This is a genomic window from Pseudomonas sp. DVZ6 (genome assembly GCF_024259445.1).
Lineage (GTDB): Bacteria > Pseudomonadota > Gammaproteobacteria > Pseudomonadales > Pseudomonadaceae > Aquipseudomonas > Aquipseudomonas peradeniyensis.
Genome location: NZ_JANCLM010000040.1, coordinates 1 through 57671, shown reverse-complemented (window position 1 = coordinate 57671; position 57671 = coordinate 1). Strand labels below are relative to the sequence as shown.

Annotated in this window: 50 protein-coding genes (1 of these 50 running past the window's edge); 29 read left to right on the top strand and 21 right to left on the bottom strand. The window is 63.2% G+C overall.

Annotation, left to right across the window (positions count from 1 at the left end):
- From NMG10_RS21205 to NMG10_RS21155, 11 genes are all read left to right on the top strand, one after another.
- Nucleotides 1-2520: the 3' end of a hemagglutinin repeat-containing protein gene (locus NMG10_RS21205; RefSeq protein WP_254465078.1), read on the top strand. The gene continues 5091 nt to the left of window position 1, outside the view; only the last 2520 of its 7611 coding nucleotides appear in the window; its start codon lies beyond the left edge, outside the window; its stop codon occupies nt 2518-2520.
- Between the two features lie 660 nt (nt 2521-3180).
- Complete coding sequence (locus NMG10_RS21200; protein WP_232857313.1) at nt 3181-3441, top strand: hypothetical protein; 261 nt, start codon at nt 3181-3183, stop codon at nt 3439-3441.
- Nucleotides 3442-4448: 1007 nt separating this feature from the next.
- Nucleotides 4449-4802 carry a hypothetical protein gene (locus NMG10_RS21195; RefSeq protein ID WP_232857314.1) on the top strand — a complete coding sequence of 118 codons (354 nt, stop codon included), beginning with the start codon at nt 4449-4451 and terminating at the stop codon, nt 4800-4802.
- A gap of 349 nt (nt 4803-5151) precedes the next feature.
- Complete coding sequence (locus NMG10_RS21190; RefSeq protein WP_232857316.1) at nt 5152-5682, top strand: SMI1/KNR4 family protein; 531 nt, start codon at nt 5152-5154, stop codon at nt 5680-5682.
- Between the two features lie 139 nt (nt 5683-5821).
- On the top strand, nt 5822-6271 hold the full coding sequence (locus NMG10_RS21185; protein ID WP_232857317.1) for a hypothetical protein: 450 nt from the start codon (nt 5822-5824) through the stop codon (nt 6269-6271).
- A 269-nt stretch (nt 6272-6540) separates the two neighbouring features.
- On the top strand, nt 6541-6867 hold the full coding sequence (locus NMG10_RS21180; RefSeq protein ID WP_232857318.1) for a hypothetical protein: 327 nt from the start codon (nt 6541-6543) through the stop codon (nt 6865-6867).
- 434 nt (nt 6868-7301) lie between these two features.
- Entirely contained in the window at nt 7302-7541 is a 240-nt protein-coding gene (locus NMG10_RS21175) for a hypothetical protein (RefSeq protein ID WP_110739570.1), read from the top strand.
- A 194-nt stretch (nt 7542-7735) separates the two neighbouring features.
- Nucleotides 7736-7966, top strand: a complete 231-nt coding sequence (locus NMG10_RS21170; protein WP_232857319.1) for a hypothetical protein — start codon at nt 7736-7738, stop codon at nt 7964-7966.
- A gap of 77 nt (nt 7967-8043) precedes the next feature.
- Nucleotides 8044-8643, top strand: coding sequence for a hypothetical protein (locus NMG10_RS21165; RefSeq protein WP_232857320.1), 600 nt, complete (start codon nt 8044-8046; stop codon nt 8641-8643).
- Between the two features lie 116 nt (nt 8644-8759).
- Nucleotides 8760-9245, top strand: coding sequence for a pentapeptide repeat-containing protein (locus tag NMG10_RS21160; RefSeq protein ID WP_232857321.1), 486 nt, complete (start codon nt 8760-8762; stop codon nt 9243-9245).
- Between the two features lie 274 nt (nt 9246-9519).
- Nucleotides 9520-10446 (top strand): DMT family transporter, encoded by a 927-nt coding sequence (locus NMG10_RS21155; RefSeq protein ID WP_186600156.1) that lies wholly within the window; start codon nt 9520-9522, stop codon nt 10444-10446.
- Nucleotides 10447-10701: 255 nt separating this feature from the next.
- On the opposite strand, the gene NMG10_RS21150 is transcribed toward NMG10_RS21155, so the two are convergent.
- Nucleotides 10702-11820, bottom strand: a complete 1119-nt coding sequence (locus NMG10_RS21150) for a YbfB/YjiJ family MFS transporter (protein ID WP_254465077.1) — start codon at nt 11818-11820, stop codon at nt 10702-10704.
- Here NMG10_RS21150 and NMG10_RS21145 point away from each other — a divergent pair.
- Both NMG10_RS21145 and NMG10_RS25975 read left to right on the top strand, forming a co-directional pair.
- Complete coding sequence (locus NMG10_RS21145; protein ID WP_254465079.1) at nt 11761-12636, top strand: LysR family transcriptional regulator; 876 nt, start codon at nt 11761-11763, stop codon at nt 12634-12636. The two genes, NMG10_RS21150 and NMG10_RS21145, sit on opposite strands and share 60 nt — an antisense overlap.
- Before the next feature lie 124 nt (nt 12637-12760).
- A complete protein-coding gene (locus NMG10_RS25975) occupies nt 12761-12889 on the top strand; it encodes a PA1414 family protein (protein WP_256206021.1) in 129 nt (42 codons plus the stop codon).
- 210 nt (nt 12890-13099) lie between these two features.
- Here the strand turns inward: NMG10_RS25975 and NMG10_RS21140 are convergent, their stop codons facing one another.
- Nucleotides 13100-14479, bottom strand: a complete 1380-nt coding sequence (locus tag NMG10_RS21140) for a sodium:solute symporter (protein WP_232857323.1) — start codon at nt 14477-14479, stop codon at nt 13100-13102.
- A 287-nt stretch (nt 14480-14766) separates the two neighbouring features.
- On the bottom strand, nt 14767-15717 hold the full coding sequence (gene speB, locus NMG10_RS21135) for an agmatinase (RefSeq protein ID WP_062574808.1): 951 nt from the start codon (nt 15715-15717) through the stop codon (nt 14767-14769).
- A 226-nt stretch (nt 15718-15943) separates the two neighbouring features.
- Between speB and NMG10_RS21130 the strand changes: the two genes are divergently transcribed.
- The 3 genes from NMG10_RS21130 to NMG10_RS21120 all read left to right on the top strand — a co-directional run bounded on the left by NMG10_RS21130 (nt 15944) and on the right by NMG10_RS21120 (nt 19294).
- Nucleotides 15944-16837 (top strand): LysR family transcriptional regulator, encoded by an 894-nt coding sequence (locus tag NMG10_RS21130; RefSeq protein ID WP_232857324.1) that lies wholly within the window; start codon nt 15944-15946, stop codon nt 16835-16837.
- A gap of 140 nt (nt 16838-16977) precedes the next feature.
- The gene (locus NMG10_RS21125) at nt 16978-18543 is read left to right on the top strand and encodes a PAS domain-containing methyl-accepting chemotaxis protein (protein WP_232857325.1); all 1566 of its coding nucleotides are present in this window, start codon (nt 16978-16980) and stop codon (nt 18541-18543) included.
- 151 nt (nt 18544-18694) lie between these two features.
- Nucleotides 18695-19294 (top strand): tRNA-uridine aminocarboxypropyltransferase, encoded by a 600-nt coding sequence (locus NMG10_RS21120; protein WP_254465076.1) that lies wholly within the window; start codon nt 18695-18697, stop codon nt 19292-19294.
- 280 nt (nt 19295-19574) lie between these two features.
- On the opposite strand, the gene NMG10_RS21115 is transcribed toward NMG10_RS21120, so the two are convergent.
- From NMG10_RS21115 to NMG10_RS21105, 3 genes are all read right to left on the bottom strand, one after another.
- Nucleotides 19575-20930 carry an HlyD family type I secretion periplasmic adaptor subunit gene (locus NMG10_RS21115; RefSeq protein ID WP_203651489.1) on the bottom strand — a complete coding sequence of 452 codons (1356 nt, stop codon included), beginning with the start codon at nt 20928-20930 and terminating at the stop codon, nt 19575-19577.
- 129 nt (nt 20931-21059) lie between these two features.
- Entirely contained in the window at nt 21060-23195 is a 2136-nt protein-coding gene (locus NMG10_RS21110) for a type I secretion system permease/ATPase (protein ID WP_232857340.1), read from the bottom strand.
- A 77-nt stretch (nt 23196-23272) separates the two neighbouring features.
- Nucleotides 23273-24646, bottom strand: a complete 1374-nt coding sequence (locus NMG10_RS21105) for a TolC family outer membrane protein (protein ID WP_186714529.1) — start codon at nt 24644-24646, stop codon at nt 23273-23275.
- A gap of 488 nt (nt 24647-25134) precedes the next feature.
- On the opposite strand from NMG10_RS21105, the gene NMG10_RS21100 reads away from it, so the two are divergent.
- Nucleotides 25135-31506 (top strand): retention module-containing protein, encoded by a 6372-nt coding sequence (locus NMG10_RS21100; protein ID WP_254465075.1) that lies wholly within the window; start codon nt 25135-25137, stop codon nt 31504-31506.
- A gap of 162 nt (nt 31507-31668) precedes the next feature.
- On the opposite strand, the gene NMG10_RS21095 is transcribed toward NMG10_RS21100, so the two are convergent.
- Together NMG10_RS21095 and NMG10_RS21090 are read right to left on the bottom strand one after the other, a co-directional pair.
- Complete coding sequence (locus tag NMG10_RS21095; protein WP_232857329.1) at nt 31669-32034, bottom strand: YbaN family protein; 366 nt, start codon at nt 32032-32034, stop codon at nt 31669-31671.
- An 8-nt stretch (nt 32035-32042) separates the two neighbouring features.
- Nucleotides 32043-32630 (bottom strand): UPF0149 family protein, encoded by a 588-nt coding sequence (locus tag NMG10_RS21090; RefSeq protein ID WP_232857331.1) that lies wholly within the window; start codon nt 32628-32630, stop codon nt 32043-32045.
- A 244-nt stretch (nt 32631-32874) separates the two neighbouring features.
- Here NMG10_RS21090 and recQ point away from each other — a divergent pair, with 244 nt between their 5' ends.
- Together recQ and NMG10_RS21080 are read left to right on the top strand one after the other, a co-directional pair.
- Nucleotides 32875-35022, top strand: a complete 2148-nt coding sequence (gene recQ / locus NMG10_RS21085; RefSeq protein ID WP_203651498.1) for a DNA helicase RecQ — start codon at nt 32875-32877, stop codon at nt 35020-35022.
- A 138-nt stretch (nt 35023-35160) separates the two neighbouring features.
- On the top strand, nt 35161-35598 hold the full coding sequence (locus tag NMG10_RS21080) for a MarR family transcriptional regulator (protein WP_028691103.1): 438 nt from the start codon (nt 35161-35163) through the stop codon (nt 35596-35598).
- Nucleotides 35599-35693: 95 nt separating this feature from the next.
- Here NMG10_RS21080 and NMG10_RS21075 read toward each other — a convergent pair whose 3' ends face one another.
- Nucleotides 35694-37880 (bottom strand): patatin-like phospholipase family protein, encoded by a 2187-nt coding sequence (locus NMG10_RS21075; protein WP_232857332.1) that lies wholly within the window; start codon nt 37878-37880, stop codon nt 35694-35696.
- Between the two features lie 66 nt (nt 37881-37946).
- On the opposite strand from NMG10_RS21075, the gene NMG10_RS21070 reads away from it, so the two are divergent.
- A complete protein-coding gene (locus NMG10_RS21070; RefSeq protein WP_203651500.1) occupies nt 37947-38228 on the top strand; it encodes a SelT/SelW/SelH family protein in 282 nt (93 codons plus the stop codon).
- Here NMG10_RS21070 and NMG10_RS21065 read toward each other — a convergent pair whose 3' ends face one another.
- Nucleotides 38229-39116, bottom strand: coding sequence for a DMT family transporter (locus NMG10_RS21065; protein ID WP_232857342.1), 888 nt, complete (start codon nt 39114-39116; stop codon nt 38229-38231).
- Nucleotides 39117-39294: 178 nt separating this feature from the next.
- Complete coding sequence (locus NMG10_RS21060) at nt 39295-40062, bottom strand: AraC family transcriptional regulator (protein WP_254465074.1); 768 nt, start codon at nt 40060-40062, stop codon at nt 39295-39297.
- A 124-nt stretch (nt 40063-40186) separates the two neighbouring features.
- On the opposite strand from NMG10_RS21060, the gene NMG10_RS21055 reads away from it, so the two are divergent.
- Nucleotides 40187-41002, top strand: a complete 816-nt coding sequence (locus NMG10_RS21055; RefSeq protein WP_203651503.1) for a UDP-2,3-diacylglucosamine diphosphatase — start codon at nt 40187-40189, stop codon at nt 41000-41002.
- Between the two features lie 149 nt (nt 41003-41151).
- On the opposite strand, the gene NMG10_RS21050 is transcribed toward NMG10_RS21055, so the two are convergent.
- Complete coding sequence (locus NMG10_RS21050; RefSeq protein WP_186714522.1) at nt 41152-41736, bottom strand: HD domain-containing protein; 585 nt, start codon at nt 41734-41736, stop codon at nt 41152-41154.
- A gap of 102 nt (nt 41737-41838) precedes the next feature.
- On the bottom strand, nt 41839-42150 hold the full coding sequence (locus tag NMG10_RS21045; RefSeq protein WP_186714521.1) for a DUF962 domain-containing protein: 312 nt from the start codon (nt 42148-42150) through the stop codon (nt 41839-41841).
- 154 nt (nt 42151-42304) lie between these two features.
- Here NMG10_RS21045 and NMG10_RS21040 point away from each other — a divergent pair, with 154 nt between their 5' ends.
- Nucleotides 42305-43351, top strand: coding sequence for an AraC family transcriptional regulator (locus tag NMG10_RS21040; RefSeq protein ID WP_050706761.1), 1047 nt, complete (start codon nt 42305-42307; stop codon nt 43349-43351).
- Here NMG10_RS21040 and NMG10_RS21035 read toward each other — a convergent pair.
- Nucleotides 43308-44762, bottom strand: coding sequence for a TrkH family potassium uptake protein (locus tag NMG10_RS21035; RefSeq protein ID WP_110739850.1), 1455 nt, complete (start codon nt 44760-44762; stop codon nt 43308-43310). The two genes, NMG10_RS21040 and NMG10_RS21035, sit on opposite strands and share 44 nt — an antisense overlap.
- A 203-nt stretch (nt 44763-44965) precedes the next feature.
- On the opposite strand from NMG10_RS21035, the gene NMG10_RS21030 reads away from it, so the two are divergent.
- Nucleotides 44966-45523 (top strand): nitroreductase family protein, encoded by a 558-nt coding sequence (locus tag NMG10_RS21030; RefSeq protein ID WP_234563098.1) that lies wholly within the window; start codon nt 44966-44968, stop codon nt 45521-45523.
- 102 nt (nt 45524-45625) lie between these two features.
- On the opposite strand, the gene NMG10_RS21025 is transcribed toward NMG10_RS21030, so the two are convergent.
- The 6 genes from NMG10_RS21025 to NMG10_RS21000 all read right to left on the bottom strand — a co-directional run bounded on the left by NMG10_RS21025 (nt 45626) and on the right by NMG10_RS21000 (nt 49876).
- Nucleotides 45626-47008 carry a HAMP domain-containing sensor histidine kinase gene (locus NMG10_RS21025; protein ID WP_254465073.1) on the bottom strand — a complete coding sequence of 461 codons (1383 nt, stop codon included), beginning with the start codon at nt 47006-47008 and terminating at the stop codon, nt 45626-45628.
- 12 nt (nt 47009-47020) lie between these two features.
- Nucleotides 47021-47437, bottom strand: coding sequence for a Spy/CpxP family protein refolding chaperone (locus tag NMG10_RS21020; RefSeq protein ID WP_203651507.1), 417 nt, complete (start codon nt 47435-47437; stop codon nt 47021-47023).
- 300 nt (nt 47438-47737) lie between these two features.
- Nucleotides 47738-48415 (bottom strand): response regulator transcription factor, encoded by a 678-nt coding sequence (locus NMG10_RS21015; RefSeq protein WP_110739854.1) that lies wholly within the window; start codon nt 48413-48415, stop codon nt 47738-47740.
- A 7-nt stretch (nt 48416-48422) separates the two neighbouring features.
- The gene (locus NMG10_RS21010) at nt 48423-48815 is read right to left on the bottom strand and encodes a translation initiation factor 2 (RefSeq protein WP_203651508.1); all 393 of its coding nucleotides are present in this window, start codon (nt 48813-48815) and stop codon (nt 48423-48425) included.
- Nucleotides 48816-48978: 163 nt separating this feature from the next.
- Nucleotides 48979-49278, bottom strand: coding sequence for a YciI family protein (locus NMG10_RS21005; protein ID WP_186732960.1), 300 nt, complete (start codon nt 49276-49278; stop codon nt 48979-48981).
- A 1-nt stretch (nt 49279) separates the two neighbouring features.
- A complete protein-coding gene (locus NMG10_RS21000; RefSeq protein WP_050706754.1) occupies nt 49280-49876 on the bottom strand; it encodes a septation protein A in 597 nt (198 codons plus the stop codon).
- 67 nt (nt 49877-49943) lie between these two features.
- Between NMG10_RS21000 and NMG10_RS20995 the strand changes: the two genes are divergently transcribed.
- The 6 genes from NMG10_RS20995 to NMG10_RS20970 all read left to right on the top strand — a co-directional run bounded on the left by NMG10_RS20995 (nt 49944) and on the right by NMG10_RS20970 (nt 56463).
- Nucleotides 49944-50804 (top strand): PHP domain-containing protein, encoded by an 861-nt coding sequence (locus NMG10_RS20995; protein WP_203651510.1) that lies wholly within the window; start codon nt 49944-49946, stop codon nt 50802-50804.
- A gap of 13 nt (nt 50805-50817) precedes the next feature.
- On the top strand, nt 50818-51447 hold the full coding sequence (locus NMG10_RS20990; protein ID WP_082337815.1) for an L-threonylcarbamoyladenylate synthase: 630 nt from the start codon (nt 50818-50820) through the stop codon (nt 51445-51447).
- 125 nt (nt 51448-51572) lie between these two features.
- Complete coding sequence (locus NMG10_RS20985; RefSeq protein ID WP_234561911.1) at nt 51573-52271, top strand: ScpA family protein; 699 nt, start codon at nt 51573-51575, stop codon at nt 52269-52271.
- 14 nt (nt 52272-52285) lie between these two features.
- Nucleotides 52286-53059: an SMC-Scp complex subunit ScpB gene (gene scpB, locus NMG10_RS20980; protein WP_254465072.1), complete on the top strand. Its 774-nt coding sequence runs from the start codon at nt 52286-52288 to the stop codon at nt 53057-53059.
- 217 nt (nt 53060-53276) lie between these two features.
- The gene (gene rluB, locus NMG10_RS20975; RefSeq protein WP_203651515.1) at nt 53277-54341 is read left to right on the top strand and encodes a 23S rRNA pseudouridine(2605) synthase RluB; all 1065 of its coding nucleotides are present in this window, start codon (nt 53277-53279) and stop codon (nt 54339-54341) included.
- 703 nt (nt 54342-55044) lie between these two features.
- Nucleotides 55045-56463 carry an amino acid permease gene (locus tag NMG10_RS20970; RefSeq protein WP_232857337.1) on the top strand — a complete coding sequence of 473 codons (1419 nt, stop codon included), beginning with the start codon at nt 55045-55047 and terminating at the stop codon, nt 56461-56463.
- A gap of 158 nt (nt 56464-56621) precedes the next feature.
- On the opposite strand, the gene NMG10_RS20965 is transcribed toward NMG10_RS20970, so the two are convergent.
- On the bottom strand, nt 56622-57506 hold the full coding sequence (locus tag NMG10_RS20965) for a LysR substrate-binding domain-containing protein (RefSeq protein WP_232857338.1): 885 nt from the start codon (nt 57504-57506) through the stop codon (nt 56622-56624).
- Nucleotides 57507-57671: the final 165 nt, after the last annotated feature.

Genomic DNA, 57671 nt, shown 5'->3' with positions numbered 1-57671 from the left:
GATATCGACGTCAAGGGGCGCGATATCAACATTGATGTGGCCAAGGGCAGCAGCAGCCAGGAAAGCAACCGGTCGCAGAGCTGGGGGGGCATCCACGGCGGTACCAGCGGTGGCTTCAAAATTGGTATTGGTGGTAGCCACGGCATTGCCAGCAACGACAGCCAGCAGGGTACTTCGACGCCAGCGCAACTGGAGGCCGGGCGCGATGTCCGGATCGAAGCCAGCAACGATCTGAACATTATCGGTAGCCAGGTGAAGGGCGGGCGTGATGTCGAGTTGAACGCTGGCAACGACCTGAACATCCGCGCCGCGCAGAATGACAGTCAGCAGGAGCAGAACCGCCGCAGCGGCGGTGGCGAGGTGGGACTGACCTTCGGCTCAGAAGGTGTTGGGGTGTATGCCAGCGTCAACCTGGGCAAAGGACATCTCGAGCGCGAGGCCCAGCGCCATGAGCAAGCCTATGTCTACGCCGGTGACCAATTGAAGTTCACCAGCGGCAAGGACACCAACATCAAGGGTGCCCAAGTACGCGGCGACGAAGTGATCGGCCGTGTCGGCGGCAACCTCAACGTGGCCTCAGCGATCGACACAGGCGAGGTAAAGGGCAACGAGTTCGACATCAATGCCACCGTCACCGTGGGCCCGGGTGCCGGTGTCAGTGGCTCGGTCGGCTATGGCAAGACCACTGGCAAGACCGAGTGGGTCGAGGACCAGACGCGCATCACCGGGCGTGATAAGGTCGATATCCGCACCGAAAACCACACCCAGCTCGACGGTGCGCTGATCGCTGCCGACAACGGCAATCTCAAGCTTGATACTGGCACCCTGGGATTCAGCGATATCGCTGGCAAGGATCAGGAGCACGGTTACTACCTGAACGTGGGGGGTAGCTGGAAAAAGGGTTCGGCCAATGCCGATAAAGACCCGTCCAATGGCAAGGTTGCCGAAGGCGAAGGTAAGGGGGAGAAGGGCTCGAAGAGCCAGACCAGCTGGAGCGTCAGCGGCTGGGAGTATGAAAAGGACCGTGAGCAGACCGTCCGTGCCACCGTGGGTGCAGGTGATATCACTGTGCGCAAGGACGCCGAGACCGGCCAGGACTCCACCGTCGGCCTGAACCGTGACCTCGACAAAGCCTATGAGATCACGCGGGACAAGGAGTCGCGCACCGATCTCTATGTGACCGACAGCTCGCTGCACGATGCGCTGAATCCGAAAGAGACGCTGCAGAAGTGGAGCGATGGTCTCCTCGACTACGACAAGACGGCGCTGAAGAACTTCGAAGCCGCGAGCGTTGGGATCAATGCCTCCCTCAATCGCCTGGAACGGTTGATGGGGCGTGAGTTGGCGGCAGGTGTCACTGGCGTCACTAGTCGCGAGTTCGCTGAGCAAACCCTGGAGCAACTGATTCTCAGTGGTAAGAGCCGGGCTGATGCCATGGCGATGATGGCGGATGAAAAGTTCCAGCAGAACGTCTTGGGTGAGTTGAGCCGCTTCTGGAACATCGAGCCGGAGACCATTGCACAAGCGAAGGCGGTAGTCGAAGAGACGTTGAAACCGAGAGATGGACAACCTGGCGTTGTCCTGCCAGACATTGATATCGACGCAGAAAAACTGACGCTGCTGCAAGACAATCTGCGCTCGTTGTCGAGCGTTCAAAGGTTCATTGATCAGAATCAGGACAAAGCTCAGGCCATCGGCATCGTGCTGGCGCTCACCCAAGGACCCAAGGGGGTAATCCAGGCCGTAGCCATGAGCGCGGCAGAGCAGACGCCACTCGGTCAGGCGTTGATGGAGCGTCTGCACGGCATGCAGGAGTATGTGGGGCAGAAAATTGCCGAACACATGGAAGGGCAGGGCCTGAAGAAAGAAGACGATTTCGATCGGTATCTCATGGGCGGCGGGAATCTAATTGCCAGTATCATCGGCACGGGGATCTCGTCTATTCGCAAAGGTGGTAGCGTTAAAGACTCGCCTAATGATCACGCCAAGTCGACGGGAGATAAAGGAAACGAAGAGCATTTTGCCAAACCGGGCGAGCCGACCGGTTCTGACGGAAGTCGCTCTACAGATGGGAGGGGGCAGGAGTCCAAGCCTGATGAGGTATCTACCAAGTCGCATACGGCAATGGAAAAGCTCGCGAATGAGCGCATGGATGACCTGATTTCGCAGTTTTCCAATAAGTCACTACCGCCAAAGGATTTTGAGCTAACAATAAATGGAAAAACGTTGAAGGCAGATCCGGGGGTTAGTAAAAATGCCCCAGTATATGTAGGTGCTTCGGAAGGTATGGTGAAGTCCTATTTTATGCAGCTCGGAGGTGTTGAACAGCTACCAGCACCCAAGTCGATCACCATTCGAGGTCAAGCTGTCGATCTTTATGCATTGGTCCGGGCCGATGGTGTAAAAATAAATTTGCGCAATGGTTCAAGCTCTACTGCAGAGTCCGGCGCCCAATGGACAATTGATATCATTGGGCATCCAGGAGTGAAAGCTCCAAAATTAGAGGTGAAATTCAAATGATTTCATGCTGTCGAGACTCAGAAGAGTTCAGGGAAATTGTGGAGTGGAGTCAAGGTTTAGCCGTTGATGCATTGTGGTTAAGCGTATGCAAGATATACTCGGATGAGGGTTATAATGACCGTAAGCATATTTTCTTAGAAGTGCTGGCTACCCTACTTCTAGAGGGTAGGGTATTTCTCGCTAGTGGGGAACCATTGGTCGGAGCTGTTGCTGAACAAATTGCTGCATTTGATTTGGCTTGGCCTGCAGAAGAAGACATCGACGAAGCGCTATTTTGGGTTACCAAAGATGGAAATAGTTGGGTGCCCGGAGGCCTCGTTTGGATTTACGAGGATGGTACGGAAATATGGACATAATCAGTATGCCCCGCGTCGGTGTGGTTTGAGTAAAGTAGTTGACTTTGTTTTGAGGAAAAGGAGGTGGATCTATTTTTTTTCTACTATAGTTTCGATTCCTTTAGGCGAAGGTGTCTAGCGGTTACAGAAAATGAAAAAGGGGACAGATTTATTTTTCCTGCTCTAGTTTCGATCCTGTAGTGGAGAAGGGGTCGAACAGTCATGCAGGGCAGGTCGAATCTAGAGCAGGAAAAATAAATCTGTCCCCTTTTGCGTTTTTTTGCGTTACATAGGCAGGCTATTAATAGCTTGTTAGGGAGATAAAATGGCTAAGTTTCTATGTCGATGCACTCATGTCATTAGCTTGGTTAGTTCTCCTGTTTCAGAGGAGTTCACTCTCGTTCCAAATAAGTTGTTGTATGAGTTGGCGGGGCGAGCTGATAAAGGAAGAATCCCTTTTGATGAGTTTTTTGATCGTATAGATGTAGTTGGTAAAGAGGCTATTACTTGTCCTGCGTGCGGTCGAGTTTGGATAAGAAAGGATGAAGGGGCAGAATATTGGCCCTATCTTGAAGAAAAGGAATAGTATGCCATCCGGGGCAGATGTATTTTTACTGCTCTAATTTCGGTTCCTGGTGGCGAAAAGCGAAAAAGGGGACAGACTTATTTTTCCTGCTCTAGTTTCGATCCTGTAGTAGAGAAGGGGGCGAACAGTCATGCAGGGAAGGTCGAATCTAGAGTGTAGAAAATAAACCTGTCCCCTTTGCGCTACTTTAGTGATAAAGGTGTTCTCTGATAAAACCGGTAACTTGATAAGTACCTTCCCGGTTAAGGTGATGAACTAATGAGGTCTCTCCCTGTGCATGTGTGGCGTGAGCTTCAGTTGGCTGTGATGCTGCTTAGTGAAGAGTCATCGTTAAGAGATGTTCTTGGGGTTATTCTTTTGTGGGTCAGAGGTAATTATAAGTATTTTACTGTTGGGCCGTTTTTGAGTTATGGGGTCGATGAGTTTTCGAATGTAAATGAAAGTTTGATGCCTGTTGATTATTCGTCATTTTTACCTAGTGATATAACACGCTTCAAAAAGGTCATTCTGGGACATCAGGCTAAGGACGTTGAGTCTATAGCGCGGTTTCTACGCGATACAATCGAGGCCTTGATAACTGTTGAAGTTGATAAACAATGCCCTAGGTGTGAGTCTACTGGGCTGCGCGTCTTTATAGGTAGGCATAACGGGTTACTGGCTTACCAATGTGACGTTTGTGGTCATTCCCATTACATAGACGGATCCAAGGTGGAAGCTGGTGGGTTAGAATTTGTAAGTGAGGGAGTGTTGCGAAATATTGGTATGATTTAATGGTGTAAAAAGGAAAAAGGGGGCGGATTTATTTTTCCTGATTTATTTTTCTTGCTCTAGTTTCGATCCTGTAGTGGAGAAGGGGTCGAACAGTCATGCAGGTAAAATGGGACAGCTTTATTTTCCCTGCTCTAATTTCGGTCCTAGCAGTCATGCAGGGGCGGTAAAAATTAGAGTGGGGAAAATAAATCTGTCCCCTTTACTGGTGCTTTTTTACTGATGGATACTAGGCTTATATGGAAATAGTCTTCTTCTGGAGTGGCGAAGGTAGCGACCGCGAGCCAGGCTGTCGGTCTGATGTGCTCGGTCGTGATGGAATAGATTTCTTAGCGTGCTTGCTGACTGATCATGGCGGACAAAAATATGAAAGCACGATAGCTTGGCTGGATGAAGGGCTATCTAGAGTCGGCTTGGTAAGGTCTGGAACTATTGGTAGTTGCGATTGGAGTCGTGATAGTTGGGGGGTGGAGCTCAAGGGTCAAGTTGCAAAGATATATTCGCTATGTGATGAAGGCTGTTGTTTTGTTTTGAGTATTAATGATTTTGAGAAGGCGCTCTTAGACTGGAAGAAATTTATTATGACTGTCTGAAAGTGAAAGGTCGCAGGTGCCTCGCTGGACAAAGACCGGAAAGTGGTAGGTCTATTTTTTCTACTCTAATTTCGATCCCTTTAGATGAAGGTGTCTAGCGGTCATGCAGGGGGGATAGAAGTTAGAGTAGGGGGGTGAATTTGTCCCCTTTTATCGTACCATTTTATACTTGGCTCAGTTCGTGCGGCAGATACGACCAGCCGTTCTAGCTGGAGAGTCGGTAAACTATTGGGCTATTCTTATCTACTCAGGCAGCAACCTAATGCTGACTGGCGTGACGTTGACCGCTCGAGACTCCATCGGTTTACAATGTGGATATATCCAGCCCTAGCATCAATGGAATCAAGTAATGCTTGCCGACCTAATGAAGCTGTTGCCTCCACCGGCTTCTCCTGCCTACTCGAACCCTGACTGGGCAAGAGTGGAAAATGACCATGGCATCCGATTGCCTGCTGACTACAAGGCTTACATCGAGCGTTTTGGGGCGGGGTGCATAGACGATTTTTTATGGGTAATCGATCCATTCTTCAGCAGTAGTGATCTGAATATCTATAAAGGTGATTACTTTCGTGAATCTTATGCGGTGATGAAAGCTGAGTTCCCTGGTGACTATCCTAGGCCAGCCTACCCAGCTCAGGGGGCGTTTTGGCCTTGGGGATTCACTGAAAATGGCGAGACGCTGGTGTGGATTGTTAACGATGAACCAGACTCTTGGTCCGTTGCGCTTCATAGTGTGGACCAGGGGGAGGAAGATCTAATCGCCTGTGGTTGTGTTGAGTTTTTATGTAAGCTGCTCAGAAGTGAGATCCACTCACGACTCTTGCCGGAGGATTTCCCCAGTGGAGGAGGATCTCCTTATCGTTTCGTGCCTTTCAAGTAGTCGCTATATGTTGTGGGGCTGAGTTTGTCCGCTTTTGTACGGCTTCCTGAATGTTTGATAGCAAAAGGTGGTTGGGAGAATTACATTGAATTAACAAGTGGCGGCGGAGAAAATAACGCTGGGCAATTGAAAGGGTTAGATGATGGATGTGAGTGCAACGCATGAAGGGCGCCAGATTTTAGATATTGTTGAGTGTTTGGGAAAGACCGAGTGGCGTAAAGGGTCTACCAGTACGTATGTTGTAAAAACACATGCGGGGTTGTCTCTCAGGAGTCAGATTGAATATCCTCCATCAGTTTGTTTTCGTTTCGTTAAAGAGGATGTTGCGGTTGTTGCTGAGTTGATTAGGTGCGTGGATGTCTATCAGGGGCATTTGAAGTGGGCAATGATCGGCGAGGGCAGGGAGGATGGGCGACATAGTTGGGTTATTGCTCCTCAACGTTTGTTTGATGTGGAGGAGCAGGCGAATCGGGACGATGAAACTGCGAAGCAGTTTCTGGCTAAAAATGATCCTGGCTTCGGAAAGCAGGCATATGAAGATATGGCGGGGCTTACTGCACATATGAAAAGTTATTTTGGAATGGGCTAAGGTTTAATGTGGTGGATATATTTTTGCTGCTTTGATTTCTGCTGTTGTGTGGCCAGAGTGACGGCGAAGTCTGGTGCTTAAGTTACCAGTGAAAGCGTCGAGTGCTGGAAGCGGAGTATCGAAGTGATCGCGTGAAGAATAGATCTGTCTTCCTTTGTACCTGTTTGTTGTGTGGGGTGCTCCGTTAGGTGAATAATGTGCTTGCTCGGTTTTAAGAATGCCGAAGTGATGCCAGATTTCTCGGTTGAGTTCCGTCGTTGGGTAGTATTATGGAAAAGATTGAGTTAATTCGTGCTTTGATTAAAGCGGGTAGGGGCGATGATCTTCTTGCTTTTGTCGAAGGAGAGTCTCCCTATCTGACTGATGCCTCACAGGGGGTGCCGGAATCACCTTGGCTGAGAAGAATCTGGGTGCTTGTTGTAACGCATCTCAGATTTGTCACGCGATATGGAGAGGTGACGAAGCCTCAGATCGCTGACGGCCAAGTAGTGCTGTCACCCTATCCTGCAGAGTTCCAGCTGTGGTTGGCGGCAGGTGCACCGGGTATAGCACTCGAGGATTTGCAGGCCTATGCCAGGGAACATCCATTGGATTGACAAAGCTTTTCTCTTTGATTTTCTTTGCAATGATGTTTTCCAGGGGTAAGGGGTCGCTTGGTGGTGCTCCCATCACCGTTACGGGTGAGGTCGGAGAGCAGGTTAAGTGAAAAATCAGTTGAAATGGCTAGGCGGGCGGCGAAGTGAAAAATGATTGACGGTATTACTAAACAACGGGTCCAGGTTCTCATGGATCCCCGTTATGGGCCTTATATCAGAGTTTTTTCATTTCAGGACAGTGGGGCGCTCCGGGATCTGTTTGATGATGAATACAATGTGCTCTACTGGTTAGGCCCTTGCCCGGACCTTAGTGTTCATGGGGGGAGCGAGTACTATTTCGGTACCGTTGCCGACCCTGTAAAACTTCAGGCACTGCTCGACAGCATCGAGCTATAGGCGTTCGCCAAGGTTTCAAGAGAGAGGGTAAGTCACTTATGATCGATTCTGTAACCGGTGAGCGGGTTCAGGTTCATCTGGACCCTGAGCAGGGACCTTTCGTTTATGTGGTGGGGGCCGAGGACTGCAAACGGCTGGAGTATCTGTTGGATGCTGAGTATTTTGTTCCCTATCTGAAGGTGAAATCGCCAGATCTCTCTCTACCAGTAGCGTGGATTTATTCCTTCGGCAGCATTGCTGATCCACGAAAGCTTCAGGCGCTTCTGGATGGTATTTGACCGTATGCTTCGCGGAGTGGGCTTATGGATCCCAAGGTACCCAATGCAGGTGTAGGTATTGACACCGTCATCAGGTTATATTTCATGCCTTTTTAGTGATGGTTTAAGTAGTGCAACCTGGCAGAGGCACGCTTCGATAGAGCAGGCAGCGGAAAAGCAGAATGCCAAAGTTTTTGTGTAGATGTGGTTATGTCATGAATTTGTCGCAGGGATGGTCAGATCATGAAATGACATTGATGCCTGAGTCAGTGATCGAGCGGGTTGCTGAGCGCCTGGAGGTGGGGCCAATGTCTTCAGAGCAATTCTATGAGGCGATTGAAGTGACTGCCATGACAGTTTACCGTTGCCCCCAATGCAAACGATTGTATTTGGAGGAAGGTAAGAATAGTTTCACGGCCTATGCCGTAGAACAGGTAGGGGCTTGAGGGTTGGTAGCGAGTTGCTCGGAAAATAGAATTGGGTTGAACGTGGCCGGGTTAAGTCTGTTTTTGGAGGATTGGCGATGGGGCTGAATGAGAAATGGGTTCCAGGTTTTGGAGAGGTGTTCACTTGGTTCGCCATGGATAAATTCGGTCGAATTGCAGTCATGGTGAATAATTGCTACGGGGCCATTCCCGAGGTACTGCTGAGGCTGGAAGAGGTAGAACGGGTACTGGACTCGATAAGCGAATTTGTTTGGCAGGAGTCCCAGGAATATTCTGATTACCCACCAGCAAAGCAGGGTGGCTTTGCAGTGGATCTTTACTCAGCTTGGCGCTGGCAAGATAAGTCGAAAGCCAGTGTAGCAAGCGCACTGCAAAATGACCTGGAAGAACGGCTGAACTATAGCGAGGCGAACCTTGCTTTTAACAAGGGATTATTCGTGTATCACGCCGTGGAGGGTAGCCGTGCGGGTGAGGACTACCCCGAAGGGTATGCTGGGGATACGGCGATGGGTGATTACTTCAGGTTTTTAGTGCCAGGAGAGTACGCCACGCTTGAGGATTTTCCCGTTGGGCTGAGGCGAGGGCTGGTGGTGTCTGATAGCTTGGACTTTTCTTTGCTCCAGGTGCTGGAGAGTAGGCTTGTCAGCCAGCATTTTTGTTCGTTGTACCAGGCGTAGGCAGGGCAGGTTGTACGCTCAGGCTGTTTCCCAGGCGCTCGCAAAGGTCGCCGGACGCGATAATCATTGGATGGGCCGAGATGATCTCACTGTGCTTTGAAACGGGAGAGTGCAGGGTGTTTGACCAAGATAACTTGCCCGGCGCCAACCTCGATGGACTGTCATTGCACCGGGCGCAGTTCGACGGCCTGGATGCCAGGGCGACGACGTTCATTGGTAGCGATCTCAGAAACGCGTCGTTCATCGAGGCGGATCTGACCGCTGCCGACATGCGAGGAGCGACGTTGGCCAATGCCCTGTTCAATGGTGCCCGGCTGCGCAATGCCGATCTTTCTCGGGCGCTGGCCGCCTCTGCCGACTTCAGCGGGGCCGACCTGCGCGCTGCCAACCTGGCAGAGGCTGATATCGGAGGGGCTGTATTCAGGGGCAGCAATCTATGCGGTGCCGATTTACGCGCGCGCAGGATCGAGAAGGCAGAATTCCAGTTGGCCATGTTCAACGACAGTACCCGATGGCCAGCAGGATTCGATCCTGTCGCTCAAGGCGCAGTCCGGCAAAGCGATGATTCTGCTTTTGAAGTGCCTTCTGAAGAGATCCTATGATCGGCTGACACGGTGATTGGGGGACGTATGGCGCTCAGTTCAACCCGAATAGATGGGCTTGATGCGTCGATGCCCAGAGGCAAGCCTGCGTATCTCCCGTCGAGCGATGCCGGCAAGAAAACCTGTACGCCCCTGATTACTCAAGCCTTCGCCATGACACGGACCGGAGACGGGACAATTTAGACTGGCATCGCCAAGGCTGGTCACCCGATAATCGGGATCCATTCTCACTGCCGAGCCTTGCCATGTCGTTCAACCCGCTGAGGGGCCGCCCATGACCGCGGTCCGCAAGAACCCCGACGCCTTCGCCTTCCAGGTCATGCTGGGGCTGTGCCTGATCTGGGGCTGCCAGCAGGTGCTGATCAAATCCGCTGCCGTGGACATTGCACCGGTCATGCAGGCGGCGTTTCGCAATGGCATCGCCGCGCTGCTGGTGGGGCTGCTGGTCTGCTGGCGGGGTGGCTGGAGCCAGGTGGGCAGCACCTGGCGCGCCGGGTTGCTGGCCGGCGCGCTGTTCGGCCTGGAGTTCCTGTTCATCGCCGAGGGGCTGAAGCTGACCTCGGCGGCGCATATGTCGGTGTTCCTCTACACCGCGCCGATCTTCACCGCCCTGGGGCTGCATTTCATGATGCCCAGCGAACGGCTGCGGCTGTTGCAGTGGCTGGGCATCCTGCTGGCCTTCGGGGGGATTGCCCTGGCCTTCGCCGGCGGGGTTTCCCTCGAACACCTCGATGGACGCATGTTGCTGGGCGATGCCATGGCGATCCTGGCAGGCCTGGCCTGGGGCGCGACCACGGTGGTGGTGCGCGGCTCGCGCCTGTCCGAGGCGCCGGCGACCCTGACCCTGTTCTACCAGCTGGCGGTGGGGTTTGTCGGGCTGGTGCTGATCGCCCTGGTGAGCGGGCAGATCGCCGATTTCTCGCTGACCCCGCTGGCGGTGGGCAGTGTGCTGTTCCAGGGGATCGTGGTGTCGTTCGTCAGCTACCTGACCTGGTTCTGGTTGCTGCGCAAATACCTGGCCTCGAACCTGGCGGTGTTTTCCTTCATCACGCCGTTGTTCGGGGTGACCTTCGGCGTGCTGCTGCTGGATGAGCCGCTGAGCCTGAACTTCGTGATCGGCGCGGTGATGGTGCTGCTCGGGGTGGTCATGGTCAGCGCCGAGGCGTGGGTGCGGCAGCAGTTGCGCAAGCTGGTGGGATGAGAGGGTAGACGCGCCGGCCCCTGGCGCGTTCCACCACGTCCACGGCTTTTGCTACGTAGGCTGCATCTCCTGTCTCCAATGCGTCAGCCATGAACTGTGCGATGGTTTCCGGAGAAGCCAGATAGGCGGCAGCGTCGAATTCATGGAACGTTTCAGTCATTTTGCGTCCTCTGCGAGTGCTGGAGAATGTAGCCAATGAAACGTTGCCCAGAGAGGCACAAATGATTTCGATCTGTTGCTGAACTGAACCCACCATCACCCGGCAGTACGGGCATTTGAGTGGCAATCCTGCAGGTAATGACCTCCTGTCACGGCCAGCACTCCGGCCACGGCCAACCCTGCCGCTGCCAACACCAATGCTGGCTGTAATCCACCACTGAAATGACTGCTCAACGCCGCCAGCAACGGCCCGCTCAACTGCCCCAGGGCAAAGCACGCAGTCAGCAGCCCGGCATTGCGCTGCGTGGCATGGGGCGCCAGCTCTCGCGAGCGCTGCATCACCAGTTGCATGCAGGCCAGGAACGGCCCGCCGCACAGCAGCACGCCCAATGCCAGGCCGATACCGCCACCGAGCAGGCAGGCCAGTACGCCGAGCCCTTGCAGCCACAGGGTGGTGGTCAGCCAGGCAGAGGTCCGCCCCGGGCGGCGCTGGCTGACGATGGCCACGCCGAGCGCCGATGCCAATCCGAACGCGGGCCAGAACAGGTCGGCCTGCCACTGTCCGAGGAACTGCTGGCTGGCCATCTGCGACAGGAAGGTGGCTGGCAGGATGTAGCCGATCCCGTAGAGCGCATAAACCAGGCCCAGGCGTCCGATGCCGGTGCCACGGCCTTGTTCGTTGACGGCCGCAGGCGTGGCGGTGGGTTCCAGCGCTCGTGGCAGCCATGGCAGCACTGCTAGCAGCATGACCAGCGCGGCGACGCCATAGACCAGCCACAGGGCTGCCGAATCCAGCCCCAGCAGGTGCGCGCCCAGGGCCAGCACGCCCGTCACCGCGATGCCGACGCCGGGCCCGGCGAACACTAGTGCGCCGAGGCGCTGTCGGCCTTGGGCGCTGGCCAGTTGCTGGCTGAGGCTGGCAATCATCACCAGCACCCAGGCGCTGGCCACGCCAGTGCCGAAACGCAGCAGCAGGTGGCTCCAGAAATCGTCGGCAGCCCACGAGGCCAGGGTCAGCAGCACGCACAGCCACAGGCCTCCATGCAGGCGCAGGCGCACCTGGGCGGGCTGACGGGCGAACATGGCGTCCACCGCGCCGAGGAAGTAGCCCAGGTAGTTGGCGGCGGCGACCAGGCCGCCGGCGGTGAGGTCGAACTGGCCCTCCAGGCCGTGGCCGAGGAGGGCTCGGTGACCCGCGCCGCCGAGCGATTGCACCGGGTGCCGTCGAACCTGTCGACGCGCCTGCGCCAGCTTGAGGAGCAACTGGGGGTGGAGCTGTTCCTGCGCGAGCGCCAGCGCTTGCAGCTGTCGCCGGCCGGCAAGGTGCTGCTGGACTACGCCCACCGGCTGTCCAACCTGCGTGACGAGGCGTTGGCCGCGGTGCAGGGCGGCCAGCCGGCGGGGGACTTCGTGCTGGGCACCATGTACAGCACGGCGGCTATCCACTTGCCGGCGTTGCTAGCGCGCTACCACCAGGCCTACCCGGCGGTGAACCTGCAGGTGCAGGCGGCGCCCAGTGCCGAGCTGCTGGAAGGGGTGCTCAGCCATCGGCTGGACGCGGCGCTGGTGGACGGCCCGCTCAATCTGGCCGGGCTGGATGGCGTGCCGCTGTGCGAGGAGACCCTGGTGCTGATCACCAGCCCCGAGCACCCGGCGGTGCACAGCGCCAGGGATGTCGCCGGCAAAGCGGTGTTCACCTTCCGCCAGGGCTGCTCGTACCGCATGCGCCTGGAAGCCTGGTACGCCCATGCCCACACGCCCATGGGGCGGGTCATGGAGATCGAGTCGTACCAGAGCATGCTGGCCTGCGTGATCGCCGGGGCCGGGGTGGCGTTGATGGCGCAGTCCATGCTCGACAGCCTGCCGGGCCGCGAGCAGGTGCGGGCGCATCGGCTGCAGGCACCGTTCGACCAGGCGATGACCTGGCTGATGTGGCGCCAGGGCAAACGCGGGGCGAATCTGCAGGCCTGGATCGACTTGCAACAAAGCGAAACGATTGACCGACTGTCGGAAGCTGCCGTCTGCGCTTGATCCGGGTCAGAATCGGCCCTATGTGTAGGAACAGAGGCATGCGCAATACAGGACATCGGGCTATGATCTGTATGACGCACCGCAGGATCGATTGACCAAGAGGCTGACCCGTCAAGGGGGCATTATGAACGAACGCATGTATAACTGGCTCCACGACCTCGCCGTCGCCTTGGGCTTGCTCCCGCCACCGTTGCAGCCGGTGCCGATCCCGACCGACGAAGAACAGCGCAAGCGCCAGCCGCGTCGGCGCTGACAACTGACAAAAAGGCCGCCGCATCCGAGTGATACGGCGGCCTTTTGCGTTTTACCGGCTTGAACCTCTCATCCCTGTAGGAGCGGCCTTGTGCCGCGAAAGGGCCGCAAAGCGGCCCCGTCGGATTCAGCGCTTAGCCGAGACAGGGGCCGCTACGCAGCCCTTTCGCGGCACAAGGCCGCTCCTACAGGGGATGGTGTGGAAGTGGCCTCAGGCCAGGTTCACCGTCGCCACTGGCTTGCGCGAAGCCAGGCTGACCACCACGAAGCTCACCAGGCCGATCGCCAGGCTGTAGTAGATCGGCGTGTTGGCCTCCAGGCCGTCCTTGAACATGAACAACAGCGCGGTGCTAAAGCCCAGCGACATGCTGGCGATGGCCCCCGCGGTGGTCGCGCGCTTCCAGAAGATCGCGCCGATCAGCGGGATCAGCATGCCGCCCACCAACAGGTTGTAGGCCAGGGTCAGGGCGCTGATCACATCGTTCACCGCCAGGGCGATACCCAGTACCACCAGGCCGGTGAGCAGGGTGAACAGGCGGTTGATGCCCAGGCTCGACTGCTTGCCGCCGCGCAGCTTGGGCAGCAGGTCTTCGGTCAGGGTGGTCGAGGCGGCCAGCAGGCCCGCGCTGGCGGTGGACATCATCGCGGCCAGGGCGGCGGCCATCAGCAGGCCACGGATGCCCTCGGGCAGTTGGCCCTTGATCATCTCGGCGAAGGCGTTGTTCGGGTTGGCCAGGTCCGGCATCAGTACATGGGCGGCCATGCCGATCAGGGCGCAGGCCAGGCCGTACAGCACGCAGTAGACACCGGCGGTGGTGCCGGCGCGCTGGCAGACCTTCTCGTCACGGGCGGTGAACACCCGCTGCCAGATGTCCTGGCCGATCAGGATGCCGAAGAAGTAGATCAGGAAGTAGGTGATGATGGTGTCCCAGCCGATGGTGGTCCAGCTGAAGCTGGCCGCCGGCAGCTTGGCCACCAGGGCGTCCCAGCCACCGGCCTTGTACAGGCACACCGGCAGCAGGATGAACATCAGGCCCACGGTCTTGATGACGAACTGGACGATGTCGGTCAGGGTCAGCGACCACATGCCGCCGATGGTCGAGTACACCACCACCACGCCGCCGCCGAACAGCAGGGCCATCCAGAACGGCACGTCGAGCAGCACCTGCAGCACGGTGCCCATGGCCAGGGTTGAGGTCACCGCGATCATCAGCGCGTAGGCGAGCATGATCGCCGCGCTGGCCTGGCGGGCCATCGGGTTGTAGCGGCGCTCCAGCACCTGGGTGACGGTGAAGATCTTCAGGCGCAGCAGCGGCTTGGCCAGGAACAGGTTGAGGGCGATGATCCCCAGGCCCAGGGCGGCGCACAGCCAGAAACCGGAAATGCCGTGGACGTAGCCCAGGCGCACGGTGCCGACGGTGGAGGCGCCGCCGAGCACGGTGGTGGCCATGGTGCCCATGTACAGGGTCGGGCCGAGGTTGCGCCCGGCCACCAGGTAGTCTTCGTGGGTCTTCGCGCGCCGCATGCCGTACCAGCCGAGGGCGAGCATGCCGGCGGCATAGATCAGTACAACGATGATGTCCAAGGCCATTGGGGGTCTCCCGATTATCTTTATTATGGCGAGATCGGCCGTCTGGACGCTGCAAGGCGCCCGGCGGTCCTGTCATGTGTTGGCGGGCCTCTATGGCCCTCCCGAATGGCTCCTGCCGGGGTCAAGCAATCGCTTGCAGCGCAACGCCCTGTGTGTAGGAGCGGCCTTGTGCCGCGAAAGGGCTGCAAGGCAGCCCCGGCGTTCTCTGCGAAAACGCTGAAAACCGGGGGCGCTGTGCGCCCCTTTCGCGGCACAAGGCCGCTCCTACAAAGGGCGGTGCTTGACGGCTAGCGACGTACCACGCCCGGCAGCACGCAGAGCATTTCGAACAGCAGGTTGGCGCCCAGCAGCGAGGTGTTGCCGGTGGTGTCGTACGGTGGGGAGACTTCGACCAGGTCGCAGCCGATCAGGTCCAGGCCGTGACAGCCGCGGATGATCTCCATCGCCTGGATGGTGGTCAAGCCGCCGATCTCAGGGGTGCCGGTACCGGGCGCCCAGGCCGGGTCGATGCCGTCGATGTCGAACGACAGGTACACCGGACCGCCACCGACTTTCTCGCGCACTTCGGCCATCAGCGGCTCCAGCGACTTGTGCCAGCACTCTTCGGCCTGGACCACACGGAAGCCCTGGCGACGGCTCCAGTTGAAGTCGTCGGCGGTGTAGCCCTGGGCACGCAGGCCGATCTGCACCACGCGGTCGCAATCGAGCAGGCCTTCTTCCACGGCGCGGCGGAAGGTGGTGCCGTGGGCGATCTTCTCGCCGAACATGTGGTCGTTGACGTCGGCGTGGGCGTCGATGTGCACCAGGCCGATCTTGCCGTGCTTCTTGTGCAGGGCGCGCAGGATCGGCAGGGTGATGGTGTGGTCGCCACCGAGGGTCAGCGGGATGACATTGTGCTCGACGATCTCGTCGTAGGCCTCTTCGATGATGCGCACGGCGTCCAGCAGGTTGAAGGTGTTGATCGCCACGTCGCCGATGTCGGCCACCGACAGCGAGTCGAACGGGGCGGCGCCGGTGGCCATGTTGTACGGGCGGATCATCACCGACTCGGCGCGGATCTGCCGTGGGCCAAAGCGGGTACCCGAGCGCAGCGAGGTGCCGATGTCCAGGGGCACGCCGATGAACGCGGCGTCGAGCCCTTCGGCGCTTTGCAGGTGGGGGAGACGGAGCATGGTGGCGATGCCGCCGAAACGCGGCATTTCGTTGCCGCCCAGTGGTTGGTGGAGAATCTTGTCCACGGTGGGCCTCATCAGTCGGTCGATTGTTCTGTTTGTTCGAACCTGTGCCGCCGCGCGCCTTGGTGCTCTGGTTGTGCCGGCGGGCAGGGACATTTCGCCGCAGTCTGCGCAAGGTAGTGCCCGGGAAGAATCGCTACCGACAAAAACTTACTTCAGGAATTTCTGAACTATCGGTGTGCGGCCGGGTTAGACTCTGGCCATTTCCAGCCCACGGACCCGTTGCCCCATGGCCTCATCGCTGCCCGACCTGAAACTGCTGCGCATCTTCGCCAGCGTGGTGCGTCACCAGGGCTTCGCCAACGCCCAGCGCGACCTCAACCTGTCGACCTCGGCCATCAGCACCTACATGAGCCAGCTGGAAAGCGCCCTGGGCATCGTGCTCTGCCACCGAGGCCGTGGCGGTTTCAGCCTGACCAGCAAGGGCGAGCTGTTCCACCAGGAGACCTTGCGCCTGCTGGGGGAGCTGGATGGCTTCGAGCAGTATGCGGCGGCACTCAAGGGCGAGTTGCGCGGCACCCTCAACCTGGGGGTGATCGACTCCACCGTAGGCGACCGCGCCTTGCCGCTGGCCGAGGCCATCGGTGCCTACAGTCAGGAACACCCGGCGGTGCACCTGCACCTGTCGGTGTCCAGCCCGTACGAACTGCAACTGGGCGTGCAGGACAACCGCCTGGACCTGGCCATCGGCGCGTTCTCGTCGCGCATGAGCGGCCTGGTCTACCAGCCGCTGTACCGCGAGCAGCACTGGCTGTATTGCAGCAACCGCCATGCGCTGTTCGGCGAGCGACGGATCCCGGAGCCGGTGATTACCCAGCAGCGCATGGTCGGGCGTGGCTACTGGAGCCAGGCGGAGCTGGCCCGGCATGGTTTCAAGCACAGCGCCGCCACCGTGGAAAGCATGGAGGCGCAGCTGATTCTGATTCTCTCCGGCGCCTACATCGGTTACCTGCCCGAGCACTATGCCCAGGCCTGGGTCGACAAGGGTGATCTGCGCGTGTTGTCGCCGGCGACCTTCGGCTACCAGGCGCCGTTTTCCCTGATCATCCGCCGTGGTCGGAGCCGGGAACCCTTGATCCAGACGTTCCGCGACCTGCTCAAGAGCCAGCTCAACGTGGGCTGAGCTGGGCCGTGTTCAGCACATTCCGTCAGGTCGAGTGAATTTCCTACAAAACTTGACCGCTGACGTGATGGCCTTCTGCTAAATATCTACTTGCTTTGATGATTTTCCCACTCATCTGGATAAGCAAGGGATCGCCAACGATGCGCATGAATTTGCCCGTCACCGAGCATGAAAGAACCTTTCCCCAAGACCAGCGGCTGATCTCCACCACCGACCTGAACAGCCGCATCACCTATTGCAACGACGCATTCGTGGCCATCAGCGGTTTCACCTACGACGAACTGGTCGGCCAGCCCCATAACCTGGTGCGGCATCCCGACATGCCGCCAGCGGTCTTCGGGCATATGTGGGACACCATCAAGCAAGGCAAACCCTGGATGGGCGTGGTCAAGAACCGCGCCAAGAACGGCGACTTCTACTGGGTCAGCGCCTACGTCACGGCGGTGTACGAGAACGGCCGCATCAGCGGCTACGAGTCGGTGCGCTCGGTACCGACCCGGGAGCAGATCCGCCGGGCCGAGAACTTGTACGCCCGCTTGCGGGCAGGGCGCTCGCCGGTACCGCTGGCGGCGCGACTCGGTTATGGAGTCGGCCATGGCTGGCCGTTGATCGGTGCGGGATTGCTGTCGGCCGCCGCCTATCTGTTGCTGCCCCCCTATGCGGCACTGGGTGTGCTGATGGCCAGCCTGCTGGCGGCCTGGTACGTGGTCGAGCACCGGCAGAACCAGTCGATCCGGCGCACCCTGCAGGAGCACCCCAAGGCGTTCACCAGCCCGTTGGTGGCGCTGACCTACAGCGACAACCCCGGGTTGCAGGGCCAGCTCGACCTGGCGATCATCAGCGAAGAGGCGCGCCTGCAGACCGCGCTGACCCGCTTGGTGGATGCCGGTGTCGGGGTCAAGTCGCGAGCCGCGCAGTCCGCCGACCTGTCCGATGCCCAGGCGCAGATGCTCGACCGCCAGCGCAGCGAGACCGACCAGTCGGCCACCGCCATCGCGCAGATGGCGGCGACCATCCAGCAGGTCACCCACAACGTGCAGAGCACCGCCCACGCCGCCAGCGACGCCGACCAGCTGGCCCAGCAGGGCAGCGACCTGGCGCAGCAGAGCCTGCGCGCGATGGGCAGCATGAGCGAGGCGGTGAGCGACATCGGCCAGGCGGTCAATGCCCTGGCCGAGCAAACCCAGTCGATCGGCAGTGTGGTGGATGTGATCACCTCGATCGCCGAGCAGACCAACCTGCTGGCGCTCAATGCCGCCATCGAGGCGGCGCGGGCCGGCGAGCAGGGCAGAGGCTTCGCCGTGGTGGCGGACGAAGTGCGTTCGCTGGCGCAGCGCACCCGCGCCTCGACCGAGGAGATCCACCACATCATCTCCACCCTGCGCTCCGGTGCCGACCGCGCGGTGGCCAGCGCCAGTCGCGGCCAGCAGATCTCCAGCGACAGCGTGCACAGCGTCGAGGCGGTGCAGGCGGCGTTGTCGGGGATCGCCCAGGCGGTCAGCCGCATCACCGGCATGAGTCAGCAGATGGCCACGGCGTCCGAGCAGCAGAGCCATGTCGCCGAGGACATCAACCAGCAGATCGTGCGCATCGCCCATCTGTGCGACGAGAGCGCGGGACAGGCCAGGCAGGGGGCCGAGATCAGCCAGGACCTGGAGCGCATGGCGGAGTACCTGCACAGCCTGGCGGAGCGGTTCAACCGCTGAAGCTGTAGCGGGTAACAGCGGGGCGTGGGAGCGGGCTTGCCCCGCGATTGCAGTGCTGGCTTTGTCGCGGGGCAAGCCCGCTCCCACGAACGCCTCGCAGCCCCCGGGGATGGCAACCCTGTGGCAAACTACCCGCCCCAAGGAGCCCCCCATGCCCAGACCCCGCTGCGAGCGTTGCCAGCGCCCGCTCGCCCATTGCCTTTGCCCACTGATCCCGCACCTGGACAGCCGCACCCGCGTGGTCGTGCTGCAGCACCCCAGCGAGACCGCCCACGCCCTGAACACCGCACGCCTGGTGGCCCTTGGGCTGGTCAACGCCGAGTTGCGGATCGGCGAGGTGTTCGAAGACCTGGACGCGCTGCTGGCAACGCCAGGCTACCGACCGGCGCTGCTGTTCCCCGGTGACGAGGCCGAGGTCCTGCAAGGCTATGGTCAAGGTACCGAGCTGCCGCTGATGCTGATCGTGCCGGATGGCACCTGGCGCAAGGCGCGCAAGATGCTGTACCTGAACCCGCTGCTGGAGAGGCTGCCACGGGTGACGCTCGGCCATGTCCAGCCCTCGCGCTATCGGTTGCGCAAGGCACCGGAACCGGGTGCCCTGTCGACGCTCGAGGCGGTGGTGCAGGCGTTGAATGTGCTGGAGGCTCCGGCAGTGTTCGATGAGTTACTGCGCCCGTTCGAGGCGCTGATCGAAGGGCAGATCGAGGCCATGGGAGCGCAGACATATCAACGCAATCATGGGCAGGTTTGAATCGGAGCCCGCCCCTTCAAGGTGTGATAGTAGGCGCCCGGCCTGGAGTTGCCGGGGCTGCTTTGCAGCCCTTTCGCGGCACAAGGCCGCTCCTACTGGGCACGCGTTCTCCTGTAGGAGCGGCCTTGTGCCGCGAAAGGGTTGCAAAGCGACCCCGGCAATCTTGAATTGGAGCGGCCCTTTCAAGGGGTGAGCCTGATCGCGTAACAAGCCCACCATGCGACGGGCTAATGATCAGTGGGAGCGGGCTTGCCCCGCGATTGCACTGCCATGCTGGCGATCACCGCTCGCGCAACGCCTCCGTCCGCGCCTTCAGCACCGGCTTCAACAGATAGTCCAGCACGCTCTTCTGCCCGGTGATGATATCCACCGTGGCCACCATCCCCGGAATGATCAGCAGCGGTTTGTTGTCCCCACCCAGGTGGTTCTTGTCGGTGCGCACCTGGATCAGGTAGAACGCATTGCCCTTGTCGTCGGTGACGGTGTCCGCGCCGATCAGCTCCAGCTTGGCCTTGAGCCCGCCGTAGATGGTGTAGTCGTAGGCGCTGAACTTGACCATCGCCGTCTGTCCCGGGTGCAGGAACGCCACGTCCTGGGGCCTTACCTTGGCCTCGATCAGCAGGTTGTCCTCGATCGGCACGATCTCCACCAGGTCGCTGCCGGGCTGGACCACGCCGCCGATGGTGTTGACCTTGAGCAGCTTGACGATGCCGCGCACCGGCGACACCACGGTGGTGCGGTTGACCCGGTCGTCGATGGCGATGCTGGTGGCGGTGATCTTCGACAGCTCCGTGCGCTTGTCGTTGAGCTCCTTGGCGGCGTCGGAGCGGAAGCTGGCGTCGGATTCCTGGATCTTGCTGCGGATTTCGGCGATCGCCGCCTCGGCGCGGGGGATCGCCAGGTTGGTGGCATTGAGCTGGCCGCGCGCCTCGACGCTGCGCTGCTTGAGGCGCAGGATTTCCACGGGGGAGATGGCGCCCTTGCTCACCAGTGGCGAGGACATGTCCAGTTCCTGTTGCAGCAGGCCCACGGCCGAGCGGTATTGATCGACCTTGGAGCGGAACTCGGCCAGCTCCTGGGTCTTCTGCCGCAGTTGTTCGTTGAGGGTCTGTTTCTCGCTGGCCAGACGGCGCTGGCGCGAGTCATACAGCGCGGCTTCGTCCTCGGCCACCTGTGGTGCCTTGGCGCGGACTTCGTTCGACAACACGAAGGGCCTGCCCTCGGACTCGGCCGACAGGCGCTCGACCTGGGCGGTGAGCGCGTAACGGTCGGCTTCACTCTCGCCCTTGTTCGACTTGAAGCGGGTGTCGTCCAGGCGCAGCAGGGTCGCGCCCTTGTCGACCATTTGCCCTTCACGCACGAAGATCTCGGTGACGATGCCGCCCTCGAGGTTCTGCACCACCTGCACCTTGCTCGACGGAATGGCCTTGCCCTCGCCGACGGTGACCTCGTCGAGCACCGCGAAGTTGGCCCAGACCAGGGCCACCAGCAGCAGGATCGCCGCCAGCCACACGGTCAGGCGTGACAGGCTGGGCGACTCCTGCAAGGTGGCGCCGGCCAGCTCCGGCATGTAGTCGCGTTCGGCGCGCTTGTCGGCGCCCTGGAGGTAGCTGCGCACGCTGTGGCTGAAGGGCATACATTACCTCCTAGAAAACTGGCCCCCTGTAGGAGCGGGCTTGTCCCGCGATCACGGGCATAGCCCGTGCCAGGCACCGCGTTGCCTTGATCGCGGGACAAGCCCGCTCCTACAGGGGTGGTGGTCGTGTCACAGCGCCGCGCCGATACGACCCTTGCGCAGCGCGTCGATGACCGCGTCCTTCGGCCCGTCGGCGACGATCTTGCCGTTGTCCAGCACCAGCAGCCGATCCACCAGGCTGAGCATCGAGGTGCGGTGGGTGACCAGCAGCAGGGTCTTGCCCGGCACCCAGTTCAGCAGGCGCTGGCGCAGTTGCTCCTCGCTGCTGTTGTCCATGTGGCTGGTGGGTTCGTCGAGGATCAGGATCGGCGGTTCCAGCAGCAGCGCCCGGGCCAGCAGCACGGCCTGGCGCTGGCCACCGGACAACAGCTGGCCGCGTTCGCCCACCGGGCGGTCGAAGCCTTGCGGGTGCTGGCGGGCCAGTTCGCTGACCCCGGTCAGCTCGGCCACTTCGAGCATGCGCGCATCGCTGACATGACGGGCGCCGAGGGTGAGGTTGTCGCGCAGGCTGCCGGCCAGCAGGGGCAGGTCGTGGGCCACGTAGCCAACCTGGCTGCGCAGGTCGGCGATGTCCAGTTGGCGCAGGTCGAGGTTGTCCAGCAACACCTGGCCTTCGTCAGGGTGATGAAAGCCCATCAGCAGGCGGGCGAGGGTGCTCTTGCCCGAGCCGCTGCGGCCGATGATGCCGATGCGCTCGCCTGGCTTGAGCGTGGCACTCACATCGTTGAGTGCCGGGGCCGCTTGCCCGGCATAGCGGAAGGTGGCGTGGTTGATGCTGATGCCACCCAGCAGCGCGGTGTGCTCCAGGGCCTGGTGCTCGGCTTCGCGTTCCTGGGGCAGGCTCATCAGCGCATCGGTGCTGCGCATGGTCAGCTGCGCCTGCTGGTAGCGGGTGATCAGCCCGGCAATCTGGCCCAGCGGCGCGAGGACCCGGCTGCCGAGCATGTAGCTGGCCACCAGCGCGCCGACGCTGAGGTTGCCGGCGATGATGCTGTACACCCCGGCGACGATGGTGGCCATGCCGCAGAACTGCTGGATGAACAGCGTGCCGTTGCTGGCCAGCGAGGACAGGTTGCGGGCATGGGCGTCGAGGCGGGCGATGGCGCCGTTGGTGTGTTCCCACTGGTATTGACGCTCGCTTTCGGCGCCGCAGGCCTTGAGGGTCTCCAGGCCGCCGAGGGTCTCGATCAGCAACGCCTGGCGCACCGCGCCGAGGCTAAGGCTCTTCTGCACCGTGTCACGCAGGCGTACCTGGATGAACAGCGCCAGGCCCACCGCCAGCGGAAAGGCGATCAGCGGGATCACCACCAGCCAGCCGCCGAGCAGGCCGATCACCAGCAGCATCAGCGCCACGAACGGCAGGTCGATGATGCTGGTCAGGGTGACCGCGGTGAGAAATTCGCGCAGTCCCTGGAAGTCATGGATGCTCTGGGCGAAGCCGCCGATGGTGGCGGGCCGGGCCTTCATGCTCATGCCGGTGATGCGTTCGAACAGGGTGGCCGAGAGAATCAGGTCGGTCTTCTTGCCGGCCTGGTCCAGCAGGTGGGCGCGGACCATGCGCAGCACCAGCTCGAAGGCGGTGCCGATGAACAGCCCGGCCACCAGCACCCACAGAGTGGACAGCGCCTGGTTGGGCACCACGCGGTCGTAGGTCTGCATGACGAACAGCGGCACCATCAACCCCAGCAGGTTGATCAGCAGGCTGGCCAGCAGGGCATCGCCATACAGCCAGCGGGAATGCCGCAGGGTGTCGCGGAACCAGGCATTGACCCGTGGGATCAGCGGGGCACGCACGTCCTCCAGGGTATGGCGAGGACGGGCGAACAGGACCTGGCCGCTGTAGGCCTCGGCCAGGACTTCGCGTTCCACCCACTGCTCGCCGCCTTCGGCTTCGCACGGCAGCAACAGGGCCCGGCCATTGTCCCCCCAGCGTTGTAGCACGGCGCTGCGGCCGTCATTGAGGATCAGCAGAACCGGCAGGTTGAGTGGCGAGATGGCGTCCAGCTCACGCTGCAGGACCCGCGCCTGCAACCCCGCACGCGCCGCGGCGCGGGGCAGCAGGGCCAGGGGCAGGCGCTGCTCGGCCAGCGGCAGGCCGCTGCCCAGGCTGGCGCGGCTGGCAGGGCAGCCGTGCAGCTTGCACAGGATCAGCAGGCCATCGAGCAACGGATCATCAACATCCAGGCGCGGTTGCGCGCTTTGCATACTGGTCACGATGGCCTACTCCTGCCGCGGTGGACGGGAAATGGGCGCTGGCGAAAAGTCCCTTGTCTCGTCAGAACCTAACGCATGTCGGGCAGTTTCGCCTCGTTGCGCACTTCGGTCTTGGCGATGGCCTCGGGCGGCAGCGAGATGTGCTGCTTGCTCAGCAACTCACCCATGGTCGCCAGGACCCGGTACATGGAGAACTCTTCGGTGTAGCGCACTTCGGTATAGCGCCGGTTGGCGTTGTACAGCTCGTTCTCGCTGTCGAGCACGTCGAGCAGGGTACGCTGGCCCAGGCCGAACTGGTCCTGGTAGGCGGCGCGCACGCGCTGGGTGGTTTCGGCGTACTCGCGGGCGCTCGGGGTTTGCTTGCGGGCGTTGTTCATCGCGTTCCAGGCCAGGCTGAGGTTTTCGTTCAGCTCGCGCAGGGCGTTGTTGCGGATGTCCATCGCCTGGTTGATCTTGTGCGCGTCGGACTGCAGGCGGGCCTTGTCGCTGCCGCCGCGGAACAGGTTGTAGCTGAGCTCGACGCCGGCCTGCCAGTCGTTGTTGTCGTGGCCCTTCTGACCGCCGATGTTGTTGTTGGCACCGGTGGCCAGCACCGCGTCCAGGCGCGGGTAGAAGGGCGACTTGGCCACTTCGTATTGCTGCTCGGCGGAGCGCACGTCAGCCTGCGCCGACTTGAGGTAAGGGTTGTTCTCCAGCATGCCCTGGCGGGCATTGAGCAGGTCACCCGGTACTTCGCCCTTGATCGTGACCGGTGTTTCCAGCTCGTCCGGCATGCGCCCGACTACGCTGTAGAAGTTGGCCTCGGCGTCGGCCAGATCGACCTCGGCGGTGTCCAGGTTGTTCTCGGCCAGGGCGCGACGGGCGCGGGACTGGTCGAGGTCGGCGGTGCTGCCCACGCCACGTTCGCTGCGCAGGCCGATCTGGTCGTTGACTCGCAGGTGGGCCTGCAGGTTGTTCTTGGCCAGGGTCACCAGTTCGCGGCGCTTGAGTACCTCGAGGTAGACCTCGATGGCACGCAGGGCGATGCTCTCGGCGGTGGCCTGGGTGTAGTAGGCGCGCGAGGTGGCCACCGCTTCGGTGCGGGCGACCTCGTTGGAGGTGTTGAAGCCATCGAACAGCATCTGCCGCAGGCGCAGTTCGGACTGGGTGTAGTTGAGGGTTTCCTTGTTGTGGTTACGCGTGCCGTCGGGGTTGAAGCCGCGAGTGTTGGTGTTGTCCGAGCGTTGCCGGCCGTAGCCTGCGACCAGATCGACGGTTGGGTAGTACCCCCCGCGGGCGAACTTCACATCCTCGTCGGCCGACAGCCTGCTGTTGCGGCTGGCGCTGATCTCGGGATGCTGGTCCACGGCGTTCTGGACAGCCTCGGTGATCGACATCGCCTGACTGTTGGCACACGCCATGGCCAACAAAATCGCACTGGTGATGGGGGTTAAAGCGCGCATGGGGTACATCTCCCTGGTCTTGAATAATGTCCTGCTAATCGCCAAAAAAATGACGAAAAATTAGAATCAAACCGTTTCAGGTTTGTAACAACAGAGCTAAGAACATTTATCGGGCGAGCTAAGAAGATTTTTTCATAAGATATATGCGAAAAAAAACTTATGCGGTCTAAGGAATCCACGACATTGTTTCATTCAGGCGGTTACGGGAATTGGCTGGGACAGGCGATTTTCGGGCCTTGGTGAAAGTTCCAGATTTTTTGCAGCTAAGGAGACAGGGGAGGAAGGCGAAAGCGGAATTTGGCGACAGAAAAATGGCACTCGATAATGGCCATTCGCCCACTTCGCTATCGTGGCAGTCGTCACAAGGAGCGTGGTTTCTCACGAACGTGACAGCAACGATCCACCAGCCATGGCACTCGGAACGTTGCGCACATTACCCGGCACGCCTTGATCTGCGAAAAGCCCATCGGCAGGGGAGGCGTACGCTCATGGCTAAATTAGTCGGTGTAGTCGGCAAGGTGATCGGCCAGGTATTCGCGGTGGGCGACGATGGTCATCGCCGCCTGTTGGTGGAAGGCGACCGGTTGTTCGTCGGCGAACAGCTCGAGACCGGCAACGAGGGCGCCGTGGCGGTGCGGCTGCAAAATGGTGCGCAGCTGACCCTGGGCCGCGGTAGCAGCCTGGAGATGACCACCGACCTGCTGGCCAATCGCGCGCCCCACGTGCACGCGCCGGACGCGCAGCCCAGCGACGCCCAGCTCAGTGATGTCGAGCAACTGCAAAAAGCCATTGCCGCTGGCGCCGACCCCACGCAGGAAGCCGAAGCGACGGCGGCGGGCGGCAACCCGTCAGGCGTGTCGGGGGCGCTCGGCGGGGGTCACAGTTTCGTGATTCTGACCGAGGTGGCCGCCCGGGTGGATCCCACCATCGGCTTCCCCACTGCAGGATTCAATGGTTTCCCACTGCTGGCCAATCTCGAACTCGGCGGTCTTGACGGCAACGATGACGGGCCGCTGCCAGCCAGTGCACCTGTGATCGACAATCCGGTCAGCCTCAATGGCCTGGATATCAGCCCCGCCGAATTGACCCTGGACGAGGCCAACCTGCCCCAGGGCTCGGCCAGCAATCCGGCGGCCCTGACCCAGTCCGGCAGTTTCACGGTGGTGGCCGCCGACGGCGTGTTCAACCTCAGTGTCGGCGGCATCAATGTGGTCACGGCGGGCGTGGTCACCGGCGTCGGGCAGTCCATCGTCACCGGGCTCGGCAATGTGTTGACCATCACCGGCTACAACCCGGCCACGGGTGTGGTGAGCTACAGCTACACCCTGACCGGCGCCGAGCATCACCCGGACGGTGCGGGCAGCAATACCCTGGGCGAGCAGTTCCCGGTGCTGGTCAGCGACACGGATGGCGACGTGGCCAGTGGTACGCTCGACGTGATCATCCGTGACGATGTGCCACGGGCGGTGAACGACACCAATGCCACCGCCGCCACCGAGCAGCATGTGGAACTCAGCGGCAATGTGCTGGGCAACGACATCCAGGGGGCAGACCGCATCCCCAGCGGCCCGGTGGTAGCCGGTACCTTCGTCGGCACCTACGGCACCCTGGTCCTGGCGGCGGACGGCTCCTACACCTACACCCTCAACACCAACGACCCCGACTTCAAGAACCTGCAAGGCGGTGGCAATGGGGTGGAGACCTTCACCTACACCCTGAAGGACGCCGACGGCGACTCCAGCACCGCGACCCTGACCCTGAACGTCAGCAACCTCGACGACCCGGTGACCCTGGGCGGTCTGGACGTGAACGGTGGCGAGCTGACGGTCTACGAGAAAAACCTGGCCGACGGCAGCGCGCCGAACCCGGGCGCCCTGACCCAGAGCGGCACGTTCACGGTCAGTGCACCGGATGGCCTGCAATCCTTGAGCGTCGGCGGTATCAGCGTGGTCAGCGGTGGCGTGGCGGCAAGCTTCCCGCAGTCGATCACCACGGAGCTGGGCAATACCCTGACCATCACTGGCTACAACCCGGCCACGGGCGTGATCAGCTATAGCTACACCTTGCTGGACAATGAGAGCCACGCCAACGGCGACGGCGCCAACAGCCTGTCCGAGCACTTCACCGTCACGGCCACGGACACCGACGGCAGCACGGCCAGCGGCTCGCTGGATGTGAACATCGTTGATGACCTGCCCAAGGCCAATCCCGATTCGGCCAGTGTCGTCGAAGGCGGCACGGTCAGCGGCAACGTGCTCGACAACGACACCTCAGGCGCCGACGTGCGCGCCGATGGCAAGTACGTGGTCGGCGTGCGGGCCGGCTCCGATACCTCGACCTCGGCCAGCGGCCAGTTGGGCACTCAGGTCCAGGGCCAGTACGGCTACCTGACCCTGGACGCCCAGGGCAACGCCACCTATCACGCCAATCCCAACGCCGTGGCACCTGCCGGGGCCACAGACGTGTTCGTCTACACCGTGCGAGACAGTGACGGCGACGAAAGCACCACCACCATCACCATCGACGTACGTGATTGCTCGCTGATCGCCGGCGCCGACAGCGAGGTCACGGTCTACGAGAAAGCGCTCGACCTGACCAAGGATGGCAACGACCTGGCTGCGGGGAACGTGGTCGGCAGCCAGCCAGGTTCGACCGCCGAGACGGCCAGCGGCTCGCTGGTCAGCTCCATCAGTGGCGGAACCGGGGCGCTGACCTTCACCCTGGTCGGCAATGCCACCGGCCAGTACGGCCAGATCCAGCTGAACGCCGATGGCTCCTACACCTACACCCTGACCTCGGCGCCGAATTCGCCGAATCACGTCAACGACGGGCCGAACGTGCTGACGGAAACCTTCACCTACCAGGTGAAGGACTCGCTCGGCAACTCGACCACCAGCACCATCGTGATCAGCATCGTCGACGACGTGCCCAAGGCTCACAGCGATTTCGCCAATGTCTATGAAGGCGGCACCGTCAGCGGCAACGTGCTGGTCAACGACGTGATCGGCGCGGACGTGCCGGCCGATGGCAAGTATGTGGTCGGCGTGCGCGCAGGCAGCGACACCTCGACCTCGGCCATCGGCCAGCTGGGCAGCAATGTGGTTGGGCAATATGGCTACCTGACCCTCGACGCCCAGGGCAACGCCACCTACCACGCCAATCCCGACAGCGTGGCGCCGGCCGGTGCCACGGACGTCTTCGTCTACACCATCCGCGACGCCGATGGCGACGAGAGCACCACCACCATCACCATCGACGTGCACGATATCTCGCTGGTCGCCTGCCCCGACGACACGGCCAAGGTCTACGAGAAAGCCCTTGACCTGACCAAGGACGGCAACGACCTGGCCGCAGGCACCGTCACCGGCAGCGATCCGCACGCCACCACGGAAACCACCAGCGGCTCGCTGGCCGGTTCGGTCAGTGGCGGCATCGGTGCCCTGACCTTCACCCTGGTCGGCAATGCCGCCGGGCAGTATGGCCAGATCCAGCTGAACAGCGATGGCACCTATACCTACACCCTGACTTCGGCGCCGAACTCGCCCAACCACGCCAACGATGGCCCGAATGTGGTCACCGAGAGCTTCACCTACCAGGTGAAGGATTCGCTCGGCAACACCACCACCAGCACCATTGTGGTCAGCATCGTCGACGACGTGCCCAAGGCCCATTGCGACTTGGCCTCGGTCAAGGAGGGCGCCAGTGTCAGCGGCAACGTGCTGGACAACGATGTGGTCGGCGCCGATGTGCGTGCCGACGGACAGTACGTGGTGGGCGTGCGCGCAGGTTCCGATACCTCGACTTCTGCCATTGGCCATGTGGGCGACACGATCATTGGCCAGTACGGCTACCTGACCCTGGACAGCCAGGGCAACGCCACCTACCACGCCAACCCCGACAGCGTGCCGCCCGCCGGGGCGACCGACAGCTTCGTCTACACCATTCGCGACGCCGATGGCGACGAAAGCACCACGACCATCCGCATCAATGTCCAGGACAGCAAGCTGGTGGCGTGCGAGGACAACGACGTCACCGTCTACGAAAAGGCCCTGGACCTGCACAAGGATGGCAACGACCTGGCCGCCGGCAACGTGACCGGCAGCGATCCTGGCTCCACCGGCGAGACCGCCTCCGGCAGCCTGGTCGGCTCGGTGCATGGCGGCGTCGGTGCACTGACCTACAGCCTGGTCGGCAACGCCGTGGGCCAGTACGGACAGATCCAGCTCAACGCCGACGGCTCCTATACCTACACCCTGACCTCGGCGCCGAAGACCCCGGGTGGCGCCAACGATGGGGCCAACACCGTCAACGAGTACTTCACCTACAAGGCCACAGACGCCCTGGGCAACAGCGTCACCAGCACCATCGCCATCAACATCGTCGACGATGTGCCGACGGTGCAGTGCGCGGTGCGCAGCATCACGCCCGGCCAGGTGGACTCCAACATCCTGCTGGTGGTGGACGTTTCCAGCAGCATGGCCGCAAGCTCCGGCGTGCCGGGGCTGACCCGCCTTGAACTGGCCAAGCAGGCCATCAATGCCTTGCTCGACAAGTACGATGAGATGGGCGACATCAAGGTGCAGATCGTCACCTTCGGCACCGGCGCCGAGATCAAGACACCGGTGTGGGTCTCGATCAGCGAGGCCAAGAGCCTGATCGCCGGGCTCAATCCCGGCGGCTCGACCTACTACGACTCGGCGGCCACCAAGGCCCAGGAAGCCTTCGCCACCACCGGCAAGCTGGTGGGGGCGCAGAACATCAGCTACTTCTTCTCCGACGGCGAACCCACCAACGGCCACGCGATGACGGCGCCGCGCGAGACCGCCTGGGAAACCTTCCTCGACAACAACGGCATCAAGTCCTACGCCATCGGCATGGGCAGCGGCGTCAACGAGGGCAACCTCAACCCGCTGGCCTACGACGGCAGCAGTCATACCGACACCAACTCGGTGGTGGTCACCGACCTCAGCCAGCTGAGTGCGGTGCTCTCCGGCACGGTGCAGGGCGCGCCGATCACCGGCAGCCTGATGAGTGGCGGCGACTTCGGGGCCGACGGCGGCTTCATCAAGGCGCTGCTGGTGGACGGCACCACCTACACCTACGATCCGAAGGCCAATGGCGGGCAGGGCGGCTATACGGTCAGTGGCGGGGCGGACAAGGCTTCGTTCGACACCGTGAGCAACAGCCTGAACATCAAGACCGGCCTGGGCGGCACCCTGGTGGTGAACATGGACAGCGGCGAGTTCACCTACACGCCGCCGAAGGACAACGGCAGCGGCCAGGCGGAGAAGTTCGGCTTCACCGCCAGCGACAACGACGGCGATACCCGCAGCGCCAGCCTGACGGTGAACATCAACAGCAACGGCGCGCCGGTCGCCGGCGCCGACCACATCATCACCAACATCAAGGGCGCCACCCTGAGCGTGCCGGCAGAGGCCTTGCTGGCCAATGACAGCGATCCGGATCACGACACCCTGAGCGCCGCGCCGACCACCTTCAATACCAACTTCGCCGACAAGGGCGCGGGCTTCACGGCGGGCACGCAGGCACAGACCATTACCTTCAACGCCACCGCCAACAAGGCCGAGAACCAGCTGCGCGAGCTGGCCCGCAGCGAGTTCACCAGCCTCAACGGCAGCATGACCGCCGCCCTGGTGGTGGCCGGTTACCTGGGCTCGATCAGCACCGGCAATGCCAACGACGAGGACACCCTGACGGTCACCCTGCGCAAGGGCGAGACCCTGACCCTCGACCATGACCGGCCCGCCGGCAACCTGCTGATGGAGTGGAAGGATGCCAGCGGCAGCTACCAGACCATCGCCGATGGCGGCAGCTTCACGGCCACCCATGACGGGGTGTACAGCATCCATGTGATCAATACCGAGAACGCCTCGGGCAACAGCAAGGCCGCCGAGAACTACAAGCTGAGCCTGGTGGTGGACTACAGCAACGCCAGCAACGACGACTACCACGGCAGCTACACCGTCAGCGACAACCATGGCGGCACGGCGAACGGGGCGGTGGACATCACCTACCAGGCCGGCAATACCCTCACCGGTACTTCAGGGGACGATGTACTGCTGGCCGGAGCGGGCGACACCCTCCTGCACGGTGGTGCCGGCAACGATGTACTGGTGGCCGGCGCAGGCAACAACAGTCTGTACGGTGGCGACGGCAACGACTTGCTGATTGGCGGTCCGGGCAATGACCTGCTCGACGGTGGCGCCGGCAACGACACCGCCAGCTATGCCAGGGCAAGCAGTGGCGTGACCGTCGACCTCGGCCATGTCGGCCAGCAGAATACCGTCGGCGCGGGGCTGGACACCCTCACCGGCATCGAGAACCTGGTCGGCTCGGACTACAACGACACCCTGACCGGCAACGACGGCGACAACCTGCTCAACGGCGGCGCGGGCAACGATGTGCTCAGGGGCGGTGCAGGCAATGACATCCTGATCGGTGGGCGCGGCGATGACACCCTCACCGGTGGCAGCGGCAACGACACCTTCGTCTGGCAGAAGGGCGACACCGGCCACGACACCGTGACCGACTTCACCCCGGGCAGCGATCGGCTGGACCTGTCGCAATTGCTGCAGGGCGAGAACGCCACCAGTGCGTCGCTGGACGACTATCTGCACTTCAAGGTCAGTGGCAGCGGCGGCAATGTGGTGTCGACCATCGAAGTCAGCAGCGTCGCCGGCGCGGCACCGACCCAGACCATCGACCTGGCCGGGGTGGACCTGGCGCAGCACTACGGGGTCGCGGCCGGGGCGGGCGGGTTGATTGCGGCGGGGCATGACACCGCGACCATCATCACCGGCATGCTCAATGACCATTCGTTGAAGGTGGATACGGTGTAAGCCGAGGCTTGCATTCCCCTGTAGGAGCGGCCTTGTGCCGCGAAAGGGGCGCGCAGCGGCCCCAGGATTTCAGCATTGATGCAAAAATTGCAGGGGCCGCTGCGCGCCCCTTTCGCGGCACAAGGCCGCTCCTACACGGTGGGGGGCGCTTGGCCATCTGGCTCAATCCGGTCGCTGCAAGGTCTTCTGCTTGAGGATGTAGAGACTGACCAGCACCGCGCTGGTCAGCATGAACACCCGTGCCCAGAACAACGGCACCAGGTAGCAGGACAGGCCGATGCTGGCCCACATCAGGCCGATCGCATAGACCTTGCCCCGCAGCGGAATCCCCTCGCCGCTGAGGTAGTCGCGGATCCATGGCCCGAGTTTCGGATGATTCACCAGCCAATGGTGAAAGCGCGGCGAGCTGCGGGCGAAGCAGGCCGCCGCCAGCAGCAGGAACGGAGTGGTGGGCAGCACCGGCAGGAAGATCCCCGCCACCCCGAGCGCGACACTGAGCCAGCCGGCGGCCAGCAGCAGGTAGCGCACCACGTTGATCAGTGGTGGCGCGGCTTGAGCAGGGCAGGCTTCTCTTCGGGGGCGTGCAGCAGCAGGAACAGCGCGCTCAGCGCCTCGGGAATCTGCACGATCATGTCGTCCTGCAGGTTGGCATCCTTGGCGATGTCTTCGAACTCCGGCTGCTCGTCGAACAGGCCCGAGCCGACCATGATCGGCAGCAGCATTTCGCTGACTTCTTCCTCGGCGTTCTCGAACCAGGCCTCTTCACGCAGGAACACGCCTTCCATGAAGCCGATGCACCAGCCGCGCAGGTCGGAATCGTCCGGCTCTTCGGTCAGGTCCAGCTCGCAGGGCAGGTCGAATTCCTCGTCGCTGGCCAACTGGCGAGCGATGTGGCCCTTGAGCCCGATCAGGGTGGCCTCGATCTCTTCGCGCTGTGCTTCGCTGGCGTAGTGGGGCTCCTCGGCGAACAGCGCGTCGATCCATTCGCGGTCTGGAACTTGCTCCGAGCAGATCGACAGCGCGGTCAGGTAGCCGTGTGCGGCGACGTAGTCCAGCGCTTCTTCGTGCAGCTCATCGGCGTCGAGGAAGGCTTGCAGGCGGGTCAGTTGCTCGGCGAAGGACATTACAGGGCTACCTTGGGGAATAAACGATAGTGAATTCTAGCACCTTGCGGCGGCTGCGGGGCAAAGGGAACGTCTGTCTGCGGGGCATGCCGGGGGTGGGGCAGTCGGGTATACTCCGCAGTTTTTCGTGCTCCGGTGGCGTTTTCCCGTCATCTGGCAAAAACCGCTTACGCATTCGATGTGTGCACGGCGGATTTATCGTCCAGCCTGAGTCCAGGATGGTACGGCGATTTTGGAGTGGCAAATGCTCGAACAGGCTCAGCGCGTCCTCAAGGATGTCTTCGGTTACGACAGTTTCCGCGGGCGCCAGGCAGCGATCATCGAATGTGTGGCTGGCGGAGGCGACGCCCTGGTGCTGATGCCAACCGGTGGCGGCAAGTCCCTGTGCTTCCAGGTGCCTGGTCTGCTGCGCCCGGGCCTGACCGTGGTGGTGTCGCCGCTGATCGCGTTGATGGACGACCAGGTCGCCACCCTCGACGAGCTGGGCGTGGCCGCCGCGGCGCTGAACTCCACGCTCAGCGCCGAGCAGCAGCGCGACCTGGCCGGGCGCCTGCGCCGCGGCGAGGTGAAGATGCTCTACCTGGCCCCCGAGCGCCTGGTGCAGCCGCGCATGCTGGACTTCCTGCGCGGCCTCGACGTTTCCCTGTTCGCCATCGACGAGGCCCACTGCGTGTCGCAATGGGGCCACGACTTCCGCCCCGAGTACCTGCAACTGGGCCAGCTCGCCGAGCTGTTCCCGCATGTGCCGCGTATCGCCCTGACCGCCACCGCCGACATGCGTACCCGCGAGGAGATCGTCCAGCGCCTGCACCTGCAGGGCGCCGAGCGTTTCCTCTCGAGCTTCGACCGGCCGAACATCTTCTACCGCATCGTGCCCAAGGAGTCGCCGCGCAAGCAGCTGATGGCGTTCCTCGGCGAGCGTCGCGGCAACGCCGGCATCGTCTATTGCCTGTCGCGCAAGAAGGTCGACGAGACCGCTGCCTTCCTTTGCGAGCAGGGCTTCCCGGCGTTGCCGTATCACGCAGGCCTGGCCGCCGAGACCCGCGCCGCCAACCAGCACCGCTTCCTCAACGAGGAAGGGCTGATCATGGTCGCCACCATCGCCTTCGGCATGGGCATCGACAAGCCCAACGTGCGCTTCGTCGCCCACCTCGACCTGCCCAAGTCGCTCGAGGCCTATTACCAGGAGACCGGCCGCGCCGGCCGTGACGGCCTGCCGTCTGATGCCTGGATGGCCTACGGCCTGCAGGACATGGTGATGCTCAAGCAGATGCTGCAGAACTCCGAGGGCGACGAGCGCCACAAGCGCATCGAGCAGCACAAGCTCGACGCCATGCTGGCCCTGTGCGAGGAGACCCGCTGCCGCCGCCAGTCGCTGCTGGCCTACTTCGACGAAGTGCTCGAACAGCCGTGCGGGCATTGCGACAACTGCGTCGACCAGGTGCAGACCTGGGACGCCACCGAACCTGCCCGTCAGGCACTGTCGGCGGTGTTCCGCACCGGCCAGCGCTACGGCGTCGGCCACCTGGTCGACGTGCTGTTGGGCAAGGACACCGAGAAGGTGCGCAATTTCGGCCACGAGAAGCTGTCGGTGTTCGGCGTCGGCAAGTCGCTGGCCGAAGCCGAGTGGCGCTCGCTGTTCCGCCAGTTGGTGGCGCGCGGCCTGGTGGACATCGACCTGGAAGGCTACGGCGGCCTGCGGCTGTCCGACAGTTGCCGGCCGTTGCTGCGTGGCGAGGTGAACCTGCAGCTGCGCCGCGACCTCAAGCCGCAGACCGTGGCCAAGTCCTCCTCCAGCGGTGGCGGTAGCCCGGCCAGCCAGCTGGTGCGGGCCGAGGAGCGCGAGCTGTGGGAGGCGCTGCGCACCCTGCGGCGCAAGCTGGCCGAGGAGCACAGCGTGCCGCCCTATGTCATCTTCCCCGACTCCACCTTGCTGGAGATGCTGCGCAGCATGCCCACCAGCCTCAGCGACATGGCCCAGGTCAGCGGCGTCGGTGCGCGCAAGCTGGAGCGCTACGGCCAGGCCTTCCTCGAAGTGCTCAACGGCGCCGGTGGCACCGAGGAGGCGCCGAAGGTGGTGCTCGACCTGCGTCACGAACTGGTCAGCCTGGCCCGCGCCGGCATGACCCCGGCGCAGATCGCCGGGCAGCTGAACTGCACCGAGAAGAACGTCTACAGCCTGCTGGCCGAGGCCATTGGCCGCCAGGAACTGAGCCTGGAGCAGGCGCTGGACCTGCCGGAAGAGCTGATGATGGAAGTGCAGGACGCCTTCCTCGACGGCGAGGGCGAGTTGCCGCCGGTGTCCGGCGTGGCGCCGCTGTTCGGCCAGCGGGTGCCGGAAGGCGTCCTGCATTGCGTACGGGCGGCGCTGGCGCTGGAGTTCGGCCTGTGATCGCCGGCATTTGCGCCAATTGCTGACCTTTGTCATACCCTTACATGATTATCAGCCATTTCCGCGGCATCGAACCTTGCCTGATTGGCCGGGCCATGATTAGCTGGCTAATAATTAGTTCTATTCATTGAGTTGCTTATGCCCCTGACCGACAACCAACACCGCTTCGGCATGCAGCTGGCCCAGATGTCCCGGGGCTGGCGTGCCGAACTGGACCGCCGCCTGGCCGGGCTCAACCTGTCGCAAGCCCGTTGGCTGGTGCTGTTGCACCTGGCCAGGTTCGACGAGGCGCCGACCCAGCGTGAGCTGGCCCAGAGCGTGGGCGTCGAGGGCCCGACCCTGGCGCGCCTGCTCGACAGCCTCGAGAGCCAGGGGCTGGTGCGCCGCCAGGCGGTGATGGAAGATCGCCGGGCCAAGAAGATCCTGCTGTGCCCGCCGGCCAAGCCGCTGATCGACCAGATCGAGACCATCGCCAATGCCCTGCGCCTCGAGCTGTTCACCGGCATAGACGAGGCCGACATGGAAGTGTGCATGCGCGTGCATGCGAAGATTCTCGATAATCTCGAGAAGTCCTGAACCCTTCATCAATCGCGGGGCAAGCCCGCTCCCACGAGTCTGATCCCACAATTGGCTGCATGACTTGTGGGAGCGGGCTTGCCCCGCGATCATTTCTAGAAGGTATGCCCCAGGTTCAGGTACACCGCCTTCTCATGGGCATCGTTGGCCCCATAGCTCAGGTTCAACGGCCCCAGCGGCGTTTCCAGCCCCAGGAAGATGCTCGCCGCATTGATATAGCCACTGTCGAACTCATTGTCATTGTTCCATGCCCGGCCGCGCTCCAGCGAGCCGCCCAGGTACAGCGGGAAGTCCAGGGGCAGGTAGGCCCGAGGCGTCAGGCGACGGTAGTAGACCATGCGCAGCAGGCTCATGTTCTGCCCGGAGATCGAATCCTGGCGGAAACCTGACAGCTGCCGGGCGCCACCGAACACGAAGCTCGAAGTGACTACCTCGGCGTCATCCAGCGTTCGTCCATACCTGCCACCCAGCACCAGGGTGTTCGGCCCGCTGCTGAAGGCCTTGTCCAGGTTGAACAGCCACTGCCGGTAGTTCTGGTCCGAGTCCAGTGACTTGTCGTACTTGCGCACGGTCAGGCCGATATCCTCGCCACTGTGGGGGAAGTAGACGTTGTCGAAGGTATCGAAGGAATACTTGAGCTCGTAGAACCCCTCGTTGAAGCTGACCTTGGGCAGGTCCTGGTCGCCGATGCGCACCTCGGCGTTGCCCCAGGCCTTGCCCACGCCCAGGCGCACTTCGCCATAGGTGCCGATCTGCCGGCCGACGTTGAGCCCGAAGCCATAGCGCTCCAGGCGGTACTCGGCCACCGGGTCGTTGTCCAGGGTCGCCTCGACGTTCTGCGAGCCCAGCGCCAGGTAGGGCGCGATGAAGTAGCGCGAGCCCACGTCCAGCGGCTGGTAGAACTCGCTGTACAGTTCCTGCTCGTCGCCGATCTGCGCGCGGGTCAGCCATTCGCCGCCAAGCCGGTTGATGCCGTTGACCCGGTAGCTGGCGCCGAGGTTGAAAGCGCTGTCGCCGCGCAGGTCGTCCGACAGGTTCAGGCCCAGGCGCAGGTAGTCGGTGCCGCCACGCCGACCACGGGCGTTGATCACCAGGGTATGCTCGTCGCCCTTGTGCGCCACGCGGTACTGCACCTGGTCGAAGTAGTCCAGCCCATAGAGGGTGCCCATGTCGGTCTGCAGGCGGCCGAGATCCAGCGGTTCGCCGACAGGCTGGCGAATGTAGTAGCGAATCACGTCGTCGCTGACCTTGGAGTCGTTCTCCACGCGGATGGCGGTGATGATCGGCGTGCGCTGTTTCGGCGAGCGCGCCACCGCCAGGTTGCTGTCGCCCTCGGGCTGGCGCAGCGCCGCCAGGCGCGGGTCGAGGGCGCGGGTGGCGCGGTAGCCGGCGTCGATCATGTCCTGGGCACGGCCGAAATCGGTGACGCCGAAGGCCGAGAGCGGCGGCTGGACGAGGATGTCCTCGCGACGCAGGCTGGCCAGTTGCTCCTCGGAGTTGCGCCGGGTCATCAGGGTGATCGACTGGTTGAGCACATCCACCACGGTGGCCAGCTGCTTGCGGTTGCGCAGCGGGGTGCCGATGTCGACGACAATGGCCAGGTCCACGCCCATCTCGCGCACCACGTCCACCGGGATGTTGTCGGTCATGCCGCCGTCCACCAGCAGCCGGCCGTCCAGCTCCACCGGGGCGAACACCGCCGGGATCGACATGCTGGCGCGGATCACCTGGGGCAGGTGGCCGCGGCGGAAGATCACCTTCTCGCCGCTGGTGATGTCGGTGGCCACGGCGCGGAAGGGAATCGGCAGCTTGTCGAAGTCGCGGATGTCAGCGGTGTGGGCCAGCTTGCTTTCCAGCAGCAGGGCCAGGTTCTGGCCCTGGATCACCCCCAGCGGCAGGCCCAGGCTGCCGTCGTCGCGAAAGCTCAGCCTCTGCTTGACCAGGAAGTCGCGGTCGTCCTGCTTGCGCCGAAACGGCACATCCTTGCGCGGCGGCGCATCGGACAGCGCCTGTTGCCAGTCCAGCGTGGTGGCCAGTTTTTCCAGTTCGGCGATGCTGTAGCCCGAGGCGTACAACCCGCCGACCACCGCGCCCATGCTGGTGCCGGCGATGGCGTCGATGCGCACGCCCTGTTCCTCCAGGGCCTTGAGCACGCCGATATGGGCCAGGCCGCGGGCGGCGCCGCCCGACAACACCAGGCCGATCTTTGGCCGTGCCGCTTCGGCGGCCAGCACGGTGAAGGAGGTGAGCATCAGCAGGAGGCAGTACAGCAGGCGGCGCATCGTGAGTCTCAAACCAGAGGATAAAGACCGCTAGTATAAGCGGCCCTTCCTACGGAGTTTCCCTACATGGCAGACAGCAAGCCACAAATCGTCATCACTTATTGCACCCAGTGCCAGTGGCTGCTGCGCGCTGCCTGGCTGGCCCAGGAACTGCTCAGCACCTTCGCCGATGATATCGGCCAGGTAGCGCTGGAGCCTGGCACCGGTGGGGTGTTCCGCATCACCTGCGACGGCGTGCAGATCTGGGAGCGCAAGGCCGACGGCGGCTTCCCCGAGGCCAAGGTGCTCAAGCAGCGGGTGCGCGACCAGATCGATCCGCAGCGCGACCTGGGCCACAACGATCGCTGATCAGGCGCTTTCGGGCTGTGGCTGGCGGGCCGGTTGCTCGGCGGCCAGGCGGCTGGACAGCACGATGGCGAAGATGATCAAGGCGCCACCGGCGAGCATGCGCAGGGTCGGCTGTTCGGCGAACACCACCCAGGCCACGGCGATGCCGTAGACCGGTTCCATGCCGAACACCACCGCGGCGGTGCGCGCCTTGATCACCGCCAGGCTGGCGACGAACAGGCTGTGGGCGACGCCGGTGCAGAAGACGCCGAGCAGGGCGATCCACAACCAGTCCAGCGGCGCCACCGCGCCCAGGCCGGGGGCCGCGAACGGCAGCAGGCACAGGCTCACCACCAGGTTCTGCCACAGCGCCGCCTGCACGGCGGGCAGGCGCCCGGAACCGGCGCGGTTGGTCAGCGACAGCAGCGAGAACAGCAAGCCCGAGAGCAGCGCCCAAAGCAACCCGCCGGTGGCCTCGCTGGCCAGGTCGAATGCCGGGGTGACCAGCACCAGGCCGATGCTCACCAGCAGCACCAGCAGCGCTTCGTTGCGGCGGATGCGTTCGCGGAACAGCAGGCCCTCGAGGATCACGGTGAAGGCCGGGAAGCTGGCGAAGCCGAGGGTGGCGATGGCCACGCCGCCGACCTTGACTGCAATGAAGAAGCTCACCCAGTGCCCGGCCAGCAGCGCGCCGCCCAGCAGCAGGCGGCGCAGGTCCTGGCCGCGCAGCGGTTGCCAGGCCTGGCGCGCCAGGCTGGCGAACAGGGCCAGGGCCAGCACCGCGAACAGGGCGCGGCCGAAGACGATGATCGAGGGGCTGGCGCTGGCGGCCAGCTTGCCGAAGACGCCGGTCAGGCCGAAGAACAGCGCGCCGATGTGCAGGGCGCCGAGGGCGGTGCGGTGGTTCATGGTGGTCCTTTGCATTCGCTGGTTCCTGTGCCGGCCTCTTCGCGGGTAAACCCGCTCCCACAGGTCAGTGCGAATCCTGTGGGAGCGGGTTTACCCGCGAAGAGGCCAGCACAGGGAGAGAAGATCTAGGCGCTCAGTGTAAGAGCCCGGTCTGCCCGTGTCTGTCGCGCATCTCGCGTCAGTTGTCGCCAGACTCGCGCCGCAACGCCAGCGGCGTACAGCCGAACGCCCGCATCACCGCCGCGCTGAAGGCGCTCTGCGAGCCATACCCCACCCGCGCCGCGACCTCTCCCACCGGCAACAGCGTCTCACGCAACAATCGTCGCACCATCGACAGCCGCCGCTGGCGGATGTAGTCCATCGGCGTCATGCCGCACTCGCTGGCAAAACGCGCGTGCAGTCGCGCGCTGGACAGCCCGGCCAGGCGTGCCAGGTCGGCGACCTGCAAGGGATAGGCGGCGTGCTGCTCGATATGCCGGTCGAAGGCGGCATAGGGCAGGCGCCTGCTGGCCAGTAGCGGAGCGCCGGCCTGCGGGTTGAGGCTGGCCAGCAGCAGCACCGCGCCCTGGCGGGCAATCAGCGGGTCGTCCACCGGGCTGGCCGCCAGCCAGTCGACCAACTGCTGCTGGCGGCTGTTCAGGCCCAGGGGGCCGGGGCGGTCGAGCAGACGACGGCTGTTATCGGCGTGCTCGCCCAGATGGTCGCCGAGCCAGTGCCCGCCCGGCACGTCCAGCACCAGGCAGTGGCTGCCCTCAGGGCTGCCGCAGGTGTGGTGGGCACCGGCAGGCACCACCATCAGGTCCTGGCGACCGACCCGGCCGCCGTGGCCATTCACCTCGAAGTCCAGTCGCCCGCCCAGGCCGAACACCAGCTGCGGGTGGTCGTGGCTGTGGGCGATCAGGTCGTGGCGATAATGGCGCAGCGAAAGCAGGGGGGCGGCGGTCATGGTGAGTCCTCACGAAGCAGGTGAAGAGTGTACACCTCCAGGCGCGCGCAGGATGGTCATGCGCCTGCCACCAATCTGTCACCTGTGCCTGCCAGTCTCCAGCAAACAGTGCCGGAGCCTGCCCATGACCCACGCCGAACCTCTCCGCCCGTCACGCAAGCAGCGTGTCCGTACCCTGTGGATTTCCGATGTGCACCTGGGCACCCGGGATTGCCAGGCGGAACATCTCGCGCACTTCCTCAAGGGCTACCAGGCCGAGCGCATCTACCTGGTCGGCGATATCATCGACGGCTGGAAACTGCGCGGCGGCATCTACTGGCCCCAGGCCCACACCAACGTCATCCGCCGCCTGCTGACCCTGAGCAAACGCGGTACCGAGGTGATCTACGTCACCGGCAACCACGACGAATTCCTGCGCCGCTACTCGAAACTGATCCTGGGCAATATCCAACTGGTGGATGAAGCCGAGCACCTTACCGTCGATGGCCGGCGGCTGCTGGTGATCCATGGCGACCAGTTCGACGTGATCACCCGCTACCACCGCTGGCTGGCGTTTCTCGGCGACCGGGCCTACGAGTTCACCCTGGTGCTCAACCGTTGGCTCAACCACTGGCGCGCCCGTTATGGCTATGGCTACTGGTCGCTGTCGGCGTACCTCAAGCACAAGGTCAAGGGCGCGGTGAACTTCATCAGCGATTTCGAGGACGCCATTGCCCACGAGTGCACTCGGCGTGGCTTCCAGGGCGTGGTGTGCGGGCATATCCACCATGCCGAGATTCGCCGGGTGGGCGAGGTGGAGTACCTCAACTGCGGCGACTGGGTGGAGTCGTGCACGGCGCTGATCGAACACTGGGACGGGCGGATCGAGCTGTACCGGTTCGCCGATGCTCAGGCGCGCGAGGCGGCGTCGCGGTTGGCGGAGCTGGGTGAGCCGGCCTAGGTCGCCTTCAGCCCTGTAGGAGCGGCCTTGTGCCGCGAAAGGGGCGCGCAGCGGCCCCAGGATCTCGGGTATGTCTCAAGATCGTCGGGGCTGCTGCGCAGCCCCTTTCGCGGCACAAGGCCGCTCCTACAGGTGGCGGGTAGCTGGAATCAGGCCGACGCCTTCAAGGCCGCCTTGTAGATCGACTGCCTGGGCTGGGCGAACAGCCGCTCCATCATCGGTTCGAAGAACGACAGCGGCAGGCTCGGGTACTCGGGGTCGAACGCCGCCGCGTCGTAGCGTGCGCAGAATTCGATGGTCCGCTGGTACTGCGGGTGATCGCTGAACTGCTCGCGCAGGTGGCGATCCATGCCCAGGTGGTGGAAGAAGTAGTAGCCCTGGAAGATCCCGTGCTTTTCGATCATCCACAGGTTCTCGGCGCTGACGAAGGGCTTGAGGATCGCCGCGGCGATATCCGGGTGGTTGTAGCTGCCGAGGGTGTCGCCGATGTCGTGCAGCAGGGCGCAGACCACGTATTCCTCGTCGCGGCCGTCACGGTAGGCGCGGGTGGCGGTCTGCAGCGAGTGGCTCAGGCGATCGATGGGAAAGCCGCCGAAGTCGCCATCGAGCAGGCGCAGGTGGGCGACGATGCGTTGGGGCAACTGCCGGGCATAGGCGCGAAAGTCGTCGGCGATGATCGCCCAGTCCTGGGCGGTGCCGTCGCGCATGTGGCTGAAGTTCGCTTGCTTGTTCATCGCCGCGGGCCACTCGTATCGGGGACATGTCTGGCAGTGTTGGCCAGGACACGGGCTTTGGCAGTGGCCGGCCGGGACGCGAACCTGGCCTTGCGGGCCGATTCAGAGGCTGAGGCGGCCCAGCAGGATGTCGCGGAACATGGCGAAGTCGCCGACCAGGCTGTACCAGGGGTGGGTGAAGGTGGCCGGTCGGTTCTTCTCGAAGAAGAAATGCCCGGCCCAGGCAAAGCCGTAGCCGGCCAGCGGCACGGCCAGCAGCAACAGCCACTGGCCGCTGCCGATGCTGTAGGCGAGCAGGGCGATCACCAGGCTGGTGCCGACGAAGTGCAGGCGGCGGCAGGTGGCGTTGCTGTGCTCGCCCAGGTAGTAGGGATAGAACTCGGCAAAACTGCGGAACTGCGCTGTGCGGGTCATGGCGGGTTTCCGGATCTGCGGGTCGTGCTTACAGGATACACGGCGTGGAGCCTGAATCGAGTCTAGAGTCACTGGATGCAGTGGCCAGTGACAATAGGCGCCAATTGAGTATCCTTTCGGTTCACCGCAGGAGCGGTCAGCACAAGAGCCTGTCATGAGTGAGAGAACCACGTCAGCCAGCTGGGCATCAGGGATCGTCAAGGCACTCGAGCTGGAAGGGCTCGATTGCCCGGCCATGTTCAAGCAGCTCGGGCTCGACTTTTCCGCCCTCGACGACCCCGATGCGCGATTCACCCAGGATTCGATGACCCGGCTGTGGCAGCTGGCGGTCGAGTTGTCGGGCAACGAGGCCATCGGCCTGAACATGGCCCGGGTGGTGCGACCGGCGTCGTTCCATGTGGTGGGCTATGCGCTGATGTCCAGTCGCACCCTGGCCGAGGGTTTCGAACGCCTGGTGCGCTACCAGCGGATCATCGCCGAGAGCTCGGACCTGAGCTTTCGCCGCGAGCCCGACGGCTACGCCCTGGTGCTGACCGTGCATGGCGACCACCTGCCGCCGACCCGGCACAGCGCCGAGGCGTCCCTGGCCTGCGCCCTGGCCCTGTGCACCTGGCTCAGCGGGCGGCCGATCCAGCCGCGGCGGGTGCTGATCCAGGGCGGCCAGCCGAAGAATGTCGAGCCGTACAAGGTGGCCTTCCATGCGCCGCTGGTATTTGGCGCGCCCCATGACGCGCTGGTGCTCGAGCGTGCCGACATGGAGGCGCCGCTGCCGACCGCCAACGAGGCGATGGCGGTGCTGCATGATCGCTTTGCCGGGGAATACCTGGCGCGCTTCTCGGAAAGCCGCGTGACCCACCGGGTGCGCCAGGTGCTGTGCCGCATCCTGCCCCAGGGCGAGCCCAAGCGCGAGACCGTGGCCCAGGCCCTGCACCTGTCGCAGCGCACCTTGCAAAGGCGTCTGCAGGACGAGGGCACCAGCTTCCAGACCCTGCTCGACGACACCCGCCGCGAACTGGCCGAGCAGTACCTGGCGCAGCCCGGCACCACCTTGCTGGAGACCGCCTACCTTTTGGGTTTCGCCGATCCGAGCAACTTCTACCGGGCGTTCCGCCGCTGGTTCGACACCACGCCGAGCGAGTACCGCACGCGGCTGTCGGTCAGTGACGCCAGAACGCCGGCATGCACAACACCAGCACCGTGATGATCTCCAGGCGGCCCAGCAGCATGCCGCCAGCGAGGATCCACTTGGCCGCGTCCGGCAGGCTGGCGTAGTTGCCGGCCGGGCCGATCACCTCGCCCAGCCCGGGGCCTACGCCCGACACCGTGCCGGCGGCGCCGGTCAGCGCGGTCATCCAGTCCACGCCCAGCAGCGACAGCAGCAGGGCGATGATGCAGATGGTGATGGCGAAGAAGAACGAGAAGGTCAGGATCGAACGCACGATCTCTTCGTCGAGGCGATGGCCGTTGTACTTCTGCTTGATCACCGCCCGTGGGTGGATCAGCTGGTTGAGGTTGGCCTTGAGCAGGATGTAGGCGACCTGGAAGCGGAAGATCTTGATACCGCCGGCGGTGGAGCCGGAGCAGCCGCCGACGAAGCCCAGGTAGAAGAACAGCATCAGCGAGAAGTTGCCCCACATGCTGTAGTCGCCCAGGGCGAAACCGGTGGTGGTGACCACCGAGGTGACGTTCAGCGCCACGTGACGCAGGGCGTCGAGCCAATGCAGGTCAGTGGTGGCCCAATACCAGGTGCCGAGCACCAGCCAGGTGGCCACCAGCATGGCCAGCAGTCCCTGCACCTGCTGGTCCTTGATCAGCGCCTTGCGGTGGCCGCGCAGGGTGGCCACGTACAAGGTGAATGGCACGCTGCCCATGATCATCACCACCACCGCGACCCAGTGCACCGCGGGGATGTCCCATTTGGCCAGGGACTGGTCGGACGTGGAGAAACCGCCGGTGGAGATCGCCGACATGGCATGGTTGATCGCGTCGAACGGGCTCATCCCCGCCCACCAGAACGCCAGGCTGCCGAGCACGGTAATGCCCACATACACCGCGACGATCGACTTGGCGACCATGTGCGAGCGCGGCATGACCTTTTCCGAGCGGTCGGAGGACTCGGTCTGGAACAGGCGCATGCCACCAATGCGCAGCAGTGGCAGGATCGCCACCGCCATACCGATGAAGCCGATGCCGCCCAGCCAGTGCAGCATCGAGCGCCACATCAGGATGCCCGGCGACATGTTGTCCAGGCCGCTGAGCACGGTGGCGCCGGTGGCGGTGATGCCGGACATGCTTTCGAAGAAGGCGTCGGTGTAGCTGATGTGCTGCGTCAGCAGGAACGGCAGGGCGGCGAACACGCAGACCACCAGCCAGCTGCTGACGGTCAGCAGGTACATGTCGCGTGGGCGCAGGTGCACGTGCTCGGGGCGGCCGGGGATGACCAGGCCGAGCCCGGCGAGGAAGGTGATCAGGCTCGACCAGAGGAACGACGGCATGTCGCCGGTGCGCTCGAAGACCACCAGGGTCGCCATGGGCACCACCATGCTCACCGCCAGGGTGATCAGGAAGATGCCGATGATGAAACCAATGATCCTTAAGGTCGGCAACGCCATGTGATCTGCTCTGACTCGCTACGGAAAGGGCGCCATTCTACCTGTGCACCGGGGCTTGTAAACGAACGATTGGCTGGGGCATGGTAGCGGGCTTGCACCGCGATACCTACCGGGTCGATGCCATCGCGGGACAAGCCCACTCACATGTTGCCTTCTGGTTAGTGCAGAATGGCCGCACTTTCAATCTGCCAGGAGGTAAGCCCATGGAGGCTCTCGACGCATTGCTCAACCGTGTTTCCGTGCCACGCCTGACCGAACCGGCGCCCAATGCCGCCCAGCGCGAGGCGCTGTTCCAGGCCGCGCTGCGTGCGCCGGACCATGGCCAGCTGCGTCCCTGGCGCTTCCTGACCATCGAGGGACAGGGCCGCGAGAAGCTCGGCGAACTGTTCGCCGAGGCGGTGCAGGCCAAGGGCGATGCCACCCCGGCCGCGCTGGACAAGGCCCGGGCGATGCCGCTGCGGGCACCGTTGCTGATTGTGGTGGTGGCCCGGTTGCAGGAGCATTTCAAGGTGCCGAAGATCGAACAGCGCCTGGCCGCCGGCTGCGCCGCCCACGGCATCCTCGTTTCCGCCCACGCCCAGGGTATCGGCGCGGTGTGGCGCACCGGTGACATGGCGTATGACGTCCATGTGCACGAGGGCTTGGGTCTTGAGGCGAATGAAGAGGTGATCGGCTACCTGTATGTCGGCACGCCGATGGGCGAGCCGCGCACGGCGCCAGTCCTGGAGACAGCCCGGTACGTCAGTGCCTGGGGTAACTGAAGCATTGGGTCATCGCGGGGCAAGCCCGCTCCCACGCAAGCCCGCCCCACGGGAATGCGTGGGAGCGGGCTTGCCCCGCGATGGGTTCATCACCACTGTCAGCTATTCATGCGCCAAGGGCAGCTCCAGCGTCGCAATGAACCCACCCTGCGGATGATTGCCCAACACCAGGCTGCCGCCATGGCGCTCTGCCGCCTTGCGCGCAATCGCCAGCCCCAGTCCATGCCCAGGTGCGTCCTGCCCCGGCGCCCGGAAGAACGGCTCGCCCAGTTGCGCCAGGTGCTCTGCCGCCACCCCCGGCCCATGATCGCGCACGCTCAGCACGATGCGATCCTGCTCCCGACGGGCATGCACCTCGATCGGCTGCCCGGCCGGATTGAAACGCAGGGCATTGCGCAACAAATTGTCCACCGCCCGTTCGATCAAGGTCGGCCAGCCGTGCAAGGTCAGGCCTGCCTGCGCTTCCAGTCGCACTTCCTGTTCCGGCGCTGACAGTTGGGCGTCCTTGCGCACGCCGCCCAGCAAGGCATTGAGGTCCACGGGTTCGGCATGGGCCTGGTCGGCATCGACCCGGGCCAGCACCAGGATCTCGCTGATCAGGTCTTCCAGGCGATCGCACTCGCGGGTCAGGCGTGGCCACAGGGCCTGGCGCTGCTCCGGCTCGGCGCGTTCGGCCAGGGCCAGGGCGATGCGCAGCCGCGCCAGCGGCGAGCGCAGTTCGTGGGACACGTCACGTAGCAACTGGCGCTGGCTGCCGATCAGACTCTGCAAGCGCGCGCCCATCTTGTTGAAGTCGTTGGCCAGCACGCCAAACTCGTCGCGGCGCACTGCCAGCCGCGCCAGGCTGTTCTGCTGGTAGCTGGTCTGCCCCAGGTCGTGCACCGCGCCGCGCAGGCGGCTGAGCGGGCGGGTGATCGACAGGGTCACCAGCAGGCTGAACAGGGTCAGTACCACCAGGGCGATCCCCAGGGCGCTGAGCGGCCAGATCAGGCTCTCGCGGTGCCAGGCGGCCAGTTCGGGGTGGGGGATGCGGTAGATCAGCAGGTAGGTCTCGCCGCTGGTGGGGCTGGTGTATTCCTCGGTCAGGCGGCGCCAGGGTAGGCGCCGCTCGTCGTTGTGCTGGCGCGCCTCGAAGGCGGCGGCGCGGCGCGGAAAGGTGCCGGGCACCACGGCGTCGCCGCTGTCATCGAGCACCTGCACGTCGATCTTGTAGCGCTGCTTGCGTCTTTCCAGGAAGCGCTGCGACGACTCCAGGCCGTCCTGTTCATAGTGCTGGGCCCAGTGGCTGGCCAGGTTGTTCAGGCCCGGATGGCGGCTGAGGATCCAGGTGTCCTGGTTGAGCATGTGCCCGAGCAGGATCGACAGCCCGGCGACCAGGGCGATGGCCAGCCAGAAGCTGGCCAGGATGCGCCAGAACAGTGAACGCAAGACGAGCACCTCCGAGAAATGGCGAAAGCCCGGCCCGCGGGGGTGCGGGCCGGGCATCGGGCTGACAGCTTACTGGGCCTTGCCGGCTTTTTCAGCCTTCCAGGCCTGGAACTCCTGCCACTCGGCCTTGCGCGCGGCGCGTTCCTTCTGCAGGTCGTCGAACTTCTTCTGCTGCTCGGGCTTGAGCAGGGCGCGGATCTGGCCGTCGGTCTTGTCGTGGCTGGCCTTGAGTTCGTCCTTCATGGCTTTCTGCTCGGCGGCCGGCAGCTTGGCCATGTAGCGCTCGGTGATGTCGCGGCGCTGCTGCATCTGCTCGCCCATCAGCTTGCCGATCTGCTGGCGCTGGTCGCGGCTCAGGTCCAGCTGGGCGAAAGGCGCGTCACCGCGATGATGCGGGCCGTCGTGGCGCGGGCCGCCGTCAGGCATGGCCATGGCCACGGTCGGCAGGGCGGCGGCGAACATCAGGGCGATCAGGGTCTTGCGCATGGTGTCTCTCCTTTCAGGGGCCGGTGGTTACCGGATGAGCCCAGTCTAGGGAGATCAAGGTCAAGGGCGGTCAGGCGAGGGTAAAGGGAGGGTAAAGTTGGCGGTAGCCGTCGTGCGGATCCTGTGGGAGCAACTGTCTTGCTGAGATCTTTCAACTGGCGTGATCTCTGTAGGAGCGGCCTTGTGCCGCGAAAGGGCTGCGCAGCAGCCCCGGGATTTCAGCGGTTTTGCAAAGATCGCCGGGGCCGCTTTGCGGCCCTTTCGCGGCACAAGGCCGCTCCTACAGGGTTCTAGTCGCTGTCAGAGGCTGTAGTAGTAGCCGCGGCTGCGCAGCGCGACGATGCGCGGGCGGCCGTCCGGGTGCGGGCCGATCTTCTTGCGCAGGTTGCTGACGTGCATGTCCAGGCTGCGGTCATAGAGCGTGAGTTTGCGACCCAGGCCGATCTGCGCCAGCTCCTGCTTGTCCAGCGGTTCGCCGGGCTGGCGCAGCAGCGCCTCGAGGATGCGGCTCTCGGACAGCGTGAGGGTCATCTCGCGCTCGTCGATGCTGACCACGCCGCGCACCGGACTGAAGGTCAGGTCGCCGATCTCGACCTGGCTGCTGGGCGCGCTGGGGTGGCTGCGGCGCAGCACGGCGCGCAGGCGGGCGGTAAGTTCGCGGGGGTCGCAGGGCTTGGCTAGGTAGTCGTCGGCGCCCAGCTCAAGGCCGAGTATGCGGTCCAGCGGCTCGCCACGGGCCGAGAGCATCAGCACCGGCAGGTCGGTGTGCTCGCTGCGCAACTGTTTGAGCAGTTCCAGGCCGCTGCCGTCGGGCAGCATGACATCCAGCACCACCGCCGCCGGGGCGTGGCTGGCCAAGGCCTGGCGCGCACTCTGGCCATCGTGGCAGGCGCGCACCGCAAACCCTTCCTGGGTCAGCCAGCTGCCGAGCAGCTCGCACAGTTCCTGGTCATCATCAATCAGTAACAGCTCGCTCATGTCTCACTCAATTCAACCATTGCCGGCGTCTTCTGTGTCCGCCGCTGGCTAAGATACCGCAGACTGCCGACAACAGTGCAACGACCGAGCCGATCAGGAACCACTGCTGCTGGTCGGTGAGCAGGCGCTGGGGGGCGCTGCTGGCGGCCTGCAGTTCCTTGACCGTCAGTTTCAGGCGCTGGTTGTCCTGGCGCAGGCGCGAGAGCTGGGCGCTTTCGCGTTCGCTGTCCTGGTTCTGCAGTTGCAGGGTCAGCGCGTCGCGCTGTTTCTCGCTCTCTTCCAGGCGCTGCTGCAGCTCGGTGATCCGCGCCCCGGCTTCCAGCGACAGCGGCTGCTCGGCCGCGGCGAAAGGGGACAGCAGTAACAGGCAAAGCAGCAGGGACATCGGACCTTGACGCATTGGAACTCCTGATTCGTATCGATTCAGGAGGTTGTCGGCCAGTTGTCGGATTAGATGAGGCGGGTATCGAGTTGGCCTCATTCGCGGGTAAACCCGCTCCCACAGAGGCGTGCGGCGCCTGTGGGAGCGGGTTTGCCCGCGAAAAAGGCGATGCGGTTTCGGATCAGGGCAGGACTTGCTTGAACGGCTTGACCACGACCTTGTCGTAGACGCCTGCGGCGATATACGGGTCGGCGTCGGCCCAGGCCTGGGCGGCGGCCAGCGAATCGAACTCGGCGACGATCAGGCTGCCGCTGAAACCGGCGGCGCCCGGGTCGTTGCTGTCGATGGCCGGGTGCGGGCCGGCGAGGACCACGCGGCCCTCTGCCTTGAGCTGCTGCAGGCGCTCAATATGGGCGGGGCGGGCGGCCAGGCGTTTTTCCAGGGAGTTTTCGACGTCGCTGGCGATGATGGCGTAGAGCATGTCAGTCCTTGGGTTTGGAGGTGGAAGGATCGGCATCGTGCAGGTGGCGCGACAGATAGACACCCTGGGCCACCAGGAACAGCACGGTCATGCCGAGGCTGCCGAACACCTTGAAGTCGACCCAGATGTCCTGGAAGGTGAAAGCGACAAACAGGTTGGCGGCGCCGCACACCAGGAAGAAACCGATCCACGCCAGGTTCAGGCGGGTCCAGACTGTTTCAGGGAGTGTCAGGGCGTGACCCATGATGCGCTTGATCAGCACCCGGTCACCGATGAAGTGGCTGCCGGCGAAGGCCAGTGCGAACAGCCAGTTGACCACCGGTGCTTTCCACTTGAGGAAGGTCTCGCTGTGGAAGGCCAGGGTCAGGCCACCGAACACCAGGCAGGCGACCAGGGTCAGCAACTGGCCCTTTTCCAACTTGCCGTGGCGCAGGAACAGCGCGCCGTAGACCACCACGGAGCTGGCGATCAGCATGGCGGTGGCGCTGTAGATCCCGCCGAACTCGAAGCTTTGGCCGGCGAATTCGACCGGGCGCGGGTCCAGTTTGTAGACGATGAAGAACAGCAGCAGCGGGATGAAATCGATGAATTGTTTCACAGTGGCAGCCAGAAGCGGGATGTGACGGCATAATAACAAACATCGATTCCTGCGAAAGCGCTCCTCCATGAATGTTGATCTGCACTGTCACAGCACGGCCTCCGACGGCGCCCTGTCGCCCACGGCACTGGTCGCCCGGGCCCACGAGCACGGGGTGCGGACGCTGTCGCTCACCGACCACGACACCCTCGAAGGCCTGCCCGAGGCCCGCCAGGCCTGCCTGGACAACGGCATGCAGTGGGTCAGCGGGGTAGAGTTGTCGTGCACCTGGGGCGGCGCCACCATCCATGTGCTGGGTTACGATTTCCCGCTCGATGCCCCGCCCTTGCTCGAAGCCATCGGCAATCTGCATCGCGGCCGCTGGCTGCGCGCCGAGGAAATCGACCGCAAGCTGGCGGCCAAGGGCATGCCCGGCGCGCTGGACGGCGCGCGGGCCGTGCAGCAGGAACTGGGCGACAGCGGCAACGCCCCGGCGCGCCCGCACTTCGCCGAATTCCTGGTGCGCGCAGGCTTCGTCAAGGACCGTGGCGAGGCCTTTCGCAAGTGGCTGGGCGCCGGCAAGTTGGGGGACGTCAAGCTGCACTGGCCGACGCTGGAGGAAACCGTCGCCACGTTGCGCCAGTCCAATGCCTGGGTGAGCCTGGCCCATCCCATGCACTACGAACTGACCCGCAGCAAGCGCAGACGGCTGATTGCCGACTATATTCAGGCAGGGGGGCAGGCGCTGGAAGTGGTCAATGGGATGATGCCGCCCGAGCAGGTGGGGACAATGTCGATCCTCACCCGTGAGTTCGGCTTGCTGGCAAGCGCCGGCAGTGACTTCCACGGCCCCGGCACCTGGGGCGAGATCGGTGCCTACCGGCCATTGCCCGAGGACCTGCCACCTCTGTGGCGTCGATTCCGACATGAACAGTCTATGGCGGTATGAACAGGACGACTACGTGAGCCAATTTTTCCAGATTCATGCGGAAAACCCGCAGGCGCGCCTGATCAAACAGGCCGTGGAGATCATCCGCAAGGGTGGGGTGGTGGTCTACCCGACCGACTCGGCCTATGCGATGGGCTGCCAGATCGGCGACAAGGGCGCCATCGAGCGGGTGCGCCGCCTGCGTCAGCTGGACAAGAACCACAACTTCACCCTGTTGTGCTGCGACCTGTCCGAGATGGGCACCTTCGCCAAGATCGACACGGCGACGTTCCGCCTGCTCAAGGCGCACATTCCGGGGCCCTACACCTTCATCCTCAACGCCACCCGTGAAGTGCCGCGCCTGTTGTTGCACGACAAGCGCCGCACCATCGGCCTGCGCGTGCCGTCCAACCCCATTGTCCTGGCGCTGCTCGAGGAGCTTGGCGAGCCGCTGATGAGCGTCAGCCTCATCCTGCCGGGCGACGACGAGCCGATGACCGACCCTTACGAGATCCGCCAGCGCCTGGAGCATCATGTCGACCTGATCATCGACGGCGGCTTCGGTGACCTGAAGGCTTCGACCGTCATCGACCTGTCCGGTGACGAGCCGGAGCTGATTCGTGAAGGGTGCGGGGATCCGACGCCGTTCCTGGTCAACGCATGAGCCAGATGGAAACGCCCGAGGCGCCGACCGACCAGGCCGATGCCCCCCAGCAGTTGCAGCTGGCCCTGGTCTATGGGGAGGTGCTGACCGAGCTGCCGGTGGACCTGTACATCCCGCCGGACGCGCTGGAAGTGATCCTCGAGGCCTTCGAAGGCCCGCTGGACCTGCTGCTGTACCTGATCCGCAAGCAGAACATCGATATCCTCGACATCCCGGTGGCCGAGATCACTCGCCAGTACATGGGCTATGTCGAGCTGATGAAGAACGTGCGCCTGGAACTGGCCGCCGAGTACCTGGTGATGGCCGCCATGCTCGCCGAGATCAAGTCGCGCATGCTGCTGCCGCGTTCCAGCGAGATCGAGGAAGAGGAAGGCGATCCACGCGCCGAGCTGATCCGCCGCCTGCAGGAGTACGAGCGCTTCAAGGCTGCCGCCGAAGGTATCGATGAGCTGCCGCGGGTTGGCCGCGACGTCGTCGTGCCGCGTCTCGAGGCCCCTCAGGCCAAGGTGCGCAAGCTGCTGCCGGAGGTCGCCCTGGAGGAGATCCTGCTGTCCATGGCCGAGGTCATGCGCCGCAACGACCTGTTCGAGAGCCACCAGATCACTCGCGAGACCTTGTCGACCCGCGAGCGCATGAGCGAGGTGCTCGAACGCCTCAAGGGCGGTGGCTTCGTGCCCTTCGTCGAACTGTTCACCCGCGAGGAGGGCAAGCTCGGCGTGGTGGTGACCTTCATGGCGATTCTCGAACTGGTGAAGGAATCGCTGATCGAACTCGTGCAAAATGAGCCTTTCGCCCCGATCCACGTCCGTGCCCGGGCAGAGTGACCTGACGACTACCGATGAACCTGAACGAACCCCGCGAACTGGCGTCGCTGATCGAGGCCTTCCTGCTCGCCTCGGGCAAGCCGCAATCCCTCGAGCGCCTCTATGAGCTGTTCGAGGAAGCCGAGCGCCCGGCCCCCGCCGTTTTCAAAAAGGCCCTGGAGGTGCTGGGCAAGTCCTGCAGCGGCCGTGCCTTCGAGCTCAAGGAAGTGGCCAGCGGCTATCGGCTGCAAATCCGCGAAGACTATGCACCCTGGGTCGGCCGCCTGTGGGAGGAGCGCCCGCAGCGCTATTCCCGTGCGCTGCTGGAAACCATGGCGCTGATCGCCTACCGCCAGCCCATCACCCGCGGCGAGATCGAGGACGTGCGCGGCGTGGCGGTCAACAGCAACATCATCAAGACCCTGATGGAGCGCGAGTGGATCCGCATCGTCGGCTACCGCGAGGTGCCAGGGCGTCCTGCGATGTTTGCCACCACCAAGGCGTTTCTCGATCACTTCAACCTCAAGAGCCTCGATGAACTGCCGGCGCTGGCCGAGTTGCGCGAGCTGGAGCCGGAACCGCTGCTCGACCCGGACGAGGCGCCGGTGCCCGCTCACCTGCAAGCCCTGGCCGATGCCAGCCTGGGCGAGGAGGGTGAGGAAACGGAGCCCAAGGATGAGACCAGCTTCCGCTCGCTGCTGGTGGAGCTGGATGCGATGGAAGAAGGGCTCAAGACCGATTTCGATGATTTGCGCGATGAAGAAGAGCCTGAGGCCTCGGAGCAGGACGAGGGCAAGCTGCAGTCTTGATTTAACTACTGCCTGTGCCGGCCTCTTCGCGGGTAAACCCGCTCCCACAGGGGTATCACAAGCTGTGGGAGCGGGTTTACCCGCGAAGAGGCCGGCCCTGATCAGACAAAGGCCATTTGGCAGAAAAACACTTCCAATTCCACAAAACACTCTACTCTCCAGTGCGTTGCGCGTATGATGCGCGCCCGCTTTCACTACTACACCGGGAGGTGCCCAGATGAGTGACAAAGACCTGCAAGACCAACAACCCACCCCGCCGTCCGGCGAAAAACTGCAGAAAGTACTGGCGCGTATCGGCGTCGGCTCGCGTCGTGACGTCGAGGCCTGGATCGGCCAGGGCCGTATCAAGGTCAACGGCGTCGAGGCCACCCTGGGCCTGCGCGTCGACCTGCACGACGCCATCACCGTCGACGGCAAGCTGATCAAGCGTGTCGAGGCCGCCGAGGCGACCCGCCGCGTGATCATGTACAACAAGCCCGACGGCGAGATCTGCACCCGTGACGACCCGGAAGGCCGCCCGACCGTGTTCGACCGCCTGCCGCGCCCGAAAGAGGGGCGCTGGATCAACATCGGCCGCCTGGACATCAACACCACCGGCCTGCTGTTGTTCACCACCGACGGTGAGCTGGCCAACCGCCTGATGCACCCGTCCTATGAAATGGACCGCGAGTACGCCGTGCGTGTGCGCGGCGAGGTCGACGACGACATGGTCGACCGCCTCAAGGCCGGCGTGGTGCTCGAGGACGGTCCGGCCAAGTTCACCGATATCCAGAAGGCACCGGGTGGCGAAGGCTTCAACCACTGGTACCACTGCGTGGTGATGGAAGGCCGCAACCGTGAGGTGCGCCGCCTGTGGGAGTCCCAGGGCGTGGTGGTCAGCCGCCTGAAGCGCGTGCGTTTCGGCCCGGTGTTCCTCAACTCCGATCTGCCGATGGGTCGCTGGCGCGAAATGAGCCAGGGCGAGATCGACATCCTCGCCGCCGAAGTCGGCCTGCAGCCGGTGGCGCTGCCGGAGATGAAGCTCAAGGCCAAGGACAAGCTCGAGCGCCTGCAGCGCAAGTCGACCCGCCCGCTGGGGCGTGGCGAGCGTGTGCGCACCCTGCGTCCGGCCGCCGAAGGGCAGGGCGAGCGCCCGGCGCGCGCGCCGCGTGAAGAGGCTGCACCACGCAAGGGCAGCCGCGGCAGCGCGGTGGCCGAGCGCCCGAGCGAGATGCGCAAGCGTCCAGCCCGTCCCGAAGGCGACAAGCCAGCCGGTCGTGGTCGCGGCAAGCCGCGTGGCTGATCTGGCCCGGTAACGAAAGAGCCAGCCTTCGGGCTGGTTTTTTTGTGCCTGTTGAAAAGGAAGTCCCTCGATACGCATCCCAGTGTAGGAGCGGGCTTGCCCCGCGATGGGCCGCAAAGCGGCCCCAAGTACCTGAACAGACAGAATTTTTCCCGACCGGTGGCAAATTTTCAAACCACCTTGTAAAGAAAACTATACGATTCTGGGCCTTTTCCCCGGCTTGCCTGTGCTTCCCCACTCTTCGTCACAAAATCTTTCCAAGACTTGCGCGCCAGAGCCTCCCCGGTCCCCTTCACCCCCTTCCCAAACCCCCGCCCAAACGTTGAGATAGCGCCATTGCCGTGTGCAGAGCCAGGCAGGATAGCCAGGCATCGAAAACAACAAAATGGAGGCGCCATGTACGCCGATCACTCCGCCTTTTCAGGCCTTCACCCCAGGACCGGTGCGTTTTTTCCACAGGAAACGATGCAACGCGTTGACGCCTGCGCGTTTGCAGGGGTATACAATGCGCCGCGTTTTACCTGTGACCCCCTTGCGTACCGCGCACGCTTGCTGACACCCGGTTGATCCGCACCTGGCTACCAAGGCCACGAGCGACTTCCCGTCACAAGTATCCAAGGTAACCACCTTGCCCATTCCGCTGCGCCACGAGTGCGGTGGGTCCGATTCCGTCACAGATAAAAACAAGCAGGTGACTTCGTTCATGAGTGGACATAATTCACAGTCTGGCGAACTCAAGCGTGGCTTGAAGAACCGCCATATCCAACTGATCGCCCTGGGTGGCGCGATCGGCACCGGATTGTTCCTGGGCTCGGCCGGCGTGATGAAGTCCGCCGGTCCGTCGATGATCCTCGGCTATGCGATCTGCGGTTTCATCGCCTTCATGATCATGCGCCAGCTCGGCGAGATGATCGTCGAGGAGCCGGTGGCCGGCTCCTTCAGCCACTTCGCGCACAAGTACTGGGGCGGTTTCGCCGGCTTCCTGTCGGGCTGGAACTGCTGGGTGCTGTACATCCTGGTGGGCATGTCGGAGCTGTCGGCAGTGGGCAAGTATGTCCATTACTGGTGGCCGGAGATCCCGACCTGGGTCACCGCGGCGGCATTCTTCCTGCTGATCAACGCCATCAACCTGATGAACGTGAAGTTCTTCGGTGAGGCCGAGTTCTGGTTCGCGATCATCAAGGTCGCCGCCATCGTCGGCATGATCGGCCTGGGCGCCTACCTGCTGACCAGCGGCAGTGGTGGCCCGGAAGCGTCGGTGACCAACCTGTGGGCCCATGGCGGCTTCTTCCCGCATGGCGTCAGCGGCCTGGTCATGGCCCTGGCCTTCATCATGTTCTCCTTCGGTGGCCTGGAAATGCTCGGCTTCACCGCGGCCGAGGCCGACAAGCCGAAGACCGTGATCCCCAAGGCGATCAACCAGGTCATCTACCGCATCCTGATCTTCTACGTGGGTGCCCTGGTGGTGCTGCTGTCGCTGACCCCATGGGACAGCCTGGTGGCCAGCATCGACGCGTCCGGCGGCAGCTACGGCAGCAGCCCGTTCGTCCAGGTCTTCTCGCTGCTGGGTAGCGACGTGGCCGCGCACCTGCTGAACTTCGTGGTCCTGACCGCGGCGCTGTCGGTGTACAACAGCGGTACCTACTGCAACGCCCGCATGCTCCTGGGCATGGCCGAGCAGGGCGATGCCCCGGCGGCGCTGGCCAAGGTCGACCGTCGCGGCGTGCCGGTACGTTCGATCCTGGTGTCGGCGGCCGTGACCCTGATCGCGGTGCTGCTCAACTACCTGATGCCGCAGAACGCCCTGGAGCTGCTGATGTCGCTGGTGGTGGCGACCCTGGTGATCAACTGGGCGATGATCAGCTACTCGCACCTGAAGTTCCGCCAACACCTCGACCGCACTGGCCAAAAGCCGCTGTTCAAGGCGCTGTGGTACCCGTACGGCAACTACCTGGTGCTGGCCTTCGTGGTGCTGATCCTCGGCATCATGCTGCAGATCCCGGGCATCCAGGTGTCGGTGTACGCCATGCCGGTATGGCTGGTGGTGATGTATGTGTTCTACGTGCTCAAGAGCAAGCGTGGGGCGCAGGCCAACGGCGCTGCCGGTAGCGTGGCCAAGTAAGCGTCGAGGCGCTTCGAGAAAACCCGATGCCGGGTGACTGGCATCGGGTTTTTTGTTGTCTGTACCGGCCTCTGCGCGGGTAAACCCGCTCCCACAGGGGGCACAGAACCTGTGGGAGCGGGTTTACCCGCGAATGGCCGGCTCTGGCAATCGATGACTCAGATCTGTTCCAGCAACCAGCCACGAAACGCCCGCAACGAAGGCAATGCCTCATTCCTTGGCGGGTAGATCAGGTAATAACTGCGCTGGCTGGCAAACGGCGCCCCCGGGCTGAACAGCTCGCCACTGGCCAGTTCCTCCTCCACCAGAATCCTGGGCACCAGGCCAATCCCTATCCCCGCCCGCACCGCCTGGATCAAATGTGACGTCAGCTCGAAGCTCGGCCCCAGGCGCATCGAGCGGTGGGGCAGGGCGTGGTGGGAGAACCATTCGCCCCAGGCGTGTGGATTGTTGGCGACGTTGAGCAGCACCTCTTCGCTGATCCGCGCCGGGCACCAGTCCTGGCCATCGCGAGCGCTGTCCGGCGGCAGGATCACCACCAGTTCCTCGGCGTGCAGGCGATGACAGACCAGCCCGGGCAGGTCGTGGGTGGCCACGCCGATGGCCGCGTCGATCTCGCTGGTGTCGAAGTTGATTGCCTCGATACGGGAATGAATGTGCACCAGCATGCCCGGATGAGCGCCATAGAACGCATGCAGGCGCGGCAGCAGCCATTTCGAGCCGAAGGTCGGTAGGGTCGCCAGGCGCAGGGTACCGACCCCGGACTGATAGGCCAGGGCTTGCAGGGTGGCGCTGCGGATACGCCCCAAGGCTTCGCTCAGCTCGCGCTGGTAAAGACGGCCCACGTCGGTCAGTTGCACCTGGCGCCCCTCGCGGCGGAACAGGGTGAGCCCCAGTTGCTGTTCCAGCGCCTGCACCTGGCGACTTACCGCGCTCTGGGTCAGCGACAGCTCGGCGGCGGCGCGGGTGTAGCTTTCATGTCGCGCGGCGGCCTCGAAGGCCAGTAGCAGCGACATCGAAGGGGTGAGGTGGCGGTAATTCATTCATAAAGCTCATCGATAGCGGCAGGAATATCCGTTTGCCCCTGGCGCGAAACTACAGGAACATGGGCGTATTCGTCATGCGGTATAGATCATTCATACCGTAGTCGCAGGAAATACAACATCTCGTGGGAGCGGGCTTGCCCCGCGAAAGGGCCGGGACAGGCG

What these genes read in the sequence shown, in the direction of transcription:
- NMG10_RS21055 (WP_203651503.1), top strand. Translation starts at nt 40,187, where the DNA reads ATGACCCACGCCGAACCTCTCCGCCCGTCACGCAAGCAGCGTGTCCGT.
- NMG10_RS21090 (WP_232857331.1), bottom strand. Translation starts at nt 32,630, where the DNA reads ATGTCCTTCGCCGAGCAACTGACCCGCCTGCAAGCCTTCCTCGACGCC.
- NMG10_RS21180 (WP_232857318.1), top strand. Translation starts at nt 6,541, where the DNA reads ATGGAAAAGATTGAGTTAATTCGTGCTTTGATTAAAGCGGGTAGGGGC.
- NMG10_RS21130 (WP_232857324.1), top strand. Translation starts at nt 15,944, where the DNA reads ATGGCCTCATCGCTGCCCGACCTGAAACTGCTGCGCATCTTCGCCAGC.
- NMG10_RS21105 (WP_186714529.1), bottom strand. Translation starts at nt 24,646, where the DNA reads ATGCGCGCTTTAACCCCCATCACCAGTGCGATTTTGTTGGCCATGGCG.
- NMG10_RS20995 (WP_203651510.1), top strand. Translation starts at nt 49,944, where the DNA reads ATGAATGTTGATCTGCACTGTCACAGCACGGCCTCCGACGGCGCCCTG.
- NMG10_RS21065 (WP_232857342.1), bottom strand. Translation starts at nt 39,116, where the DNA reads ATGAACCACCGCACCGCCCTCGGCGCCCTGCACATCGGCGCGCTGTTC.
- NMG10_RS21120 (WP_254465076.1), top strand. Translation starts at nt 18,695, where the DNA reads ATGCCCAGACCCCGCTGCGAGCGTTGCCAGCGCCCGCTCGCCCATTGC.
- NMG10_RS21045 (WP_186714521.1), bottom strand. Translation starts at nt 42,150, where the DNA reads ATGACCCGCACAGCGCAGTTCCGCAGTTTTGCCGAGTTCTATCCCTAC.
- NMG10_RS21195 (WP_232857314.1), top strand. Translation starts at nt 4,449, where the DNA reads ATGGAAATAGTCTTCTTCTGGAGTGGCGAAGGTAGCGACCGCGAGCCA.
- NMG10_RS21050 (WP_186714522.1), bottom strand. Translation starts at nt 41,736, where the DNA reads ATGAACAAGCAAGCGAACTTCAGCCACATGCGCGACGGCACCGCCCAG.
- NMG10_RS21035 (WP_110739850.1), bottom strand. Translation starts at nt 44,762, where the DNA reads ATGGCGTTGCCGACCTTAAGGATCATTGGTTTCATCATCGGCATCTTC.
- NMG10_RS21170 (WP_232857319.1), top strand. Translation starts at nt 7,736, where the DNA reads ATGAATTTGTCGCAGGGATGGTCAGATCATGAAATGACATTGATGCCT.
- NMG10_RS21070 (WP_203651500.1), top strand. Translation starts at nt 37,947, where the DNA reads ATGGCAGACAGCAAGCCACAAATCGTCATCACTTATTGCACCCAGTGC.
- NMG10_RS20965 (WP_232857338.1), bottom strand. Translation starts at nt 57,506, where the DNA reads ATGAATTACCGCCACCTCACCCCTTCGATGTCGCTGCTACTGGCCTTC.
- NMG10_RS21100 (WP_254465075.1), top strand. Translation starts at nt 25,135, where the DNA reads ATGGCTAAATTAGTCGGTGTAGTCGGCAAGGTGATCGGCCAGGTATTC.
- NMG10_RS21040 (WP_050706761.1), top strand. Translation starts at nt 42,305, where the DNA reads ATGAGTGAGAGAACCACGTCAGCCAGCTGGGCATCAGGGATCGTCAAG.
- NMG10_RS21080 (WP_028691103.1), top strand. Translation starts at nt 35,161, where the DNA reads ATGCCCCTGACCGACAACCAACACCGCTTCGGCATGCAGCTGGCCCAG.
- NMG10_RS21200 (WP_232857313.1), top strand. Translation starts at nt 3,181, where the DNA reads ATGGCTAAGTTTCTATGTCGATGCACTCATGTCATTAGCTTGGTTAGT.
- NMG10_RS21190 (WP_232857316.1), top strand. Translation starts at nt 5,152, where the DNA reads ATGCTTGCCGACCTAATGAAGCTGTTGCCTCCACCGGCTTCTCCTGCC.
- NMG10_RS21185 (WP_232857317.1), top strand. Translation starts at nt 5,822, where the DNA reads ATGATGGATGTGAGTGCAACGCATGAAGGGCGCCAGATTTTAGATATT.
- NMG10_RS21115 (WP_203651489.1), bottom strand. Translation starts at nt 20,930, where the DNA reads ATGCCCTTCAGCCACAGCGTGCGCAGCTACCTCCAGGGCGCCGACAAG.
- NMG10_RS21060 (WP_254465074.1), bottom strand. Translation starts at nt 40,062, where the DNA reads ATGACCGCCGCCCCCCTGCTTTCGCTGCGCCATTATCGCCACGACCTG.
- NMG10_RS21155 (WP_186600156.1), top strand. Translation starts at nt 9,520, where the DNA reads ATGACCGCGGTCCGCAAGAACCCCGACGCCTTCGCCTTCCAGGTCATG.
- NMG10_RS25975 (WP_256206021.1), top strand. Translation starts at nt 12,761, where the DNA reads ATGAACGAACGCATGTATAACTGGCTCCACGACCTCGCCGTCGCCTTG.
- NMG10_RS21020 (WP_203651507.1), bottom strand. Translation starts at nt 47,437, where the DNA reads ATGCGCAAGACCCTGATCGCCCTGATGTTCGCCGCCGCCCTGCCGACC.
- NMG10_RS21075 (WP_232857332.1), bottom strand. Translation starts at nt 37,880, where the DNA reads ATGCGCCGCCTGCTGTACTGCCTCCTGCTGATGCTCACCTCCTTCACC.
- NMG10_RS21140 (WP_232857323.1), bottom strand. Translation starts at nt 14,479, where the DNA reads ATGGCCTTGGACATCATCGTTGTACTGATCTATGCCGCCGGCATGCTC.
- NMG10_RS21030 (WP_234563098.1), top strand. Translation starts at nt 44,966, where the DNA reads ATGGAGGCTCTCGACGCATTGCTCAACCGTGTTTCCGTGCCACGCCTG.
- NMG10_RS21025 (WP_254465073.1), bottom strand. Translation starts at nt 47,008, where the DNA reads ATGCCCGGCCCGCACCCCCGCGGGCCGGGCTTTCGCCATTTCTCGGAG.
- NMG10_RS20970 (WP_232857337.1), top strand. Translation starts at nt 55,045, where the DNA reads ATGAGTGGACATAATTCACAGTCTGGCGAACTCAAGCGTGGCTTGAAG.
- NMG10_RS21005 (WP_186732960.1), bottom strand. Translation starts at nt 49,278, where the DNA reads ATGCTCTACGCCATCATCGCCAGCGACGTCGAAAACTCCCTGGAAAAA.
- recQ (WP_203651498.1), top strand. Translation starts at nt 32,875, where the DNA reads ATGCTCGAACAGGCTCAGCGCGTCCTCAAGGATGTCTTCGGTTACGAC.
- NMG10_RS21125 (WP_232857325.1), top strand. Translation starts at nt 16,978, where the DNA reads ATGCGCATGAATTTGCCCGTCACCGAGCATGAAAGAACCTTTCCCCAA.
- rluB (WP_203651515.1), top strand. Translation starts at nt 53,277, where the DNA reads ATGAGTGACAAAGACCTGCAAGACCAACAACCCACCCCGCCGTCCGGC.
- scpB (WP_254465072.1), top strand. Translation starts at nt 52,286, where the DNA reads ATGAACCTGAACGAACCCCGCGAACTGGCGTCGCTGATCGAGGCCTTC.
- NMG10_RS21010 (WP_203651508.1), bottom strand. Translation starts at nt 48,815, where the DNA reads ATGCGTCAAGGTCCGATGTCCCTGCTGCTTTGCCTGTTACTGCTGTCC.
- NMG10_RS21015 (WP_110739854.1), bottom strand. Translation starts at nt 48,415, where the DNA reads ATGAGCGAGCTGTTACTGATTGATGATGACCAGGAACTGTGCGAGCTG.
- NMG10_RS21175 (WP_110739570.1), top strand. Translation starts at nt 7,302, where the DNA reads ATGATCGATTCTGTAACCGGTGAGCGGGTTCAGGTTCATCTGGACCCT.
- NMG10_RS21110 (WP_232857340.1), bottom strand. Translation starts at nt 23,195, where the DNA reads ATGCAAAGCGCGCAACCGCGCCTGGATGTTGATGATCCGTTGCTCGAT.
- NMG10_RS21165 (WP_232857320.1), top strand. Translation starts at nt 8,044, where the DNA reads ATGGGGCTGAATGAGAAATGGGTTCCAGGTTTTGGAGAGGTGTTCACT.